Here is a 57,671-nt window from a genome sequence, read left to right as displayed (position 1 = left end):
ACGTGCGTCTTGCCGACGTTGGCGCAAGACTTCGCGCCGCCAGCCAGAAGTTGCAGCCCACGGGAGCGGCCGCTCTGCCGTTGCCGGTTGCCGGCGAAACGATCCAGGCCGAGGTCACGATCATTCGCAAGGTCGGCGAAGAATGGCGAAAACAGCTTGCCCAAGAAGACACCGAGGTCATGCCGGGAGACACGATCGAGGTCAGATTCAGCAGCGCTCTCGAAAATGCGGCGACCCGATAGATCGGCTGCGCCCCGATCCAATCGGCCGCCGCGCTGTCGGTTGAGTGTGGCAACCGCTTTACTGCCTGAAAGCTCTGGAAAACTGGTCGGTGAGGGGCTTCATCAAGTAGGACCAGACACTGCGCTCGTCGGTTCTTATGTGGACTTCGGCGGGCATGCCCGGTTTGAGGATTTTCTCTCCTGTCAGGCACGTCGCTTCATTCTCGACGTCGATACGCGCCGAAAAAAAGGAAAGCTGGCGTTGCTGATCCTTGATCAGATCCGCTGAGACGCGCTTGACCGAGCCTTCGCAAGCAGGTGTGGTGCCGGCGTCGAACGCTGGAAAGCGGATCGACACCTGCTGTCCGGGATGAATCTCGTCGATACGCGACGGAGGAATGGAAGCGTCGACGACAAGGTTGTCGGAATCGGGCACAATCATCATGAGCACCTCTCCCGCGCCAATCACGCCTCCTACGGTATGGACCGAGGATTCTTGTACTGTGCCCGATTGCGGGGCACGAATGTCTGTCCTGCTGAGTTCGTCTTCGGCCACCACCTTGCGCTCACTGAGCTCGGTCTGCTTGGCTTCCGTTTCGCGAAGTTCGTTGGTCACGTCGCTCCGCATTTGTTCGTCGAGCTGAAGCACCTGCAGGTCCGTTTCACTGATGTGAGCTTGGACCTCTGCTATCGCTGCGACAAGGCGTCCCGATTCGCCGCGAGCCCGGGTCTTGTCCAGGCTGACATTGCTCAACCTCTCCTTGGACACCAACTTCTTTGCGTAGAGAGATTCGACATCCGCAAGGTTCTTGGTCAGCAGATCCAGAGACTCGTCCGTTGCAGACTGCTGCGATTTGAGGCCATCGATCTGACGTTCCAGCTGCTTCGCGCGGCTTTGTAATTGTGCCTTCTGGCCAGCCAGCGCCGCAGCACGGCTTTCAAACAAGGCACGCTCGCCACTGACAAGTGCCGCCACTTGCGGGTCGCCCATTTGAGCGCGAAGGTCGGGCGGGGTCTGCATTTCCGGCAGACCCTGGCGCTCGGCCTCCAGTCGGGCCAGACGAATGGTGGCGCGATTGAGGTCCTCGGTGACTATCTGCAGGTTTGCTCGGGTCAATGTGTTGTCCAGCCTGACCAACACATCGCCGGCCTTCACATGATCGCCGTCCTGAGCGAAGATTCCGCCGATGGTGCCGCCGGTTTGATGCTGGACTTTTTTAATGTTGCTTTCGACCACCACGGTTGCGGGCGCAATCACCGCGCCGGCAATCTTGGTCAATCCCAACCAGAGCCCGCCGCCAAAGATCAACAGCAAGCTGGTTGCCAGGCCCAAGAGCAGATTGGCCCGGATGCCATCCGGCTCTGGCTTCGTCTCCAACGAACGGCCTTCGCCACCGGCTGCGACGTATGACACGGCAACAGCAGAGCGATACCTCGCATATGCCCGGCTGCACCCTTGTGCGGCGGAACGACAATGTGCTGCTAGGCTCCGGACCAGAGTACCCCAGGGTAGATTGGCTCGAATCCCATCCGGCTGCGGCTTCTGCCCGGTCGGCGGGCCTTCGCCGCCAACCGCAGCATATGACGACATGGTCACGTTAGACACTAAGCAATACCTCACGCATGCCCGCTTGCACCGTGCTGCAGCGGAACGACAATGTTTGGCTTGTCCGGGCGCGGGAAGGGCCGGACCACATTTGCCAGAACGTCTTCGCGCGAGCCGAACGAATGGAGCATCCCGTTCGACAGGACGAGTACCTGATCGATGTTGACGAGAGCGGAGGGGCGATGCGCAACGACGATCACGATACCGCCGCGCCGACGCACTGCCAGGATTGCGCCGGCCAAAGCAGCATCACCGTCTGCATCCAGATTGGAATTTGGTTCGTCAAGAACGACGAGGAATGGATCGCCGTAAAGTGCCCTGGCAAGCCCGACGAGCTGCCTCTGCCCAGCCGAAAGGGCCGCGCCGCCTTCTCCGATGCGTGTTTGAAAACCCTGCGGAAGACGCATGATCATCTTGTCCACGCCCGCAGCCTTGGCAGCTGCCAGCACGCCTTTTGCGTCGCTTTTACCGCCGAACCTCGAAATGTTGTCGGCGATCGTCCCGTCGAACAGCTCAACGTCCTGCGGCAGGTAGCCAATATGAATGCCGAGCAGTTCTGAGTTCCACTGATCGAGCGAGGCGCCGTCCAATCTTACCGTGCCACGAAGCGGCTTCCATGCGCCGACCAAAGCGCGCACGAGCGTGGTCTTGCCGGAGCCGCTCGGGCCGACGACCGCCAACCCTGCGCCTCTCGCCAAGCGGAAGCTTACATTGAAGATGGTGGGCTTCTGCAGGCTTGGTGGCGCGACGGTCAATTCCTCGACCGCAAGCTCAGCCTTCGGGCCGGGCAGTTCCATTGGCTCTTGCTGGCTATCAAAAGCATCCAGGGCTGCCGCCAGCTCGGAATAGCTTTTGCGGGTTGCCAGAAACCCTCTCCAGTTTGCGATCGCCACATCGACCGGTGCCAGCGAGCGGCCCAGCAATATGGACGATGCAATGATCACGCCGGGCGAGGCCTCGCCGCCGATCACAAGGTAGGCACCAAGCCCCAGCACACATGATTGCAGGGCCATTCGGAGCGTCTTCGACAGTGAGCTTGCTGCGCCGACGACGTCGGAGAGCCGTTCCTGGTTCTTCAGATAAAGATGACTGACCTCGTTCCAGCGCCGGCTAAGCGGGGCGGAAAGGCCCATCGCCTGAACAACCTCTGCGTTGCGGCGGCCGGAGTCGGCCAGAAGCCGCTGCGCTACGAGTGTCTCAGATGCACGAGCCGCTGGTTTGCGGCCGATGATCTCGGCAACCACCGTCAAAAACACAACGGCACATGCGCCGAGCGTTGCCAGCACGCCAAGCGCGGGGTGCAGCAGATAGATGACCACCATATAAAATGGTATCCAGGGAGCGTCGAACAAGACTGTCGGCCCGAGCCCGGAAAGAAAGCCACGTAGCTGGTCCAGATCACGAAGCGGATGTACCCGGTTCGCATCCGGCCCGGCGACGAGGGGCAGGGAAAGCGAGGCTGCGAACGCTTTTTGCTGCAGATTTCTATGCAGGCGGCTGCCGATGCGGACCAACAGGCGAAGCCTCACGAAATCGAGGAGCCCATAGGCCGCGTAAAGTCCCAGCATCCCGACTGTAAATCCGATAAGAGTCGGCACGCTCTGCGAAGGCAGCACGCGGTCATAGACCTGGAGCATGTAGACGGAGCCGGTCAAGGCGAGGATATTTATCAATGCCGAGAAAACGCCTACGCCGACGAGGCCGTGCACACAGCCGAACATTGCGGAGCGGAGATCGAGCGAGCGCCCTTTGGTCGACTTCATGATGTGCGCTCGTTGACGCGAAATTGCCGCGCAATCTCGTCGATTCTTTCGATGAGGGACAAACTTTAACCTTCCGGGAAGCAGCAGCCCCGCCCCGCTGCTGAACATTACGAATTGCTTACATACGTGCCTTCTTTGATTAAAATGTAGCAAAATCGTGACGCCAGGCTGAGAATTCGGCAACTGGCTCGCCAGGCTGGGGATAACCGGGTCAGGTAAGGAGATATTCCTAATCATGACACCCGGCAGAAGCTTATGATCATCTTTGTAGCATCAAGGCTTCAAAGCGTCTGGCGACGGATGGGTTTTGATTTTGTCGATCGAGAGTTAAACGGTTTTGAGATACACTTCATCGGTACGTCGGCCACCAACGCCGGCTAAATCGGGGAGGCGAGTGTCGTGAGCGAAGAGATCAATGTTGCCGATGCCTACGGCAGGGGGCGCAGCACCTTCATGGGATTGCAGTTGCTGGTCTCGCCCGGTGCGCTTGTTCCTCGGCCGGAAACGGAACTGCTCGGCAAGGCCGCTCTCGATGTCCTGAGCCAACTGAACCTGCCGGTGCCTCGCGTTGTCGACATGTGCTGTGGGGCGGGCAATCTGGCGTGCGCCATCGCGCACCACGCTCCCACCGCGCGCGTGTGGGCAAGCGATCTTACCGACGGATGCGTGGAGGTCGCGCGCCGCAACGTCACCCATCTTAAAATCGAGGACCGGGTAACGGTGCTTCAGGGCGACTTGTTCAGCGCCTTCTCAGGCTTGGAGCTCGACGGCACGATCGACGTGATCGTTTGCAACCCGCCCTACATTTCGGAAAAACGGCTCGAGGGCGACCGTTCGCATCTGGTCGAGCTCGAGCCGCGTGAAGCATTCGCAGCCGGCCCCTACGGCCTGAGCATCCACATGCGGGTGCTCAAGGAGGCGCCGCGCTATTTGCGGCGCGGAGGCATCCTGCTTTTCGAAGTGGGGCTTGGCCAGGATCGGCAGGTCATGAGTTTGCTCGAGCGTTCCAAGGCCTATGAGAGTATCCGGGCAGTCACCAACCAGGCCGGTGAGGTCAGGGTGGTTGTGGGACATACGAGGGCGCAGGCGTAAGCATCGCAGCCGCGGCAGGTAGACGCGCTGTCGCGGCTAGAAACGGCCGGGAAGTTGAAACAGAGTTGCGCGAGATTTCGGAAATCAGTTTCTCTTGCGTCAGTTTCTCTTGCGCATGACGTATTGCGCAATTCCCTCGATGGAATCGAGATTCTCCGGCAGCAGCTCGCTGTCTTCGACCGTGATGCCGAAGGTCTCCTCGATGAAGCCGATAACCTCGAGCACACCCGTCGAGTCCACGATGCCCTGGTCGAGGAGCGAGGTGTCGCTCTCCAGGCTCTCGGGATCGGCTATATAGAAATTCGAGGCCAGGAAAGCGCGAATTTGTTCGCTGCAGGTATCGGTTCTATCCTTGGTAGATAACATTTATTTCGCCTCCGGTACAAAAGATGAATGCTGATCAACTTCGCCCTGGTACCGACTCATGACAGGGCCGTTTTTTTGAGCTTACCCGTGTCGGTCATCGGCAGACTGGGTACGATGACGATGGACTTCGGAACCATGAAGTTTTCCAGCCGTCTCTGGCACTCTTTCTGCAACTGCTTTTCACCGATCATGCTTCCCTGCTCCATCACGACAAATGCCTTCACTGCTTGCCCGAGCAGTTCGTCCGGAACGCCGATGACCGCGGCTTCCCGTACGCCCGCAATGTTCATCAACACGTTTTCCACCTCCTTCGGCGCTATCTTCTCTCCGCGCGATTTTATGATCTCGTCGCCGCGACCGACGAAGTAGAGGTAGCCCTCGGCGTCCATCCGGCAGTAGTCGCCGGTGTATAGGACCTGCTCACCCGGCAGCGGGCCGGGCTTGAGCTTCCTGGCTGTCGCCTCCGGTTTGCCCCAATAGCCCTTCATCACCGTCGCTCCGCGGATGACGAGCTGACCAACGATGCCGGGGCCGACCCGGCTGTCATGCTCGTCGACAATCCACATTTCCGTATTGGGGATGGCGATCCCGACGCTCGACGGCTTTCGCTCCAGATCCTCCGGCGGCAGGTAGGTGCAGCGCTTGCATTCGGTAAGGCCGTACATCGAATAGATGCGGGCGCCAGAAAACAGTTCCTGCAGCAGGAGAATGTGCTTGAGCGGCAGGGCGGCCGCAGTGTTCGTGACGTAGCGAATACTCGAAAAATCCTGATCCCTGAGAGACCTGAGCTCCCCGAGTGCGGCGAAGATGGTCGGTACGCCGGGAAAACCCGTCACCCTTTCTTGCTTGATCAGCCCAAGGATCTGCGCCGGGAAGGCGAATGAGCGCTCAAGCACCAGCCGGGCGCCCGCGCCGAATGCCATGATCATCTGGTAAAGACCGTAGTCGAAGGCGAGCGGCAGGACATTGAGGATCACCTCGTCTTCGGCAAGCGCCAGGTATGAGGAAATCGAGGCGCACGCGGCGATCATGTTTCGATGCGTCAGCATCACGCCCTTGGGCTCGCCCGTCGAGCCGGACGTATAAATGATCGCAGCGAGATCGATGTCGATGCAGCGGCGCCAGGGCGGCGTGCTGCGGGCTGCCGCGACCGCGGCGTCCCAGCGCACAGCATGCGGCAATTCTTGCAGGTCGCTGTGTTCGATCGGCCCGGAGACGATCATGCGGCGCAACGATGGGCAATTCCGCGCCGGCTCCCTGAAAATCGAGTGCAGGTGTTTGTCGGTGATCAGTGCCGTCGGGCGGCAATCGTTGAGCAGATAATCAAGCTTGTCGCTTTTGGTGAGCGGATTGACGATGCACACCACGGCGTTGGCCTTTAGCACCGCCCAGAACGCAACGACGGCCTCGACAGTGTTGTCGGCGAAGACCACCACGCGATCGCCACGCGCAATTCCGGCATCGGTCAAATGGTGCGCTATGGCGTTCGAACGCATATCGAGATCGCCATAAGTGACGCGTTGATTGCCGCACACCAGGGCCACCTTCTCGCCGAGCCGGCTGGCAGAGTGGGTGAGATAGTCGTGCAGGAGCGGTACGGCGCCATGCATCATGCGAGCACCTCTTCGCGGTGTTCGCGGTCGATATCGATGCTGAGCTTGAGCGTGCGGGCCCCACTTGGACGGCTCGCGATAAATTGCCGATGGAGAAGCTGCGTCGACAGCACTCCGACCAGCGCCATATTGTCGGAGTTGGACAGGTCGCCGCCGCCGGCGCTGGCCTGGCACTTGCTCAGGAGCCGGGTAACCGACTTGGGATCGAAGACGTTCGTTTCGCGCAGCGCCGCCTCCGAAAGTGCTTCGCGAATGTAGGCCGGAGCGCCATCTGCGACAAAGCAAAGCGCGTTGGGAGCCCGGTAAGGCTGCTTCTTGCGGGTGACGATTTCCGACGGCACGATCGGTTGCGCTACGCGCTTCAGCACATGCTTTTCATCGAGCACGCGCAGCTTGTAGGCGGCCGGAAGCGAATTCGCGAGTCTCACGAGTTCATGATCGAGGAACGGGAAGCGCCCCTCGACGGAATGAGCCATCAGCATTCTGTCCCCTTGTGAGGAAAGCAGGTATCCCGACATCAGCGTCTGAATCTCTATGTACTGGTCCTGCGCAAGAGAGCCCCATCGCGAAAACTCCGGCGGCAGGCGGGCAAGCAGCTCGGACACGGCGTTGCGGCGCTCCGTTTGGGCGCGCATGTCTGCCGAAAACAGCCGCTTGATGGCGCTTGTGGTACGCCAGCGCGTGCCATGCGCAAAACCAGGGGCGTCACAGGCGTGAATGTCGCGCCCGAAGAACTGGCGTGCCATTGCCTGCTGCTGCACCGGCGAGCGGCTGAGATAGGGATAGAGGCGCTCCAGCAGCCGCGAGCGTCGCGTCGAGGCGGGCTGGCGTCCCCAGAAGCGGCGGACCTTGCCCTCGCGGAACAAATCGTAGCCGGCGAACATTTCGTCGGCCCCTTCGCCGGTAAGCACGACCTTGATGCCGTGCTGGCGCACCAGTCTCGAGAGCAGGAACAGCGGCGCCGGCGCGGTCCTGAGGATTGGCCGCTCGGTGTGGTAGATCACCTCAGGGAAGATGCCAGCGATATCGCTGCGCGAAACAACCACCTCATGATGGTCACTGCCGGCCACGCCGGCAACCAAGCGCTGGAAATGCGTCTCATCATACTCGGCGTCGGCAAAACGTAGCGAGAAAGTCTGGAAGCGCTCGCCCGCGAAGCGTCTCCCCAGCGTGGCGACCAGCGAGCTGTCGAGCCCGCCGGACAAATAGCAGCCGACCGGCACGTCGGCGCGTACTATCCTGAGCGCCGTCGCGGCTTCCAGGGCGCTGCGCACTTCCTCCACCGCGTCATCAAGCGAGCCGGTGAATTCATCATCGCCGGGTCCGTCAACCTCTGGATAGTCAGGCTTCCAAAAAGCCCGCTCCCGGACGACGCCGCTGTCATAAATGCGGACATGCCCCGGCGTGAGTTCGCTTACTCCTCCAAACACGCCTTGTGGCGGCGCGACAGTCCAGAGTGTGAAAGTCTGATCGATGCCGGCTGGATCGAAGGCGCGGGGTATATCCGCATCGGCCGCGAAAATGGCCTTCACCTCGCTGGCGAAGTAAAGCCGCCCGCCATGCTCGCAAAAGTGCAGCGGGCAGATGCCGAACCGATCCCGAGACAAGACGAGACGACCTGCCACGGAGTCCCAGATGGCGACTGCCCACTGCCCATTCATTCGCTCGAAGGCGGCCTCGCCCCAGGCATGATAGGCATGGACGATGACCTCGGTGTCGCTGCGTGTGCGGAAGCGATAACCGAGCGCGACCAGATCTTGTCGCAGCTCGACGTAATTGAAGATTTCGCCGTTGAAGACGATCCACATCGTGTCGCCCGCGCCGGCGAGTGGCTGCTGGCCGCTTGCGAGATCGATGACGGACAGGCGGGCATGCGCCAATCCCGCACGTCTGTCCCGGTAAAGGCCGCGCTCGTCCGGGCCGCGATGCGCCAGCGCGCCCGCCATACGTATCAGCGCATCCCGGGAAGGGGGCGCCGCTGCGGCGCTCAGCGACACAATTCCGGCGATGCCGCACATCGCCCTAGCCCTCGCCCATTGAAGAGGACACCAACGGCCGCGCGTGAAGATAACGTGCGACGCGCCGCTTGCTGTCGATATCCTTGAAAACCTTCTGGACCTGCATCACCGTGAGGCTGGTTGCCTCAGCGACGTCTTCGTCGGCGATCCCATGGTTCAAGCCGTAGAGGCACAGATCCATCAGATAATAAGGAAGCGCGAAGTAGAACTCCTCCTGACTCTGCGCCATCGAGAAGGTGTCCGTGGTGGGCGGTCTGCGCCGGACCTCTTCGTCCACCCCAAGATATTCGGCCAATTGGTAGACCTGGGTCTTGTAGAGGTGGACGATTGGCATCAGGTCGGCAATTCCGTCGCCCTGCTTGACGAAGAAGCCCTGGTCGTACTCCAGGCGGTTCGGCGTGCCCGCTACCGCGTAGTTGAGGCGGTCGGCATGGTAATATTCGGTCATCTTGCGCAGGCGCTGCTTGTAGTTGGTTGCAGCGACGATCTGCAGATAGGCTGCCGACGGCAGGCGCACTGTGTCGGTCCTGCCCTCGGGGTCCTGAACCGTGAGGCGCGTGATGTTGAGACCGTTGCTCTCGAGAACCGAGGCGAGCACCAGCTTGCATTTCCAGCCGTCCCCATATTCGGGAACGACGGTCTGGATTGCTTCGGTCTGTCGTCTGTAGGCGCCGATCGCTTCCAGGGCCGGCGTCATATCCTCCAGGATCGTTTCGATACCAAGGTGTGCGGCGACAATGCGGCCGAGCCTCAGTGAGTCGCCGGAGGAATGGCGCTCCGGCATGAATATCCCGAGGACCTTGCCTTTCCCAAAGGCGCGAACACACAACGCCGCAACGACGGAGCTGTCGATGCCGCCTGAGAGGCCGACCACCACGCCTCGACGTCGCAGCGTGCCAAGGACCTGCTGGCGCAAGATCTGGACGATGCGATCGACTTCCGCGCCAGCGTCGAGCACCAGGGCGTCTTTGCCGAATGATGAGATCAGGTCGATGGCTTGTACTCCAGTTTGCGAGACTCGATTGGCGAATAGGTTTTCGCCACCGCTTTCTCGATAAGGGGACGATTGGTGGTAAGGTGAGGCTCTACAACCAGATCGATGTGGCTGCCGACGATCGGAATCACGTCCAGATGGGCGAAGACGTTATCCCAGCCGATTGCCAGAGGCATTCCGGGTCGAGCACAGCGGAACAGGGTGCCTGTGATCGGCAGAGCCGGCTTTGGCTCTGCCACCCACTGGAAGAAAGCTCGCGCCCGCAAAACCTCTTGCAGTTCCAGTTTGGTTCTAAAGCTCGTCGCGTTGAACTGTCCTTGAGCGAAGCGGTCGAGAAACTGGACCAGTTGTGCCTCACGCTTCATTGCCACGGCAACTTTCGCGAGGGCGCGGCAAGCCATCCGGTAAGCGGACACGCGGTTGGTTCGGATTCGATTGACTGTGCGCGTAAACGTCTCCCAGCGGGCGCTTCGCTCCCCGACGAGGCTGGTGTCGAGGATGCCGAGGAACTTTACGGTTCGCCCCGCTGCCAGCAGCCGCGCCGCAACTTCGAAGGCAACAGCGCCGCCGAGCGAATGGCCGAGAAGTCGTACATGGCCCGAGGGTTGGGCGCGGCGGATCTGGTCGACGGCGGCGTCGGCCATATCGGCGAGGCTGTCTTGTCCGCGCAGTATCATAGCCAGGGCCGGATACCTGATCGGGGCAACACGGGTCACCTTGCCCATCGCTGCTGCAAAGGCAGCAAGGCTCGGGCCATAGCCGACGGACCCCGGGAACAGAAAAAGAACGGGAGGGTCGTGCTTCTGGGCGCGCGCGCTTTGATCGCCTGCCTGGGCGGACACGACCGCCTTGACCATTTGCTCCAGGCTCATCCCGACGGTGAAGGCCTCAAGGCCGAGTTCCTGCCCGATGGCGCTTTCGATTTCCATGACGCAGTGCAGCAGCTTTAGCGAATCTCCTCCGGCGTCATCCCAGCGTCCTGCCGCTACGCGCGTATTGAGAATGCTGGTCCATGCCCGCTGAACGACCTGCTGCGCAGTCAGCTTGCCTCGCGGCTCGAGCGGACGCGCGGTCGCCGCTGTCTCTCTGGCTGAAAGATCCATCTCTGCAAGTGTCGTGATGTCGACTTTGCCGCTCGGCAGACGCGGAATCTCGGCGATCGTGTGCAACCGCAAGGGACGCAGCGGCGGCGGCAGATTGGTCCTGACAAGCTGGCGAAGCTCGTCCGAAAAGGTCGCTTCGGCCGAGCGCCGAGGAACAGCAAAGGCGACAAGCTCATTCGCGGCCGTCACGATTGCCACGGCATCCGCGACAGAGGGTGCACAACGCAGCACCCGTTCGAGTTCGGCAGGCTCGACGCGTCGACCGTTGATTTTTACCTGGCGCCCCTTGCGACCGACGATGTGCAGTAGGCCTTGATCATCAAGTCGAACGAGGTCACCTGTCGCGAAAATCCGAAGGCCTGGATCGTGCGGGTCTGATGTTGCCGGCACAACCGCCCCGTCCTCCCAATGGCCAAGCAGGACATACGGGCTCCTGATCAGAAGCTCTCCGCTGCGGCCCGGTTGAACACGGCGGCCCGCTTCGTCGACAATTGCGAAGGTGATTCCAGGCAGCAGCCAGCCAACTGGAACCGAATCTCCATGCTCTGGCCAGTCTCGCGGCAGGAACCATTGCGAGCCGGTGGTCTCGGTTGACGAATAACCGATCTGGATAAGGCACGTATCGGAGACGGCCTTGCGCAGCAGGGCGATGTCGGTCCAGGGCACCTTCTCGCCACCGATCCGGGCGACTCTGAGTGAATGGAACGCTTCTGCAGGTCCGTCTGCCATAAGCGCGCGAAGCAGTGCCGGCACCAGATAGGTGATTGTCACGTCTTCGGATCGCACCAGGCGTTGAACGGCGCGCAAGCCGACCGCTTCGACTTCGACCAGATGCAAGGTGGCGCCGGTGAGAAGAGCAGCAAGAATCTCCCGGCACCCGGCGATTGTGGCCGGTCCTGTCAATGGCAGGAAAACATCATCCGAGTTGATGTGGCACGCATCGACATATTGCTGGACCCGGCACAGCAAGCTGCGCTGGCTGTTAACGATGCCTTTGGGCCGGCCCGTACTCCCTGACGTATAAAGCACGATGGCGGGCGCATCGACCGAGACGGAATAAGAACGAGGCACTTGCCCAGCCTGCGAGGCCGCACTGGTCGACACATCGATCCAACTGACCAGGTGAGGCAAACCATCGGGTCGGACATTGCCCTCGCCCAGGACAGCTGAGAGCCGCGCCCCGGCCACGATTTCAAGGATACGCGAGCTAGGATCTCGCGCGTTGAGTGGCACCGAAGGCCGCCCAGCCGTCATGCTTGCCAGCATGGCAATGGGATACCAGGCCGAGTTGGCCTGAAGAATCCCTATCGCCTGTCCGTCTGGGACGGCCGCCGCGATCTGGTGGGACAGCGTCTCGACTGACCGGAGGAGCTGGGAATAGGTCAGACGATTGGCGCCGTCGCTGATTGCAAGCTTGTCGGGGTACTGGCGGACGACATTTCTCAGGTGATCGAAGGCCGCAATGTTGGTAAAATCGACGCCCAATCTTTGAAATGGACGCAGTACGGGACCACCCTGATCCAGTGCGTATTGTGGGACACTTGACCAATTATCGGAGGTCGTTGTCTGACAATCCACCGCTAGATCCTGATCCGCGACTTCTGATCCCAAATATGCCGAAGACATGAGTTGCCTACGCTAAGATTAGGGTCACTTATCGCCCCCCGCCCCAATCTTTTCATCGATCATTCTGATGATGCCCCGATCTTCCTCAAGGACGCTTGGTTAGTCACTTCGCCTGTTTCGCAAGCCACCGGCCGAACCAATCATGCCGGGCTCGCTGGCTGTTGTGGTGCGCATGACACGGACACATGCCAAGGCGGGCTCGAAGACCACGGTGGGGTCGAAGATGGAATTGCCGCTATTCAGGCATATTGCCTATTCGGCGGTTCTCCCGCGCGATACCGGCGATGCTTCGGTATCGGAATAGCTGCCGGGGACGAAACAATATGCATAGATCTGTCCCCGATTTTCGTCGGTCACGCGGATCCAATCCTTTTCCCACGTTCGGAAGGTAATACGCCCGTCCGTCATCATGGCTGCGGCTCTGAACGGACTCGGCGCGTTGACAACGCGCACCGAGATAACATCGTCGCCGTCCATACGCTCGACGAGATACGTCTGCATGAAAGCCTCCCCATGCCCCCGCTAGATCACCCGCACTTTAACGCCGGCTAATGAATTCGGTTGCAACTGCTTGGCGAAACTTTGGGTCCGATACTTTCCGTACCCACCGGCAACTTGGTCCTCCGTATCCGTCAGGTTTTTCAGCGACGGGATGCCAGTTCAGGGGAAGGCAGGCTGATTGCGGCCATGCCGGCGACATGCCAATCTGCGCCGCAACGTTTAGGCCTCCGCCTCCGCGGGCAATGGAAAAGGCGCTCGAATGGGCTCCTTTATGCTGTCCGTGTATGCTGTCCGTGATCTGGCATTCTGCCCGTGATTTGGCCTCATCGGACGACCCTGCAGGCCTTTGCGGGACATCCACATAGCGTGGCGTCGCCATCACCGAGGCATAACAATATGCGTCGGCGGAGAAATGGGACGACGGTTCGAGGTTTTCTGAATGTGCCTCACGACGACTGCGTCGTGTCGACGATCCGTTGGAACAGAAGGCCTGGTGCTGGAACGTCAATCGTATTTGGCCAGGAAGCGCCCGACGGCGCTGAGGCAGTCGTGCTTTTCCTCCACATGCGGCATGTGGCTGGAATTCGGGAAGACCAGGCCTTCAACGTACGGGATAAGATCCAGAAAGGGCTGGACGCAGGCCTCGGTCGCTTCGTCGTAGAAGCCGCGGAAAACCAGGGTCGGCGCCTCGATCCGATGCAGGCGGTCGACGATGGTCCAGTTCCGCATCGTGCCGATGACGTGGAACTCATTGGGACCGTTCATGGTGTGATAGACGGTCGGATCTTCCTCGATTGCCGCAAATGTCCGGGCGACCTCTGGCGGCATCGGAACGACGCGACAGACATGACGGTCGTAGAAAGCCTTCGTCGCCGCAACATATCCGGGGTGATCGGTGGTTCCCGCCGCTTCGTGCCGGTCGAGCGCACTTTGCACATCGGCTGGCAACTCGGCGCGCAATTGCCGGGCTCCTTCCACCCACAGCGCCATCGAGGCCAGCGAATTGGCCAGGATCAATGCCTTGAGCCCCTCAGGGCGGCGCACGGCGTGCTCGGCCGAGAGTATGCCGCCCCAGGACTGGCCGAGCAGTGCATAATGGCCGGCAATGCTGAGATGGGCGAGCAACGCATCGAGTTCGCCCAGGAAGAAATCGACGGTCCAGAAGTCGCCGCCCTTGTCCGGCAGATGGGTCGATTTGCCGTTGCCGATCTGATCGTAGTGGATGACGGCTCGCCCGGTTCCGGCAAGCTCCTTGAATGAGTCCACATAGTCGTGGGTGCAGCCCGGTCCACCATGAGCGACGACCAGGGGCAGCTTGCCCGACCCGATGTCCCCGGTCACACGGTACCAGGTGCGATAGCCCTTGTAGTCGCTAAATCCTTCGGTGATCGCATGTGCCGTCACAGTCCAAGCTCCGCATCATGGCGCGGCAGGAGCCACTTTGGTGCACCCCTCCCAAGCCTTGTTTGCGGCCGACGGTACTAAGCGGCCCAGCGCATTTACAGCTAGCACTATTTATAGGTTCGCCGGTTATGGGTTCGCCCGAGGCAAGGCCGATCGCCCGCAGGTCGCGAGCCTCAATGCTCCGGTTCGAGCAGCCGGTAATGGGCGGCGAGCGCGATGGCATGGAAGCGGTTGCGCGCGCCAAGCTTTCGCGTCGCCGCGTTGAGGTGCAGCGTTGCGGTAGGCACCGCGCGGCCAATCTCACGCGCAACCTGCTTGGCCGTCAGTCCGGCAGCGGCCAGGCGCAGGCACTGACGTTCGCGCGACGTCAGATGGACATGTTGGCAGGTGCGGATTCCGGCGTCGAAACCGGCGTAGGCGGAGTCATGCAGCAGATGACCCAGATCTCCGATCTCGGCGATCAAGGGTCTGGCTTCGAGCTCGAACCCGGCCTCCGGATCGGCACGGATCGCAGTGAAGGTGGCGAGATCGCCGCCGGCAAGGCGAATGGGTACGGTGACGCCGCAGGTCATCCTGGTGTCAAGCAAATAGCTGACCACAGGATCGTGCTTGGACTGGAGCACGCGCTGCATGACGGTGCTCTGAACGCCGCTGTGCGACCAGAGAAACGGTCTCGATACGGTGAGCGCGGCCTCCTGCACCGGGTCAAGCTGATAATATCCGCCCTTGCACCAGAGATCCTGCATGTCGCGCGGCACGTTGCGCAGAGCCATCAACGAGGGCGTGATAAGCTCGCCCTTGTGACTGACCGGCACGGGCGTATAGTCGTAGATGAATGCGGTGAAACCGATAGGCTCCAGCACCTCCGTTGCCACCGCCATGGCAGCGTCGATGCTCATTCCGGTTTGGAACCGGCTCTCTAGATCGCCTGGAAGGCTTTGCATCGGGCAAGCTTACCCGCTGATGATTGCTTGTCAAATAGCCATGTCGGCCGGCTGCTCAACAAATAGGCGGGGATAAGCCTGTCCGACCCTATCTATCTTAATAGCTATCCCGTCCGGCTTCGCTCGCCGTAGTCTTTTGCGATTGGGCCAAGTAGCGGACACCGTTCGCAAACCCAGACTGTTTCAGCCGCGCAATGGTCGATCGACCGGGCTCAGCGCGGCAAAAGCCGAGACGCCTCCATGAGGGAACAAATATGCGACCCCAAAAAGCATTTGCAGCGTTGATGCCCTGCCTGGCTCTGCTCGGCGTGTCCATGATGTCGCCGGCAAACAGTGCCCTGGCCACCGAGGGCAAGCCAGGCGGCACACTCCGACTGCTGGCCAATGCCGCGGCAGGCACCGCCGATCCGCACATCAACTACACGCTGCAGTATTTCCAGATCAATTATGTCCTCTACGATGGCTTGGTGACCTACAAGAAGGCCGGGGACAAGACCGGCTTCGAAGTCGTCGCGGACCTGGCGGAAAGCCTCCCGCAGGTCGAGAACGGCGGCAAGACCTACGTCTTCAAGCTGCGCAAGGGCATCAAATTCGCGGATGGCTCGGATGTCACCACGAAGGACGTGGTGGCTTCGTTCCAACGCATCTTCAAGATCAGCGGGCCGACGGCCGGGACCTTCTACAAAGGCATCGTCGGCGCGGATGCGTGCTTGAAGACGCCTGCGACGTGTACCCTCGAAGGTGGCCTGTCAGTCGACGACGCCGCCGGAAACATTACCTTCAATCTGGTCCAGCCGGATGCCGAGTTCCTGCAGAAGCTGGCTGTTCCGCACGCGTCGATCCTGCCGGCGAGCGCGCCGCTGAAGGACGCCGGCACCGATCCGATCCCGGGCACCGGACCCTACATGATCGCCAGCTACGATCCCAACAAGCTGATGAAGATTGTGCGCAACCCTCATTTCAAGGAATGGAGCAAGGAAGCGCAGCCGGCCGGATATCCGGACGAGATCGACTACGAATTCGGCCTAACCGACGAGGCGGCGGTGACCGCTGTCGAGAACGGCCAGGCGGACTGGATGTTCGACCCGCCGCCGTCCGACCGTCTCGCCGAACTCGGCACCAAATATGCCAAGCAGGTCACGGTTCATCCGCTGACAGCGATGTGGTACGCGCCGATGAACACCAATCTGGCGCCGTTCAACGACATCCGCGTTCGCCAGGCAGTGAACTTCGCGATCGACCGCGCCGCGATGGTCAAGCTGTTCGGCGGCAGCAATCTGGCGCAACCGGCCTGCCAGATCCTGCCACCGGGCTTCCCGTCATTTGTGGCCTATTGCCCGTTCACCGCCAATCCGGGCGAGAAGTGGTCAGCACCGGATATGGACAAGGCCAAGCAATTGGTCGCTGAATCGGGAACCGCAGGTCAGGAGGTGACGATCATCACCGAGGACACCACGGTCTCCAAAGCGATCGGCGTCTACCTGCAGGATGTGCTCAACCAGCTTGGCTACAAGACGTCGGTCAAGCCGATCTCGCAGAACATACAGTTCACCTACATCCAGAACACCAATAACAAGGTGCAGATTTCGATCTCGCAATGGTTCCAGGATTACCCGGCGCCATCGAATTTCCTGCAGGTCTTGTTCAGCTGTGCCTCGTTTACGCCGGGCTCCGACGCCTCGGTCAATATTTCGGGGTTCTGCGACAAGTCGATCGACGCATCGATGGACGAGGCAGAGGCAGCCACCATCGCCGATCCGGCCAAGGGCGCGACACTCTGGACCGCCATCGACAAGGCTGTGACGGACAAGGCTCCGGTCGCTGTCCTGTTCACGCCAAAGCGCGTCGATGTGATCTCTTCCAGGCTGAAGAACTTCACCTTCAGCCCGCAATTCTACTGGATTGTCAGCCAGTCCTGGGTGGAATAGCCGACCGGAGCCAATGCGACGGAGTGCCGCTGGCTCTCCGTCGCATTTCCTTTTCCGGCGGATCAGCGCATCTTCCAGGCCGCGATTTTTCCCAGGCAATCCTGTTCATGGTCAATGTCATTGCGGACCAGCCTGCCATCCCGGTTCGCCGGGCCACCGATGGCCCGTGGCGCACCGCATGGCGCAAGCTGAAAGGCGATCGTTCGGCAATATCTGCCTTCGCCGTGCTCGTCGTCATCGTGATCGCCTCGCTCGCGGCGCCGCTTTATGCGCGGTACGTCTCCGGCACCGATCCATTTGTGACCAATCTCAATGGCGAGATCGTCGTCGATGGGGTGACCCAGCCGGTGCTGCAGCCCTCCACCGAAGGCCTTGGCCTCGGCATGACGCCGGTCGGGCCGACCTGGCGCATCGGACCCTATATGCTGGGTGCCGACAACCAGGGCCGTGACGTCGCGGCGCGGCTGCTTTACGGCGGACGGGATTCGCTGTTGATCTCGGGTGCTGCAGCCGTGCTGTGCCTTGTCCTCGCGACATTCCTTGGGGTCGTTTCCGGCTTCTTCGGCGGCATCGTCGACATCGGCCTGTCGCGCATTCTCGACGTGCTCTGGGCTTTTCCGATTTTCCTGTTGGCAATTTCATTGTCGATCGTGCTGATTGCGCAGAGTATCCAGATCGGTCCGTTCGAAATCCGCTCCGGCAGCCTGTGGCTACCGGTCTTCATCATCGGCATCGTCTATGTGCCCTATGTGGCGCGGCCGATCCGCGGCCATGTCCTGACCTTAATGCATGCCGAATTCGTCACCGCTGCGATCGGCCTTGGCGCATCGCCCTGGCGCATCCTTTTGCGCGACATCATGCCCAATGTGGTGACCCGCATCATCGTTTTCGTGCCGTTGATCCTGGCGCTCAACATGATGACGGAATCCTCGCTGTCGTTCCTGTCGATCGGCGTGCAGCCGCCGGATGCCAGCTGGGGCACGATCATCCAGGACGGCCAGGGCCTGCTCTATTCGCGGCCGGTCGTGGCACTGGCGCCGGGGCTAGCCATTGTGATCACGGTGCTGGCTCTAAACATTCTGGGCGACGGCGTGCGCGACGCGCTCGATCCGAAATCCTCGCCGAGGGGCGTCTAGTGGTTGCCGCGCTCGGCTTCCGGCTTGGCCAGATGGTGCTGGTTATGTTCGGTATCAGCGTCGTCGCTTTCCTGATCTTCTTTGCGACGCCTGGCGCTGATCCATCGGCGCGCATTGCTGGCCGCAATGCTTCGCAAGAGACGCTGATCCAGGTGCGCCACGATTTCGGTCTCGACCGGCCATTGCCGGTGCAATATGGGCTGATGATGAACCGGCTTTTCGTCAGCCGCGATCTCACCTCCTTCGTCAATCGCGGGCAGCGCGTCATTCCGACCGTGATAAGCGCCATTCCCGTGACGCTGTCGCTGGTCGGCGGCGCGGCAGTGCTGTGGGTGCTCGGCGGATTGATCGTCGGTGTGATCGCAGGCGCAACGCGCGGTACATTCATTGATCGCGCGCTGATGATCCTGAGCCTGGTAGGTGTGTCGATCCCGGTCTTCTGGCTGGGCGAGGTCGCCAACCTGCTGACGCAAAGCCGCTGGCACGACAACTGGCTGTTTTCCTGGGTTCCTCCGCTCGGCTACATCCCCCTGACCGAGAATCCCTGGGGCTGGTTCAAGGCGCTCGTCATTCCGTGGTTCACGCTGGCAACCCTTTATGTCGGCCTCTACGGCCGGGTGCTGCGGGCAAGCCTGATCGAAATGATGCAGGAGGATTTCATCCGCACCGCCCGGGCCAAGGGGATCGGCGAACGCCGGGTGCTGCTGCATCATGGCCTCAGGACCTCTTTGGTCGCATTCGTCACCATGTTCGGCCTCGATTTCGGTGCCTTGGTCGGCGGCGGCGCGCTGTTGACCGAAGTGGTCTTCGGATTGCAGGGTGTCGGAAAACTGACGTATGAGGCGCTGCAGACCCTCGATCTGCCGATGATCCTGGCCACGGTGATTTACGCCGCCTTCTTCGTGGTGATGGCAAACTTCGTCGTCGACGTCGTCTTCGTCATAATCGACCCGAGGGCGCGCAATGTCGGCTGATGCTCCCCTTCTGGTGGTCAAGGACCTCACTGTCTCCTTCCGCAGCGACGAAGGCCTGGTGCGGGCGGTGGGAGGTGTTTCGTTCTCCGTCGAGCAGCGCGAGATCGTCGGTGTGGTCGGCGAATCCGGTTCGGGCAAAAGCCAGACCTTGCTCGCCATTATGGGGTTGATCGACAGCCCCAACGCTATCGTCTCCGGTTCCATCCGTTTCATGGGACAGGAGCTGATCGGGCTCAAGCGGCGTGCGCTCGATGCCATCCGCGGCCGCCAAATCGCGATGATCTTCCAGGATCCGATGTCTGCGCTCACCCCGGTGCATACGATCGGCAACCAGATCGGCGAGCAGGTCCGCGCGCATGAAAAGGTGTCGGCGAAAGCGGCACGGGCGAGGGCCGTGCAATTGCTGGATGCGGTCGGCATCGCAAATCCGGATCGGGTCATCGACAGCTACCCGCACCAGCTTTCCGGCGGTATGCGCCAGCGCGCGGTGATTGCCATGGCGCTCTCGTGCAACCCGGCGCTGCTCGTCGCGGATGAACCGACTACAGCCCTCGATGTTACCGTGCAGGCGCAGATCCTCGAACTGATCGGACGATTGCGCGACCAGTTCGGTTCCGCTGTGATCCTGGTCACGCATGATCTTGGCGTCGTCGCCGAAGTCGCGGACCGGGTACTGGTTATGTATGGCGGACGCTTTGTCGAGGAGGGCGGCAAGAGCAGCGTGTTCCGGGCGCCGCTGCATCCCTACACATGGGGCTTGTTCGGCTCGATCCCGCCGATGGAGGGACCACGTCCAGCCCGGCTCGCTGCCATTCCGGGAATTCCGCCGTCGCTCTCCAACCTGCCGAAAGGCTGCGCCTTCAGCCCCCGCTGCGCCTTTCGCCACGACGCCTGTCTGGTTCAACTGCCGATCATGCAAGGCGAGAGCCATCGCGCCGCGTGCCTGTTGCCGGAGCCTACGCGCAGACAATTCGCTGCCCAGAGGCCTGGCGGCGTGGTGGAGATGCAACGATGAATGCCAGGCCACTCGAACGTCCGCTGCTTCGTGCCGGCGACCTGTCGAAGCGCTATAGCGTCGGCCGCTCGATCTTCCCGGCGCAGCGCCGGACCGTGCATGCGGTTGATAGGGTGTCGCTCGACATCTGGCCCGGGGAGACCCTCGGCATCGTCGGCGAGTCCGGTTGCGGCAAATCCACGCTTGGCCGGTGTCTGGTGCGTCTGACCGAAATCAGCTCGGGGTCGCTGGAATTCGAGGGCCGCGACATCAGCGACGCCTCCCAGCGCCAGCTTCGTCCGTTGCGGCGGCAGATGCAGATGGTCTTTCAGGATCCCAGCGCTTCGCTCAATCCGCGCCGGCGGGTCGGCGATCTGCTGGCCGATCCGTTCCGCATCCATGAACGCCTCTCGGCATCGGAAATGGCGGACCGCGTGGCCGAGCTCCTGCGCCGGGTCGACTTGTCGCCCCAGCACGCATCGCGCTACCCGCACGAATTCTCCGGCGGCCAGCGCCAGCGTATCGGCATCGCCCGCGCGCTGGCGCTGCGGCCACGGCTGATCGTGGCCGATGAGCCGGTCTCGGCGCTCGACGTGTCGATCCAGGCGCAGATCGTCAATCTGCTCGCCGACCTGCGCGAGGAGTTCAACCTGACCTATGTGTTCATCGCCCACGATCTTTCCGTGGTGCGTCAAATCTCGAGCCGTGTGGCGGTGATGTATCTGGGGTCGATCGTGGAGAGCGGGCCGACCGACGAGGTCTTTGCGGCGCCCAGACACCATTACACCGCGGCGCTGCGTTCCGCCGTGCCGATACCCAGCATTGACCGGGCGCGGCGCGGCCGGCTGGTGCTCAAGGGTGATCTGCCCAGCCCGATGAACCCACCCTCGGGGTGCCGGTTCCACACCCGTTGCCCAGCTGCCACCCCGATCTGCCGCAGCGAGCGCCCGCTTCTCCAAAGCATTGGCGAGGGCCGCCTGGTCGCGTGCCATCATCCAGCCGACGGTTGACTAGGGGAATTCTCGTTCAACGATATCCGGACCGTCAGCCGTAATCATTGCTTCGGCGAGAATAGAGGCCGATCTGGACGCCGCACGATCCGGCGCTATGTTGCGCTTCGGCGGCCGGGCATCGCAGATGCCTAATACTAAAGTAACTGTTCTCGCGTTGCCGAGCGATGCTACGATTTGAAGGACGGCGGCCGTACAGCGCTGCGTGATTTTGCGCCGGCGAGGACGGAATGTGGGAGGCCACTCTTCGTGCTGCAGCAGGCTGCCGCCGACATGTTGCTCGGTTGTCGACCATAAGGGAGGAAGTCACCAATGAAGATATCGTACCTGGTCTCAGCCGCGCTTCTTGCAGCGACCGCGATGCCTGCCGCAGCCGCCGAGATTTCCGACGGCAAGATCAAGATCGGCATTCTCAACGACCAGTCGGGCGTCTATGCCGATTTCGGCGGCAAGTGGTCGGTTGAGGCCGCCAAGATGGCGGTCGAGGATTTCGGCGGCAAGGTACAAGGCTCGCCGATCGAGATCGTCAGCGCCGACCACCAGAACAAGCCGGACATCGCCTCCAACATTGCGCGGCAGTGGTATGACACCGAACAGGTCGATTCCATCATGGAACTGACCACCTCCTCGGTGGCGCTCGCCGTCCAGGGAATTTCCAAGGAGAAGAAGAAAATTGACATCGTCACCGGCGCCGCGACCACCGAACTCACCGGTAAACAGTGCTCGCCCTATGGCTTCCACTGGGCCTACGACACGCATTCGCAGGCAGTGGGGACTGGTGGCGCTCTCGTCCAGCAAGGCGGCGACAGCTGGTTCTTCGTCACAGTCGATTATGCATTCGGCTATTCGCTGAAGGAGCAGACCGCAAAGTTCGTCGAGAGCCATGGCGGCAAGGTGGTTGGCGAGGTGCGTTACCCGCTCGGCTCGACCGACTATTCATCCTTCCTGCTGCAGGCGCAATCGTCGGGCGCCAAGGTTATCGGCCTGGCGAATGCCGGCCTCGACACCTCCAACTCGATCAAGCAAGCGGCCGAATTCGGTATCGTGCAGGGCGGTCAGCGGCTTGCAGCACTTCTGTTCACGCTGGCCGAGGTGCATGGGCTCGGTCTCGAGGCGGCGCAAGGCGTGGTGCTGACCGAAGGTTTCTACTGGGATCGCGACGACAAGAGTCGCGAGTTCGCCCAGCGCTTCTTCAAGCGCACCAACCGCATGCCGAATATGATCCAGGCCGCCACCTATTCAGCGGTGACCCAGTATTTGAAGGCGATCGACAAAGCCGGCACCGATGGAACCGAGGCGGTCGCCAAGGAATTGCATGCGATGCCGGTGAACGATGTCTTTACGGCGAACGGCAAAGTGCAGGCCGACGGCAACATGGTTCACGACATGTATCTTTATCAGGTCAAGTCGCCGAGCGAGAGCACCAAGGAGTGGGACTATTACAAACCGCTCGCCACGATCCCCGGTAACGAGGCGTTTCTGAGCCCCAAGGAGAGCGGCTGTCCCACGGCAGGCGAGTGATTGGCGGACCGATGGCGCCGCCTGGACCGGATGGGCCGCGGGTAGTGCTTTCCGCCCGCGGTTTGCGGCGTGACTTCGCCGGCTTTGTTGCGGTCAGGAATGTCGATCTCGACCTCTACCACGGCAATATCCACGCGCTGATCGGACCCAACGGCGCTGGCAAGACCACCGTCTTCAACCTGCTCACCAAGTTCCTGCCGCCGACCAGCGGCAGGATCGAACTGCTCGGCCACGACATCACCCGCACCTCGCCGGCCAAGGTCGCGCGGATGGGCCTGGTGCGCTCGTTCCAGATCTCGGCGGTGTTTCCGCATCTCAGCGTGCTCGACAATGTGCGCGTTGCATTGCAGCGACGGGCCGGACTCAGCGTTCAGTTCTGGCGCTCGCTGTCTGTGCTCGATCGGTTGACGCCGCGCGCCGAGGAGCTTTTACGGTCTGTCGGCCTCGACGATGCCAAGAACAGGCCCGCCGCCGATCTCTCCTATGGCAGGAAACGCGTGCTCGAGATCGCCACGACGCTGGCGCTCGACCCGAAAGTGCTGCTGCTCGACGAGCCGATGGCCGGCATGGGGCATGAGGATGTGCGCACGGTTTCCGACATCATCCGCTCGGTCGCCAGGGAGCGTGCGGTGCTGATGGTCGAGCACAATCTGACTGTTGTAGCCGATCTTTGCGACTGGATAACCGTCATGCAGCGCGGCGAAATCCTTGCCGCCGGCGACTACTCCACGGTCAGCCGCGACGAGCGGGTGAGGATCGCCTATATGGGCACCGCCGATGAGTGACGCCGCGCCGCTTCTCGCAGTCCGCGGCCTCAACGCCTGGTATGGCGAGAGCCATGCGCTGCACGGCGTCGATCTTGAGGTCTTTCCAGGTGAAACTGTGACGTTGCTGGGCCGCAACGGCGTCGGCAAGACTACGACATTGCGCGCCATTATCGGGCTGATCCGCCAGCGGACCGGCCAGATTTTTTTCGACGGCAAGGATCTGATGCGCCTGCCATTGCACCGGACCGCGCATCAAGGCATCGGCCTGGTGCCAGAGGAACGCGGCATCTTTGCGACGCTGACCGTGGACGAGAATCTGGTTCTGCCGCCGATCGTCGCCGAGGGCGGCATGAGCGTGCAGGAAATATTCGATCTTTTCCCCAATCTGAAGGAGCGCCGCAACAGCCCGGGCACCAAGCTGTCGGGCGGCGAGCAGCAGATGCTGGCGATCGCGCGCATGCTCAGAACCGGCGTGAAAATGCTGCTTCTCGATGAGCCGACCGAGGGCCTGGCTCCGGTCATTGTGCAGCGCATCGGCGATCTGCTGGCGACGATGAAAAAGCGCGGCATGACGATCCTGCTGGTCGAGCAGAATTTCCGCTTTGCCAGCCGCGTCACCGACCGTTTCTACCTGATGGAGCACGGCAAGGTCGTGGCGGGCTTTCCGGTCGGCGAACTGCCGGATCGCATGACGCTGCTGCATGAAGTGCTGGGTGTATGATGGCGCCATGACGATGATCTTCGGGATACCCGTTCAGGCATTCCTCGGCCAATTGCTGGTCGGCCTCATCAACGGCTCGTTCTACGCAATGTTGAGCCTGGGCCTGGCTGTCATATTCGGCCTGTTGCGCGTCATCAATTTTGCCCACGGCGCGCTCTATATGCTCGGCGCCTTCGTCGGGTACCTGCTTCTCACCCGCTTCGGCATCGGCTACTGGCCGGCTCTGATCCTGTCGCCGCTGATCGTCGGCGGCTTCGGCGTCGTGGTCGAGCGCCTGGCGCTGTCGAGGCTTTACGACATCGACCCGCTTTACGGGCTGCTTTTCACCTTTGGCCTCGCGCTCGTGCTCGAAGGGGTGTTCCGTTACTACTATGGCGTATCGGGAAGTCCTTATTCCGTGCCGCCGCTGCTCTCCGGGGGAACCAATCTCGGCTTCATGTTCCTGCCCAATTATCGCGGCTGGGTGGTGGTCGCCTCGATGATCGTCTGTTTCGGCACCTGGGCGCTGATCGAGAAGACCAGGCTGGGCTCCTATCTGCGCGCGGCGACGGAGAACCCCGGCCTGGTGCAGGCTTTCGGCGTCAACGTGCCGTTGCTGCTGACCCTCACCTACGGCCTCGGCGCCGCTCTTGCCGGACTTGCAGGGGTTCTCGCCGCGCCGATCTATCAGGTGAGCCCGCTGATGGGATCTGACCTCATCATCGTCGTCTTCGCCGTCGTCGTGGTCGGCGGCATGGGATCGATCCTTGGGGCGATCGTCACCGGTTACATGCTTGGCCTCGCCGAAGGCCTGACCAAGGTCTTCTATCCCGAAGCCTCCAATCTGGTGGTCTTCGTCATCATGGCAATCGTGCTTCTGGTCCGGCCAGCCGGCCTGTTCGGAAGGGATGCCTGAGATGGCCGAACTGACACTTCGCGAGACGCGTGCCAAGAATTCGGCACGGCTTGAATGGGCGCTGGTCGGGCTCGGCATCCTGGCGCTGCTGGTGGCGCCTTTCTTCGTCTATCCGATCTTCCTGATGAAGATGCTGTGCTTTGCGCTGTTTGCCTGCGCGTTCAACCTTCTGCTCGGCTACACCGGGCTGTTGTCCTTCGGCCATGCGACATTCTTCGGCGGGGCGGCCTATTTCACCGCATACGCGGTCAAGGTCTGGGGCTGGCCACCGGAAGCGGGCATCCTGCTCGGTGTCCTAGGTGCCGCGCTGCTCGGCCTTGTGATGGGCTTCTTTGCCATCCGCCGGCAAGGCATCTATTTCGCCATGATCACGCTGGCGCTGTCGCAGATGTTCTTCTTCTTCTGCGTGCAGGCGCCGTTCACCGGAGGTGAGGACGGCATCCAGGGCGTGCCGCGCGGCAGGCTGCTTGGAATGCTCGACCTGAACGTCTCGATGAACATCTATTATTTCGTGCTGGCGGTCTTCCTGATCGGCGTGTTCGCCATCTGGCGCATCATCAACTCGCCTTTCGGCATGATCCTGCGTTCTATCCGGGAAAACGAGAGCCGGGCCATTTCGCTGGGCTATTCCGTCGCCAACTACAAGCTGGCGGCTTTCGTCATGTCGGCAACATTGGCCGGGCTGGCCGGCGCGCTCAAGGCGATCGTTTTTCAGTTTGCCACGCTCACCGACGTCACCTGGCAGATGTCGGGCGAGGTGATCCTGATGACGCTCCTCGGCGGCATCGGCACCATGGCCGGGCCGATCATCGGCGCCAGTCTGGTCGTCGGCCTGGAAAACATGCTCGCCACCTCGAACTTTCCGGTGACCATCGCCACCGGCCTGACCTTCATGGTCTGCGTGCTGGTTTTCCGGCGCGGTATTGTCGGTGAGGTCTATGCGCGGTTTCTCGGGCCAAAGGGTGACGCGAAAGACTGAACGGCTCAGTTCCGCCTCGCTAGGCGATGCGTAAGCCTTGCGCGTCGAGAAGCACGCAGCCCAGCGGGTCGAAGCAGACATCGACCGCTTCGCCTTCACGCAGCGGCTGGCCGTCGATCAACGTGTTGGCGCGCACCAGCGTGCCGGCGCCGATGTCGATCTCGTAGACCGCATTGCCGCCGAGATAGGAGGTCGAGGCGATCCGTCCCGCCAGCCTGTTGGCAGCACCGGCGGTACCGACGGTAAGCTTCTGCGGGCGAACGACGACGGTGACCACGCTGCCGGTCTCGAGCGCCTTCGGCGCGGCCGCCTTTACGATATGGCCGGTGGCCAGCGCGATCGTCGCCATCTTGCCGTCCATCACGGTCACGCTGCCGGGCAGCATGTTGGCCTTGCCCAGGAAATTGGCGACGAATGCGGTGGCCGGCTGGTCATAGACCTGCGCGGGGGAGCCGATCTGCTCGATCAGGCCGGCGTTCATCACGACGATGTGGTCGGACATCGACAAGGCTTCTTCCTGGTCGTGCGTCACGAAGATAGCAGTGATGCCCGTCTCCCTCTGGATTTTCTTGATCTCGACGCGCATGTCCTCGCGCATATTGGCGTCGAGCGCCGACAAGGGCTCGTCCAGCAGCAGCACTTCCGGCTCGAAGACGATGGCGCGGGCCAGTGCGATGCGTTGCTGCTGGCCGCCCGAGAGCTGTGACGGCAGCTTTGTCTCACTGCCGGGCAGCCGCACCATATCCAGCGCCTTCTTGACCCGGCGCACGATTTCCGGTTTCGGCACGTTTCGGTATTTCAGGCCGAATGCGACGTTGTCGAAGACGTTCTTGTGCGGAAAGAGCGCGTAGTTCTGGAACACCAGACCAATGTTGCGCTTATAGATCGGGATGTCGTCGACCCGCTTTCCGCCGATCGAGATCTGGCCACTGGAGATGTCGACCAGGCCCGCGATCGAGCGCAGGATCGTCGTTTTGCCGCACCCGGACGGCCCCAGCAAGGTGACGAAACTACCTTTGCGGATTGCCAGTGAAAAATCGCGCACAGCGGCGAACTTGCCGTAGAAAATATCGATGTCGCGAAACTCGACCGCAGGCTTTCCTATCGGCTGCCGCTCGCTCTGGGCGAGCGGGTCGCCATCAGCCCCGGCCGAAGCCGGCCGGGGCTGCTGGTCGTGGCTGTTGTCGTCATGCACCTTTCGACACCCTGTCCCATTGCTTGGTCCAGGCGTCTTCGTTCTTCGCCCAGTAGAGCGGATCGGCGAAGGTCAGCGATTTCATCGATCCAGTCGGGTCGAAGGCCGGAAGCGCCGCGATCTTGTCGGTCAGCTTCACCTTGGTGGGGTCAAGCGATGGCGGATAGTTCTGGCCCTCGGCGACGGCGATCGAGGTGGCAGGATCCAGCATGAAGTTGATCAGTTCCTCGCATTCGGCCATCGGCGAACCCTTGAGGACCAGCATGTCCTCCATCCACGCGTATGAGCCGGCAGGGTCGAGATAGCCGATCGGCTGGCCCTGCTGCTGCAGGGCGGCGACACGTCCTGACCAGGCGTCGGTGACAACGATCTCGTTTCGCGACAGGAGGTCCATGAGTTCCGCGCCGGAACTCCAGAACTTCTTGGCCAGGTCGCGGGTCTCGCGAACCTTGGCCCAGACCGCATCCATGTCCTGGATGTTGTTGGGGTCCTGTTTCGTCTGCAGTGCCGCATACCAGACGCGCGTCGTCATATCGGCATAGCCGCCGATCTTGCCGGCATATTTCGTGTCGGTAAGCAGGTTGGCGCCCTTTTCCTTGGCTTCCTCCGGCGAGATGACCTTGTTGTTGTAGGCGATGCCGGTGGTGCCGTAATCATATGGCACTGCCGACAGCTTCGGCGTGATCTTGCGGAACGGCTCGATCATGGCGGTCAGGACATTCGCCATGTTCGGAATGTTTGCCTCGTTGATCTCCGAATTGAAACCGCCATTGACGTATTTGATGTAGTAGTTGACGCCGGAAGAATGGACGATCTGGAAGTCGCCTGGTTTCGACGTCTTGATCTTGGTGATGATCTCGTTCTCGTCGCCAAAGGTGCCCTGGACGACCTTGACCTTGGACTTGGCGGTATAAGGCTGGAACGCGTACTTATCGATCGCCTCCTGCACCACGCCGCCCCATCCGTCGAAGCGCACTTCCGAAACCGCGGCCAGCGCCCGTCCCATCCAAGGCATGGAAAGCCCGGTGGCGGCGGCAGCGGCGGCCGTCAGCGTCAGGAATGATCGCCGGCTGATGTCGCCATTGGCATAGCGTTCGTTGAGCCGTTCCAGTCGTTTGGCGGTTGTCAGTTTCATTTCCATTCTCCCATTTTCATCTTCACTTGCTTGCCTTGAACCAGGTGAGGCTTTGCAGGATGAGCCCGCCAGCCAAGGGAATGCCGATCGTCAAAAGGATCATGACGGTTCCGAGCGCGTTCACCTCGGGGCTGATCGAGATCTTCAGCATCGAAAGGATTTGCGTCGGCATGGTCTCGACGCCCGCCGGCCGCCAGAACAGGCTGGCCGAGGTGTTGTCGAACGAAATGGTGAAAGCGAGCAGAACACTGGCAAGCACTGCGGGAATGAGCAGCGGCAGCGTGATTTCGCGGAACGTCGAGACACGCGGCGCCCCGAGCGACAGCGCCGCCTCCTCATAGGAACGTTTTATGCCGACCATGCGCGCCTGGACGATCAGCACCACGTAGGGGAGCGTGAGCAGAATGTGGCCGAGCACCAGCAGCGTCATGCTGCGCGGCTGGTCGACGGCTTTGATCATGACCAGCAGGCCGACGCCGAGTATCGTTTCGGGGACCAGCGCGGGAAGAATGACAAGCGTGTTGATCGCCTGCTTGCCACGGAACTCGAAGCGCACCAGCGCCAATGCCGCCATGATGCCGAGCAGCGTCGTCACCGTTGCCGTCACCAGGGCAATCCACATCGATGTCCGGAAGGCGTCGAGAACCGGCTCGTTGGTGAGCAGCTTTTCGTACCATCGCAGGCTGAAGCCGGTGAGGGGAAAGCCGCCGAACATCGAGGCGTTGAAGGAAAGCACGACCGTGGCGAGGATCGGCGCAAACATGAAGACGTAGACGCACACCGTGATCGCGCCGGTCAGCCGCCACGCCCATCTGCCTTCGCGATCGGGATGATCCGCTCTCATGCACTGAGGCCCTTCATGATCTGCGATAGGCCCATATAGCGGCTATAGGCGGCCGCGGCCGCGCCGAGCAGGACGAACAGGACGATGGAAAGCGTGGCGCCCATCGGCCAATTGAGCTGCCCCATGATGGTGTCGTAGATCAAGTTGCCGAACAGCGCATCGCGGCTGCCACCGAGCAGCTGCGGCGTCACATATGAGCCGGCCGCCAGCACGAAGCAGAGCAGCAGCCCGGCGCCCAGCCCCGGCATCGATAGCGGCAGGGTCACTTCGCGAAACGCCTGCGCGCTGGTACAGCCCATCGAGCGGGCGGCGGCGATCAGCGTGCGGTCGATGCTTTCCAGGCTGACATAGACGTTCAGGATCATATAGGGCAGCAGAAAATGCAGCAGCCCCATGATGACGGCGCCCTCGGTGTAGAGCATCGGCAACGGCTCGTTGATAATCCCCAGCCCGATGAGCACGACGTTGATCAGCCCCTGTTCGCCGAGAATATGGATCCACGAGAATGTCCGGATGGTGAAGCTGATCCAGAACGGCACAATGAGCAGCAGCAACAACAGCCATTTGTGCCTGAAGGTCGTGGCCCAGATGAAATAGGCGGGGAAATAGCCAAGGATCGCGCAGATCACAGCGGTGATGGCGCCGACGCGAACGGTCTTCCAAAGAAAACCGTGATAGTAGCTGTCGGTGAGGAATTCCTTCCAGTTGTCGAAGGTCAGCACCGCCGACTCCACCCCCGCGGTGACGAAGGTGAAAAACGTGTAGACCGTCATCATCGCGATCGGCAGCAGCAGAAGCAGGGTAAGCAGTAAAAGCACAGGCGCGACGAGGACCCAGGCCAGTCGCTGATCGTATAATTTCCACCCTTTGGTCACGACCCGTCCAACCGCTTTATGTGCAAGCCGCCATCACCGGGCTCGGCTCCGGACTAGATTGGGCGATCGGCGTTCAGGTGTCCACTCTGCATATGGCTCCTGCACAAATTCTGTGCAGGGCCCCCGCGCGACCCTCGCCCTGCCGGATTCAACAAATTGCCCGACGTTCCGCCTGCACATTGATTAAATCAGATATCCCGATATACAGGGTAATTTCGGATATGGATTTTACATGGGCCGGGCAATTTCATGAGTCGCAATTTTCTGGTGATTGAACCTGAGGAAGGCATTGCCGTGCTCAAGGGGCTTGCCTCCTCGGCGCGGGTCTCGATGCTGAAACTGCTGCATGAGAAGGGGCCGATGAATGTCAACGAAATCGCCGCCGTGCTGTCGCTTCCGCAGTCGACCGTCTCGACTAACATCCAGGTGCTGGAGGATGCGGGGCTGATCCGCACCGAGAACCTGAAAGCGAAGAAAGGCAGTCAGAAAATCTGTTATCCGACGGCGGAAGAAGTGCTCGTCGTGTTCAAGAGCGAATATCGTGCGGTCAAGAACGACGCGATCGAAGTGTCGATGCCGATCGGGCTTTATACCGGCTTCGAGGTTACCGCGCCCTGCGGCCTTTGTTCGCCGGACGGCATCATCGGTCTACTCGATGTGCCGAACACTTTCCTCGATCCGGACCGCATGAAAGCCGGTCTGCTATGGTTCACGCGCGGTTTTGTCGAATACCAGTTCCCCAACAATGCCAAGCTCGCCAATGCCGAGATCACCGGACTCGAAGTTGCGATAGAACTGTCTTCGGAAGTGCCGGGCACCAGCGCCGATTGGCCCTCGGACATCACGCTGACGATCAATGGCGTCGATGTCGGCACCTGGACGTCGCCGGGGGATTTCGGCGACAAGCGCGGCGTCTTCACGCCCTCCTGGTGGAAGCTCAAGGGCTCGCAATACGGTAAGCTGAAGAACTGGCGAATTGCCAATGACGGCACCTATGTCGACGGCCTCAGGATGTCCGAAACCGGGCTCGCCGCACTCGATCTGAAGAGCCATCATTCAATCCGCGTCCGTATCGGCGTCAAGGACGACGCCAAGCGCCCCGGCGGGATCAATATTTTCGGCAAGGGCTTTGGAAATTACGATCAGGACATCCTGCTCAGGATCAAAACTGGTTGATATCATGAAACCGGGTTCTGAAGATAACGCAGCAATTTCAACTATCTGGCTTTCTGCTGTTCCAAAGCGTTCGTCTAATTGTCCTACATTTGGCTATTTTGGCTTGACGAAGGGCTGCCAATTCCTCTTTGATATCGGGCAAGATGATTTAAATCATCGTTTGTGATATCGATGGGAGGAATGCATGAAGGCAGCCGTTACGGCTCATCCGCACTATGTTGTCTCGGAAATCGATCCGAGGCTCTACGGATCCTTCATCGAGCATCTGGGGCGGGCAGTTTACACTGGCATCTATGAGCCCGGCCATCCGACAGCGGATGCCAACGGCATGCGTCAGGACGTCATCGATCTCGTCAGGGAACTCAATGTTCCGATCGTCCGCTACCCCGGCGGCAATTTCGTCTCGGCCTACAATTGGGAAGACGGCATTGGCCCCAAGGAACAGCGTCCAGTGCGCCTCGACCTCGCGTGGCACACGTCGGAAAGCAACGAAGTCGGCCTGCATGAATTTGCCGATTGGTGCACCTCCGCCAACACCGAGATGATGCTTGCCGTCAATCTCGGCTCGCGCGGCCTCGATGAAGCCCGCAACCTGCTGGAGTACGCCAACCATCCCGGCGGCAGCAAATGGAGCGACAAGCGCATCGCCAACGGCCGCAAGGAGCCGTTCGACGTCAAGCTCTGGTGCCTCGGCAATGAAATGGATGGCCCCTGGCAGATCGGCCACAAGACCGCGGACGAGTATGGTCGGCTGGCGCATGAGACGGCCAAGGCCATGCGCGCCTTCTCCAAGTCACTCGAGCTGGTGGTCTGCGGCTCTTCGAATGCCAAGATGCCGACCTACCCTGAATGGGAAGCGACGGTTCTCGACCATACCTACAACGAGGTCGACTACATCTCGCTGCACATGTATTTCGACAACGAAGCCAACGACGCTCCGAACTATCTCGCCATGAGCGAAAAGCTCGACGACTACATTGTCTCGGTCGCCGGCGTCATCGAGTATATCAAGGCCAAGAAGCGCTCCAACAAGCAGGTCTACATCTCGTTCGACGAATGGAACGTCTGGTACCATTCCAAGGACCAGGACAGGAAGATACTCGGCGGCAGCAACGGCTGGCCGTTCGCCCCGCCGTTGCTCGAAGACATCTATAATTTCGAGGATGTGCTGCAGGTCGGCCTGATCCTCAACACCTTCATCCGCCGTTCCGATGTCGTCAAGATCGCCTGCCTGGCACAACTGGTCAATGTCATCGCGCCGATCATGACCGTTCCGAATGGCCCGGCATGGCGGCAGACGATTTTTTATCCCTATCTGTTTGCTTCTAACTATGGTCGCGGCAATGCGCTGGATCTCAAGGTGGAAAGCCCGACCTACAAATCCAGCGTTGCGGGCGACGTCGCCTATGTCGATGTTGCCGGCGTGCACGACAGGCAAACCGGCCACGTCACCTTCTTCGCAGTCAACCGCCATTCGAGCGAGGCAATCGAAACAGTGGTCGACCTCACCGGCTTCGGCGCGGCGGAGATCGTCGATCACCAGGTGATGGCACACGCCGATCTGAAAGCCGTCAATTCGGCCGAAAACCCTGGCAATGTCGGCCCCAGGAAGGGTCAGGACGCCTCGCTCGCCAGCGGCAAGCTGAGCCTGTCACTGCCGGCCTATTCCTACCAGGTCATACGCCTGAGGCTCTGAGTTCAGGCGGATCATCGAGAAAGCGCAAACGCTGAGGAGGAGCGTCGACGTGACGGCCGATATCGAGATCAGGAACGTGAGCAAGCAGTTCGGTGCCATGACGGTGCTGGATCATCTGTCGCTCTCCATAAGGGCACGCGAATTCATCGTGTTTCTGGGCCCGTCCGGCTGCGGAAAATCGACGCTTCTTCGAATGATTGCCGGGCTCGAAGCTGTCGATAGCGGCGAGATTGCCATCAACAACGAGCGCATCGATCATCTGCCACCGGGCAAGCGCGGCATTGCCATGGTGTTCCAGTCCTATGCGCTTTATCCGCACATGACGGTGCGCGACAACATGGCCTTCGGGCTTGCGAATATCGGTGTTCCAGGCAAGGTCATCGAGGCGCGCATCAACGAAGCCGCCCGCATCCTCGAAATGCCGCATCTGCTCGATCGCAAGCCGGGCCAGCTCTCCGGCGGTCAGCGCCAGCGCGTCGCCATCGGCCGTGCGATCGTCAAGGAGCCGAAGGCCTTTCTGTTCGACGAGCCGCTTTCCAATCTCGATGCGGCGTTGCGCACCCGCACCCGCATCGAGCTTGCCCAGCTTCACCAGCGGCTGCAATCGACGATGATCTTCGTCACCCATGACCAGGTCGAGGCAATGACGCTGGCCGACCGCATCGTCGTCATGAACAATCGCAAGATCGACCAAATCGGTACCCCGATGGAGATCTACGAACGCCCGGCGACCAAATTCGTCGCGGGTTTTGTCGGCGCGCCGGCGATGAACTTCGTCGATGCGACGCTTGACAGATCCGGCGAGAACGCCACGGCCAGGTTTGCGGACGGCGTCTCGGTCCAGACCGAGATCGCCTCCAGCCAACTGACCGATGGCAAGTACACTTTCGGCATCCGTTCTGAAGACGTGCGCATCGTTGCCGCCGGACAGGGCAATGCCGGCGGCGTGGTCGATGTGCTCGAGCGGCTCGGCGAACGCACCCTGATCTACGCGCGGCTGGGCGATGGCCAGCAGATCGTCGGCTCGGATGCCGGCAACAGCCGCGTCGCCGTCGGCGACAGAATCGGGCTCGCCTTTGACGGCCAGAAATCGCATCTGTTCAACGAGACCGGCCGCGCCTGGCATGCGAGGGAGGCCTGAGATGGCTGACCGGCTGGCGATGTCCCCAACCGCGACACCTGCTGTCGGCGTCAGAGCCCCTACCGCCGACATCTATTCGCCGCAATGGCGAAACGTCATTTTCGTTGCGCCATTCTTGTTCTTCTTCACCACGCTGCTGCTCTTCCCGCTGCTCTGGGGGATGTGGCTGAGTTTCCACAAGGCCGACACGTTCTCGTCCGGAAATTTTGTCGGTCTCGGCAATTACGCCAGGCTGTATCACGACAAGGTCTTCCTGCAATCGATCTGGAACACCTTCTATTTCGTGCTTCTGACGGTGCCGACGCTGGCGCTGATCGGCCTTTTCCTGGCGCTTTGCCTCAACCGCCGCACGCGCGCTGCCGCGGTTTTGCGGACGCTGTTCTTTTCCTCGTCGGTGCTATCGGTCACCATCGTCACGCTGATCTGGCGCATCGTCTTCATTCCGAATGTCGGGCTGTTGTCGACGATTTACGGATGGTTCGGCGCAACGGCTCCGGCCTTCATTTCCGATCCCAGCCTGGCGATGGCCGGCATCGCCATTGCCACCATCTGGTGGTGCATCGGCCTGCCGATGATGCTCTTTCTCTCAGCACTCCAGCAGATCCCGCAGGACATTTACGAGGCGGCAGCGCTGGACAATGCCAATCGCTGGCAGACGCTGCGGTCGATCACGCTGCCGTCGATCAAGCGGACCTTCATCCTGGTGATCATCATCCAGATCGTGCTGCAATTCCAGCTGTTCGGCCAGGCCTGGCTGATGACGCGCGGCGGTCCGAACAATCTGACCAAGCCGATCGTGCTCTACATCTACGATACCGCATTCCGTCGCTGGGATCTCGGCCTGGGCGCCGCTGCATCGGAAATCCTGTTCATCCTCATCCTGGTCGCGGCCATGGCCCAGTACCTGGTGACACGCAGCAGGGGAGACCAGGCATGAGCGCCCCAGCAGCTTCCATCAAGGGCCGGGCATTTGGCGACCATTTGTTATTGGCCCTGGTCATCCTGCTTTCGATCGTCATGATCGCGCCGGTTCTGTGGGTCGTCGGTCTATCACTCAAGGACAATACGGAGCTGATGGCCGATCCGAACTCGGTGTTTCACGCACCCTATACGCTGAAGAACTACATCAACACCGTCGGCACCTCGTCGGTGTTCATCTGGGTGCGCAACAGCATCATCGTCTCGGGCGGATTGACGCTCGGCACGTTGATCCTGTCATCGCTCGCCGGCTACGGCTTTGCACGGCTGAATTTCCCCGGCCGAGACGTGCTGTTCGTGATCGTGCTGTTCGGCCTGGCGGTCCCGGAACAGGCCGTGCTTGTCGCCCGTCACCAGATCTTCAGCATGCTGAAGTTCCACAACACCTATCAAGGGCTCATCCTGCCGGGCCTTTCAGCTCCGTTCGGCGTCTTCCTGATGACCCAGTATTTCAAGGCCATCCCGAAGGAGCTGGACGAAGCCGCCATGCTCGATAACGCCAGCCGGCTCAGGATTTTCTGGAAGGTGCTTCTGCCGCTCACGCTGCCTGCGCAGGCGACGCTCGGCATCTTCACCTTTCTCGGCGCGTGGAACGACTACTTCTGGCCGCTGATTTCGGCGACGAAGAAGGACATGTTCACGCTGACGGTCGGCATGGCCTCGACCCAGACCAACTTCGCCCAGTCCGAAGGCATCGGCTTCCTGATGGCGCAGGCGGTGTTCGCCGGTGCACCGATCCTGATCGTCTACCTGTTCTTCCAGAAATACATCGTCACGGCGGTCTCCGGCGCTGCGGTGAGATAACGAAGATTGCCTGACGGCCGGGGAATGCGCAGCAATTGAAGCACGAAAGCCAATCCAGGGTGGAGCGGCGGAAACTCAGTAGGAGGAACTGATATGAAACTGAAGAAAATACTGTTTGCCGCAGTCTCTGCGGGCGCAATGATGCTCGCAAGTCCAAGCTTCGCGGCCACGGAGCTGAGCGTGCAGCGCTTTTTCGGCGCCTGCGATGCCGATTTCGGCACCAACACCGATGCCACCAAGGCCGTTGGCGAATGCGGCATCATCACCTCGCTAATCAACAAGTTCAACGCCGACAATCCCGATGTCCATGTCAACGTCACCACCGTGGAATGGCCCGGCTATGATCAGCTGACCGCGCAGTTCGCTTCAGGCGACGCTCCGGACATCGTCACGATCCATGAATCCGTACTGTCGGATTATCAGTCGAAGGGCCTGTTGATGCCGCTCGACGATCTCTTGAAGTCGGTCGGCGTGACACCCGACGCCTTCACCGACGCGGCACGCAATGGCGCCACCAAAGACGGCAAGGTCTATGGCCTGCCGATCGACAGCTGGACGATGCTCTATCACGTCAACATGGATCTTTTCAAACAAGCCGGCCTCGTCAATGCCGACGGCACGCCGATTTTTCCAAAGTCGCCCGAGGAACTGCTCGCCCAGGCCGAACAGTTCAAGCAGAAGACGGGCAAGCCTTATTTCGTTCAGAACCTGACCAATGAGACTGCACTCTACACACGCAACCTCTACACCTATCTTTTCCAGCAGGATTCCGATTTCTTTGCCGATCCGAAGCACGTGAAGTTGAATACGCCGGAAGCCAAGAAGGTCGTCGAGATGTACAAGGCGATCTTCGAGAAGGGCTACACCACCAAGGATCTCGATTATGGCGGCTCGATAAACGCCTTCCTTGCCGGCGAGGGTGGCGTCCACCTTAACGGCACCTGGGTGGTCGGCGATTACAACGCCCAGTCCGAGACCAAGGGTACGGCGCTCAACAAGGGCGGCTATGCGGTCTATCCGTATCCGCAGCTGTTTGGCGGCGCCCATGCGCAATATGCCGACGGCCACACCTGGGCCGTTTCGCAGAAAGACCGCACGCCTGAACAGATCGCGGCCATCGGTAAATTCCTGAAGTTCTTCGCCGACAACGACTTCGAATGGTCACGCACCGGTCACCTGCCGGCCTATAAGGCCGTCATCACCTCGGACGCCTTCAAGGCCCTGCCGCATCGCAACACGATCTCTGCGGTCGCCGATCTCGGCAGGCCGCTGCCGTCCGCCATACAGCGTCAGTTTGCGATCCAGGACATTATCGGCGAAGAGATGAGTGCAGCAATCAGTGGCCAGAAGGACGTCGACACCGCCCTTGCCGACATGGAAAGCCGCGTCAACGAATTGCTCGCCAACATTTGATCACGGGTTTCGAAAGGCCCCTCCCAAGGCCCCCCGCGGCTGGAAACGGCCGCGGGTTTTTGGTGAGGCAGTGATTATTGTCCTCGAATTGCGCGACTTGCCGGTGGCGACCGGGTCAAACACGCCAACCACGGCGCCGCAACCTCGGCAGCAGCCGACGCAAGCCCTGGCCGGAGGATTCGGTTAGAACGCCGCGGCCATGGGCATTGCGACCTTGTTGGGGATCTGGATGTCGATCTCCAATCTCGACGTCGTTTCGCCGTGATCCATGCTCACCTGCAGGAAATCCTGGTCGACCTGAACATGCCGGGCGATCACCGCCATGATCTCCTCGCGCAACACCGAGACGAGATCGGGCTGGTTGCGGCTTCGACGCTCGTAAGCCAACAGCAGTTGCAAGCGCTCGCGCGCCACCGGCGCGCTGCCGCGGCGCTTGAAGATATCGAGCAGGTTCATGCTGCCCTCCTTCCCAACAGCCGGTCGAGGAGGCCCCTCCGCTCGAAAGGCAGAATGACCGGCAGGTCCTCGCCCTCGAGTCTTCTTGCCGCGTCGATATAGGCGCGTGCGGCGGGGTTAGTGTTTTCGCTGAGCGTAACCGGCGCGCCCACATTGGATGCGCGCAGCACGTCCTGGCTCTCGGGAATTATTCCCAGCAAGGGCGTCGACAGGATCTCGAGCACGTCATCGATGCTCAGCATCTCGCCGCGGGCAGCGCGCGCAGCATCGTAGCGCGTGACGAGGACGTGTTTGACAATCGATTCACCTTGCTCGGCTTTCATCGTTCTAGAGTCGAGCAGGCCGATGATGCGATCGGAATCGCGGACCGAGCTCACTTCCGGGTTGGTGACGATTACCGCCTCGTCGGCAAAGCGCATGGCAAGTTGCGCGCCCCGCTCTATGCCGGCTGGGCTGTCGCAGAAGACGTAGTCGAAAACCGATCGCAGCTTGTCGATGACATCGGCGACGCCTTCCTCGGTGAGAGCATCCTTGTCGCGCGTTTGCGAGGCCGGCAGCAGGAACAGCGTTTCGAGTCGCTTGTCACGGATCAGCGCCTGCGAAAGCTTGGCGGTTCCCTGAATGACGTTGACGATATCGAAAACAACGCGCCGCTCGGCACCCATGATCAGATCGAGGTTGCGCAGGCCGACGTCGAAATCGACGAGAGCCACCCGCTTGCCGGTTTTCGCGACCGCGGCGCCGAGAGCGGCCGTCGAGGTCGTCTTGCCGACACCCCCTTTGCCGGATGTGACAACCACTACCTTGCCCATATTTGTGCCTCCAATGTTGTTAGTTGAGCGGTGCGACGCAAAGTGCGCCGTCCTCGAGAAAGGCCTGTACCGGCCTTCCTCGCGAGGAGGCGTCCATCTCCTCGGCAGTGCGGTACCAGCCGTCCACCGCCAGAAGTTCGGCTTCGTTTTTCCGGCAAAAGATGCGAGCCGCGGAATTTCCCGTGGCGCCGGCGAACGCACGTCCACGCAGCGTGCCGTAGACGTGGATCGATCCTCCGGCGACGATCTCGGAACCGGAACTGACGGAGCCGACAATGACCACATCGCCATCGGGATGAAAGATCGACTGGCCGGAGCGGATCGGTGCCTTGATCATCAATGAGTTCGGCGCCTGCGGTTCTTCCGTCTTGGCCTCAGCGGCGGCCTTCGGGTCCGGCTGCACGTAAAGCGCATCAGCGGTGGCCTCCTTGGCGCCAACGAGGAGCGGCGGCAGATCGGCATCGAGCGCTACATTGCCATCGGCCTCGATCGCGTAGATGCGAATCCCGCGCTCCGCGAGCTGTAAGACCAGATCCCGCATCTCGCCCACCTCGGGCTTGAGTATATTCAGATCGAGCACGACCGGGCGGCCGGCAAAGAAGCCGGGGGAGTTTTCGGTCCAGTGATCGAGGCTTTGCAGCCATTCCCCTAGCGGAGCCTCAGGGGTGAGGGTGAAGGCTACAAACGAGCGCGCTCGAAAGCGTATGGACTTGTTTTGGATGGGAGCGACGCAGGTCACAGAGGCGAGTCCTTACTGATTGGTTAAGGCTAGCCCGGCATGGTTAACGAAAAGTTAATGGCGGCTTCCCGAGGCGTTGGCGAAGGCATTCTTTTTGTCCCTGATCGTCCCGGCGGCGCCCTGCTTCCGGTGCACGACGAGGTCCTCCTCGCGGCTGCCTGGAGGCGCCTCCAGTTCACGAGGTCGGCCGACCGGTATATTGTTGTCGGAACGCCGGGCCTATTAAGGAGTTATCGATTTGACAAGTGTTGCCAAGGGGCCTGTCGCGGATCGCGGTCGCGCTACCTATGACCTTGGCGCGACCGCCATCTTTGCTTCCAAATCAGACGCGCGCTTTCACTATTGCCTGTATGTGCCTCCCGCGGTTGGGGAAGGGGCCAAAGTCGATCTGATGGTCGCTGTCCATGGCACCGGCCGCACCTCTTTTCTTGGATTCCGCGACGCGTTTTCCGAGTTCGGACGCTGGAACGGCTGCGCCGTTTTGTGTCCGCTGTTTCCAATCGGCGTTCTCGGGGATGATGCCCGCAGCGGGTACAAATATTTGCTCGAGGGCAACATACGCTACGATCAGGTGCTGCTCGCCATGGTTGAGGAGGTCAGCGCCAAATACAGTCAGGATTGGAGCCGCTTTGCCATGTTCGGATTTTCCGGCGGCGGACATTTCACGCATCGTTTTGCTATCCTGCATCCCGACAGGCTCTGGGCGGCCTCAATCGGCGCGCCAGGCTCGGTGACCTTGCTCGATCCGACGCATGACTGGTGGGTGGGCATTCGCGATCTGCCGGAGAAGTTCGGCATCACCTTCGATGCCGCAGCGCTGGCAAAAGTGCCTTTCCAGATGATCGTCGGCGGCGCTGACCTGGAGACTTGGGAAATCACTCATGTCCAAGGCAGCACCCATTGGATGCCAGGCGCCAACGATGCCGGGCGAACACGGCCGGAACGCCTCGTGGCATTGTGTCGATCGTTCGAGGAGGCGGGGGCGCGCGTGCGCTTCGATTTGCTGCCAGGCATATCTCATGAACGGGACGCGGTTCTCGATTCGGTCAAGGATTTCCTTGCCCAACAACTCAAGGAACGAGGAAACGTCTCACGATGAATTCGTTGCGCCCCAGCCCGTGAAGAGATTATCGCAATCAAAGCCCGACTACGTCGACCGCATCCAACGCCGATTTGCTGCCAGTGCGTAACGACTAGAGCAACGCTTCGTATTGATTGCCAATCTTGTCGACTGTGAAATCCACCGCCCTGTTTTTCAGCACGGCAGCAGGGGTGGGGTGGTCCAGCGTCTCGGCCATCGCCTTCGCCAGGGCCGCGGCGTCACCGATCGGCACCAAGGTGCCGAAGCGGCCGTCACCGAGTATTTCGCGCGGGCCGTGCGGAGCATCGGTGGAGATTACGGGGACACCGGCGGCCATGGCCTCGACCAAGACGTTGCCAAAGCCTTCGCTCGTGGATGTAAGGACGAACAGATCGGCTGCGGCGTAACAGGCTGCGGGATCGTTGACGTAGCCGGCAAAGAGTACGTCCTGGCCAATGCCGATCTGCTCGGCACAGGCGTGCAATTCGGCAGCCAGCGGACCTTCGCCGAAGATGACAAGCCGGGCAGGGCGGCCGGCGCGCAGGGCAGCGAAGGCCCGCAGCAAAGTCCGGTGGTCCTTGACCGGCACCAGGCGTCCCGCGGTGGCGATGACCGGGCCATCGCCCATCGCCGCCAACGCTGCCTGCCAGGCATAGGATTTCCTCTGCGGTGCTACAGCCGGCGGCAGCGGATTGTTGATGACGACAACCTTCGATTCGGGGAAGTCGCGGGCGATGATGTCACGGCCAACACCCGCCGAAACGGCGATGGCTTTGGTTGCGCGCGCTGCAACCAGCGCGGAAAGCCAGATCGCCAGCCTCGCGCCGAGGCCGCTGGCAGGCAGCGAGGCGGCGGCATGGAAGCTTGGAAAGAATTTTGCCCGGCTTCTGGCCAACATGAGTGACAGCGCCATCACCAGATTGGCGAATTCCGGGGCGCTATAGACCGCATCAGGATTAAGGCGGCGGAACAAATTTGCGCTTCGCACGATGCCTTTCAGTGTCGCCGACTTGGCGTAACCCTCGCCGCGCAAGAGAAGGCCGAAGTCGACCAGATGCACGGCAGCGGAACGCAGCGCGGCGTTAGGGCCTTCCGCGTTCCAGGTAAAAAGCGTGACCTCGTGGCCACGCGATGCCAGTTCATTTGCCATCAGGACGAAAACACGTTCGGCGCCGCCGCCCCTCAGGCTGGCGATGTGGAAAACGATGCGCTTCACCATGCCTTGCTTCAGGCTCGGCTGGCGGCAACGCCTGATCGGTTCGGCGGCCGGCGCATGTCGCGGATGATGCCCATGCCGATGGCCAGCAGCATCCCCAGGGCAAAGCCTGCGAACGCTCCGGCGCCTGCCACCAGGGCAGTGCGCGGGGGCCATGAGCGCGCGGGCGGGGGCACCGCGGTCGAAATCACCTGTACGTTTGTGGTGTCGATCTGCTCGCGCTCGCTGATTTGGCGCGCACGTGACAGGAAGCTCTCATAGACCGCTCTCTTGGACGCGGCATCGCGTTCAAGTTCACGCAGGGCGACTTCGGATTCGCTGTCGGTGAATACATTGCCCTTCAGATCGTTCATCCTGGCGTTGAGAGAAGCCAACGAGGCCCGGGCCTTGTCCAGGCTGGCCTTTGCCGTGCCGACGGTGCGGGAGAACTCGGCCCGGAGTTGCGAGTTGACGGTCTCGAGTTCCGTCCTGAGCCTGACAATCGTCGGGTGGCGCGGACCGAAGGTCATCGACTGTGAGTCGATCTGCTGCCGCAGGCTGTTTGACCTGTCGCGCAGCGCAGCGAGCGCTTCCGAAACCGTGGGGTCGGGATTGGCCCCGTTGATACCGGAGGCAACCAGGGCGTCGTAGCTTGCCTGCGCGGCGATGACACGCGATTGCGCATCGACGATTTCGCCATTGAGCTGCGTCAGCGTCTGCGAACTGACGAGCTGGCCATTGCTGGACGACAGGTTGTGGCTGCGCCTGTAGCTCTCGACCTTCTCTTCGGCTGCCTGCACGTCGCTCTTGAGTTGGCCAAGCCGGCTGTCAAGGGCAGCCGCGGCACGGCTGGCGCCGGCAGCTTCGGCCTTAGCCAGTTCTTCCTGGAAGTTTTTGACTATGGCCTGCGAGATCAGGATCGCCTTGGCGGTGGTTTCCGCAGATACCGAGAGGGTTGTGACAAACGAGGTCGGATCCGCGATGGCGTCTACCCGGTCCGCCAGGTTCTTCAAGGCGATGAGCCTCGGGTCGGGCTTCGCCACAGCGCCGGACGAGGATGTGCTCCGGTCCGGATCGAAAAACTCCGGATCGTGAGTCAGGTTCAGTTCGTCCACCACACGGGAAAGCACGTTGCCCGAGGTCAGGATGCGCTGCTTGCTGCGCGTGCTGAGCAACTGGCTATCGACCTGGCCCGGTTGCGAGTAGAGGTCGTTTTCCACAACCTGCAAATTGGATGGGTTGATGAGGACCTCGGTCGTGACGGTGTAACGCTGCTTGCTCAGCAATGCATAGGCGCCGCCGACAATGCCGCCGACTACCGCCAGCATGAAGGCCAGGGCGAGGCCGGCCCGCAGCCAGACGAACAGACGCCGAAAATCGAGCTCAAGGAAATCGCCGATCTTGTCCAGGGTCACCGTTGCGACAGGCTCTGGAGGTTGCGGCGTCACCGGCGCGGAGCTTAGCCCCGCGACTGGGCCATGCTGTTGCAGCAATGCCCTGCGCCGTGCATTGGCGATACGCTCGAATGCACTGTTATTGGAAGCCGTCGCGGAGATAGGGGGTGTGCCGGAACCGGCAGACATGGTGACAACCCTTGTTAAATCATTACGCTTGGCCTGCTCTACAGAAACATCGTTAAGATCTTATTTTCCAAGTTGGCCCATTTTACCGCTCACGCTGTCCGTCCGGCGGACGTTGAAGGGGTCTCGTTGCCCGGAATGCTGTTTGAATACCTTCACCTGGATGGGCCATGAGCTATCCCGCTGCCGCATCGGAACGATTGTTGCCCAGTCGAGCGCGCCGTGAGAACGCGCTGTCGCTGCTGTTTTTCCTATGCGCCGCCTTCGCGCTCCTGCTTCGCTTTACGGTGTCGCCGCAGGTGATGAACATGGTCGTCGACTATACGGCCCAGGGGGGCTCGTTCTACGAGAAGCTGCATTTCGGCACCTATGCGATCTTCCTGGTCCTTGCCGTCGTTCTTTTCAGCCGACCGTTTCTGCTGCAGGGCGACGAAATTGGGATATTCAAAGCGTTGATTCGCTTTTCGGTGCTGATGTTCGCGCTGGTGCCCTATCTGTTCGTCACCGGCCGTGCGGGCTCCTCCGGGTTCATTATCGATTCTTATCTGGTGGCCGGCGCCGCAGGCCTGTTGATGCTGGCCTTGAACGCGGAAGTGCGGCGGGCGTTGGGCGACGTCGTGCTTGGAATGGTGATCCTCAGCGCTGTGCTCGGCACGATCGAAGCGGTGACTCAACATCGATTTATGCCTTACGGTCTCAACGAACTGCAGTTCAGGCCAATTGGCCTATCGGCGCACCCGCTGGCGCTAGGCGCGCTCTGCGCCACAGCCATCGGATTCGTGCCGCTGACGCGCTGGCGCATATGGGTGCGGGTGGCATCGATTCTCGTGTTGCTCGTCGGTTGTGCTGCGTCAGGCGCTCGCGCCGCCCTGATGCTCGCAGCGGGAGAAACCCTCATTCTGCTGCTGTTCGTGCCTTGGCCGCGCCTGACTCTCAAGCACCAGCGGCAGGCCAAGTCCGTGGTGCTGCTGTTCGCCCTGGTGAGCGGCGCAGTGCTGGTGGCCATACTATTCTCGGGCGGGCTGCTGAATCGATTCGGCAACACGATCTTTGACGAGAATTTCATGGCGCGGGTGACGATCTACCAGATATTCGGACTTGTTAGCTGGAAAGACATCCTGTTTGGCATGAACGTCGACGACCTCCTGGCGATCGTCAAAGAGAAGCTGCATCTGCCCTATATCGAGAGCGCTCCGGTGGTCATCACCATGCTCTTCGGCTTGCCGATAGCCGTGCTCTTCATAGTGCTGGTATTCTGGTTCATTTTTCGGCTGCTGCGCGCGGCGCCGCTGCCGGCATGGATCGGCACCATGACATTCCTGCTTGCTGCGCTGTCGAACAACGCGCTCTCGTCAAAAGCGCCGGATATTACGACTATCGTGGTGTTGCTGCTTGCCTATAGAAACGTGCCGTATAGAAACCAGCCGAAGAGCACGTCTTCGACCGCTGTCGCATCCGAGCCGAAACTGGATCGGCTTGGATAAGCGCAGGCTCCAGACGCATCAGCCGGCGCTATCCACAACCTCGACATTGCCTGCGCGATTGAGCGTGTGGATGCCCGCCCGCGCCCATGCCGGTCCTGGGCCGATCGGGTGGGGCGGTGCAAACAGGACATCGAAGTCGTCAAGGCGATCCAACCGCATCAATCCCAGGCCGCCGCCATAGGCTCTAGACCCGTTTTGCACGGGCAGCAGCAAAGCGTCGCCCTGGCGGATGAAAGCGCCGCCCGGCCGAGTGGCCGAGTGATCGACGGCGATGGGATTGAGCGCATGCGCGACCCAAGGCCCACGCAGCGCAGGGGCGGAATAGACCGCCATCGTGTCGGACGCGCTACCGTGACCGAACCGCTCAGTCCCCAACAGCCAGAAGCGGCCGTCGGATTCGAGCAGCGTGGCGTCGTTGAAGTCCCTGTCCATCATCAGCACCGTGTCGCGTACCCAGCGATCCGGAAACTGCACGGCACGGTAGAGCACCACTTCGCGCGCCGTAGCGCTTTCAGGGATCATGAAAATCTCGCCGGAGTGAGCGAACACCTGCGGATATGACAGGTGATGCGCTTCCTCCAGCACCACCTTCGGCACACCAAAAGTGCCATCGGTGCCAAGTTCAGCGACAGAAATCACGCCGCGGCCAGTGGAGTAGGGAAACTCCTCGACAAACAGAAAATGACGGCCGTCGCGCTCGAGGACGAACGGATCGGCGTAGAATCGCTGCCCGTCATCGGCAAGCACGGTGAAGGGCTTACCATCCAGCTGTCCGGTTTCGGCGACGCCTGGACCGTCGATCAGCCGATAAGCAACCTGCCAATAGAAGGGACGCCGACCACGTCGCAGTTTTTGCACGGCGCGGTCGACTAACCCCCTGCCGAAAAAGGGCAGATAGTGCCCGATAAATCCGCCTTTCTGCAGGGGCGGCGCCGGGCTCTCGGCAATCGGCGCAAGTTTGCCCGCGGAAAAGCGGGCGACACATTGGGCAATCAGGGAGATGGCGCCGGCGAGCAGGTCGTTGCTGGTTCGGGACAGCCACAACCGGTCGCTGATCATCGGCCGCGCCCTGGCGACGGCAACGCCGTCGAGGCGCGCGGTGAGTTCGGGCAGCCGCCCGCTCGCCAGCATCTCGGTCATACCTGCGGCAAAGCTGCTTTGGCCGCAAAATTCGAGCGTCAGGACAGGCGTGCCGCGTCGTGCGGCGGTAGCCGTGAGATCGACTATAAGATCGACTGGGCCGGTGTCGCCGGACGGCAACGGCCGGGAACGGCTTGCCAGTGAGGGGCCGAAGCGCCGGCCCTCGAGCGCCAGCACATTATCCATCGTGCGCGCATTGGGTTCAGGCGTCGGCGCGCGGCAACTCGAAACCGCATGTCCAGCCGCACTCAACCGCGCCAGAAGCTCATTTTCCCAGCGCCGGGATGTGTCGGCGTGGCCGATGATTAAAATATTAGTCAATCCAATATATTCTTTTTCAAGACTACTGCCATAGACTACTTGTCAGTCCAACCTTTCACAAGAGTTAAACCGGGAGAACGCGGCGTTGGTTGTTAATCATATATTAAGAATTGAGATCACGAAGGCGCTTTCCGGCGCTATTATGACTCTTGCGGGCAATAGTCGGCATGTCCCGAAGGCTGCAGGCGACCAGGATCAGCGATGAACGTCCTTTCACGTCCAAAACTGCCATCCAGGCAGAAACTGCTGATCGTGTTCGGCACTAGGCCGGAGGCACTCAAATGCTTTCCAGTGGCGCGTGCCGCCCTCGCTCATCCAGGCTTCATCACCGAAATATGCATAACCGCCCAGCATCGTGAAATGGTCGACCAGGTTGTCGAGCTGACCGGCTTGCCTGTGCACCACGATCTCAACATCATGCAACCCGGCCAGTCGCTGTTCGATGTGACCTCGCGCGTGCTCCTGGGCATGGCCGAGGTGTTGGACAAGGCGAAGCCCGATATCGTCATGGTACAGGGCGACACCACCACGGCAATGGCCGCGGCTCTTGCTGCCTTCTACAAGCGTATCCCCGTCGCTCATGTCGAAGCAGGATTGCGCAGCCACAACATCAACTCGCCGTTTCCTGAAGAACTGAACCGCAAGATTGCCGGCGACATCGCCACCTGGCATTTTGCGCCGACCGTTCAAGCGCGCGACAATCTCATCGCCGAAGGAAAGGCCGAAAGCACCATTTTCGTGACCGGCAACACGGTGATCGACACGCTGTTGCATTTTTCAAGCGCGATCGATGCCGACAGGCTGATGAACGCGAAGCTCGCTGCCAGCTTTCCCTTCCTCGATCCTTCCAAGAAGATGATCCTCGTCACCGGACATCGCCGCGAGAATTTCGACGGCGGCATCCAGCGCATCTGTACGGCGTTGAAGGGATTGGCGGCGCGGGGAGACGTGCAGATCGTCTACCCTGTCCATCCAAACCCCAATGTGCGCTCGGTGGTCAACGCAGAGCTGGAAGGCGTGCCGAACATCCATCTGGTCGAGCCGCAGGACTATCTGCCGTTCCTGTACCTGCAGAAGCAGAGCTATCTGGTGCTTACCGATAGCGGCGGCGTGCAGGAAGAAGCGCCGTCGCTCGGCAAGCCGGTGCTGGTGATGCGCGAAAATACCGAGCGACCCGAGGGGATCGTGGCCGGCACCGCCCGCCTTGTCGGCACCGATGTCGAAAAAATCCTGTTCAACGCCAATCGCCTGCTCGACGATCAGGCTGCCTATCGCGGCATGGCGGAACGACACAACCCATATGGCGATGGCCGGGCTAGTAACCGGATTGTTGAGGAACTGCTGCATCATGGCTGAAATCAAAACCGTTTCCGTAATCGGCATGGGATATATCGGCCTGCCGACCTGCGCCATTTTCGCCAGCCGCGGGCTCAACGTCATTGGCGTCGATGTCAACGGAGCGGTGGTCGAGAAGGTCAATCGCGGCGAAATCCACATCGTCGAGCCGGACCTTGACGGTCTGATCCAGAAGGTCGTGGCGAACGGCAAGCTCATGGCCTACAGCACGCCGCAGCCGGCGGACGCCTATATCATCGCCGTGCCGACCCCGATGACCCACGATCATAAGCCGGACGTAACCTACGTGCTCGCGGCGGCACGAAGCATCGCCCCCGTGCTGAAGCGCGGAGACCTTGTGGTATTGGAATCGACATCGCCGGTTGGAACCACGCGTATCATGACCGGGCTGCTTGCCGAGTTGCGGCCTGATCTCAAATTTCCTGTCCAGCATGGCGAAGACGCCGATGTGCTGGTCGCCTATTCGCCCGAGCGTGTGCTGCCGGGAAAGGTGCTGACCGAGCTGATCAACAACGATCGCTCGATCGGCGGATTGTCCCGCAAATCGTCGGAGCGGACCGCGGCACTCTATTCAACCTTCGTCACCGGCGACCTGTTCATGACGACGGCCGAAAGTGCTGAGCTGGTGAAACTGACCGAGAACGCGTTCCGCGACGTCAACATCGCCTTCGCCAACGAGCTTGCCGCCGTGTGTCAGGACCTGTCGCTCAATGTATGGGAAGTGATCGATCTCGCCAATCGACACCCTCGCGTGAACATCCTCCAGCCGAGCCCGGGCGTTGGCGGTCACTGCATTGCGGTCGATCCATATTTTATCATCGACGCCGCACCCAACAGCACGCGGCTGATGGCTTCGGCACGCCGGATCAATTCCGAACGGCCCATGTCGGTGGTCAGGGATATCGAGGCCTTGCTCGACCCCTCCCGCAAACAGACGATCGCCTGTCTTGGCCTCAGCTTTAAAGCCAACATCGACGATTTGCGCGAGAGCCCGGCCGTCGAGGTGGTGAAACTTCTGTCCGATATCCCCAATGTGAAGATCATTGCGGCTGAACCCAACACAAATGCGCTGCCGCATGAGCTCGAGGGCAGGGGCATCGTGTTCACCGACGCACTTTCGGCCATCGACAAGTCCGATATCGTCGTCCTCCTGGTCGACCATCGGCAGTTCAATCTGGTCGACCCCGAAGCGCTCAAGGATAAGAAGCTCGTCGATACGAGGGGTCTGTGGACATGGCGCAAGGCACGCAAGCCCGACGCCCGCATCGAAGGCAAGAAACCAGAGGTCGCACAAGTGACACTTGCAAGGGAGCAGGCCGCATGAACGCGCACGCCCCGGCATGGGCGCAGCATTCCCTGTTGGCATCACGGCGCCGGGAGTTCCTTGGCGCACCGATCCATGCGCTGACCATGGCCGAGACACTGGCCATCGCCGACGAGGCGATGACCCTGGGGCGGCCGCTGCATCATGTGGTCGTGAACGTCGCCAAACTGGTGACCATGCGCCAGAATGCCGAGCTGCGCGAGGACGTGGCCGGGGCGGACGTGGTCAATGTCGATGGCATCGGCGTGCTTTGGGGTGCACGTCTGTGCGGCGTCGCGCTGCCCGAGCGGGTGGCGGGCGTCGACATCATGATCAATCTGCTGAGCCTCTGCGCGAAGCGTGGATTCAGGCCGTATCTGCTGGGGGCCGAACAGCACGTTCTCGACGCGGTTGTAGTGAGACTTGCCAAGGACCATCCGAGCCTCGTCATAGCGGGAATGCGCAACGGCTATTTCAAGCCGGAGGACGAGGCCGGGATCGTCGCGGCGATCAACGCCTCGGGCGCCGACTGCCTGCTGGTGGCCATGCCGACACCGCGCAAGGAACGCTTTCTCAAACGCTACCGCGATGAACTCGCCTCAAGTTTCGTGATGGGCGTGGGCGGCAGTTTCGACGTCTATGGGGGCAAGGTTGCCCGCGCGCCGAAGCTGATACAAGCGGCCGGCCTGGAGTGGCTGTTCCGCGTCGTCCAGGAGCCGCGACGCTTGTGGCGCCGCTACTACGATACCAACACTGCCTATGCGGGACTGCTGTGCCGGGAGTTCTGGGAGCGTCGCTGGCGCCGAAACGCCGGTTTATAGTTTCGCCTACGGGGCTCCAGCGGCGCGGCGCCTAATGTCCGGAACGCAGGCGTCGCCCCCTTTCGACCACAGGCTTAGGATCGCGAAGACTGTTCCAGGCCAGAGCGCTTTCCAACGCCGTATATTTCCCGGTTGCGATCTCCTGGCATATTTTCATTAGTGCTCCGCCAGCGGCGCGCGCAAGTGAGCCGCCCACGCTTATCCGCCGTACACCGGCCTCGGCAATCTGCTCGAATGTGAGACCGGAAACACCTTGGCCAAGGACATGATTCACTGGTGCACTGACAGAGCTGCAAATCTGCTCGAGAGACGCCAGGTCCGGGACGCCCGGCGCATACAGCACCTCAGCGCCAAGAGCTTCGAAGGCCTTCAGGCGGCGAATTGCCTCGTCGAGACCATATACGCCTTTACCCATCCCATCGGCGCGGGCGGTGAGTACGATGTCGTATTTTCGAGCAGCCGCAACCGCCGCCGCTACACGTGCCATCGCGGTATCAAAATCGCGTATTGGCTGGCCGGGATTTGGTTGTCGATCTTCGATCGAAAGTCCAGCCAATCCCGCTTCGGCGGCAAGCCGGACGGTTTCAGCCACGCCTTCTGGTGTGTCTTCATAACAATCTTCCAAATCGGCAGTGACCGGCACGGTCGTCGAGGCTGCGATCTCGGCGGCATATGCCAAGCTTTCGGCGCGGCCGACTTCCTTTGCTCCGTCCTTCTTCCCCTTCGAAAAGGCGTAGCCCGAAGAGGTAGTCGCCAGCGCCCTAAAACCCAGACCAGCCATCATCCGCGCGCCGGCTACGTCCCAAGGGTTTGGGATCACGAAGCAGCCGGATTTATGAAGAGCGCGAAATTGTTTAACCTTCTTGGATCGGGAAATCACATTGCCCCCTCAGACTTGGACAAGAAGCCGGGTTCGACTAAATGCCGATGATTGCAGCTTTTCAATCATCCGTTTCTCGCCCGACTGCGATCCCGCGGATTCGTTGGCATTTTTCCGCCGAGCGCGACGTGCGGACCATTATGGCGCCTCGCTCTCATGACCCGAACACCCGGAGACCGAATGTCGGATATGCAACGAGCCCGTCCCCGGCAAGGTACACCATGTGTTGTAAGCCTCAGAAATACCTGCTTACAGATCGCTTGGAAATTACGCGATCCGTAGCCGCGCTCGCAGCTGGGCGACGAATTGCGTCGCTGCCACGGGGTGGAACAACGAGGTCAGCCCGAAGAAAACCGCGGCGCCGGTGGTGCCGCCGGCGACAAGCGAGAAGATCGCCGGCAGGTCGCCGGCCACCATGCTGGCAAGCTTGGCGGCCACCCCCGTGCTGAGCGAGATGATTACCGAAACACCGATGTCGCGCCACGGCACCGGCACCGGTGTGAGCCGCTCGCTGATGATGATGCAGGTTATGGAGCCCACCACCGAGCCGCCCGCCAGCGCCAAAGCGGCGCCGATCTCCGCCATCGGGGGGATCAACAGCAGGGACAATGCGATTGTTGCCACCGAGCCGAAGAGATTGGCGATGATCAGCAGCCACGGCCGCTTGTGCGCGTGCACCACGACGCCATAGACGAAGCTGGTGAGGTTGGCGCACAGCACGCTGAAGGCAATGATCGGAAACAGCAGGCCGAAGCGGCCGTGATATTGCGAGGGCAGCATGAGCTCGGTGATATCGCTGCTGAGCGCGACCAGCATCGCTGCAATCGGCAGGCAAAGCCGCATCATCAAGGCCATTAACTGCGACAGCAACCGACCCGATGCCGCGGGCCCATCCTCGTCGAACCGGCTAACCACCTCGGGAAAGGCGCCCATGTTGATGGCGTTGGCGACCATATCGATCGGCTGGCGGGCCAGCGCATAGGCTGCGGCGAAGATCGCCACGGCGCTGGCATCGTAATAGAACTTGAGGAACAGACGCTCCGCGCTGTTGAGCCCGAAGCCAACCAGCGCCATGATGATCAGCGGCACACCGAGCGCAAAGAAGTCCCTGTGGGTGAAACGCGGCGGACCGGCAACGAGCCGTCGCGATGCCATGATGCCCGCCACGATGCCGGCAATCAAGGCGCCGAGGCTCGAGCCGAGCGACACCGTCAGAAAGCTATCCTGAAAGACAAGGATAGCGCCGATCGGTAACGCGAGTTGCAGCAGGGCACGCAGGGCTTCTAGCATCGAATAGACCGAATGGCGCTGCTGCATCTGCAGCACCGTCAACGCGAAGCGGCTGATGGACCCGGCGACCAGATAGCCGCAGACTGCGATCGCGAACTCGATCCAGCGTTCAGGCACGATCACCGCCGACGCGCCTACCGATATGACCAGCGCCAGTGCCGTGGTGGCAAGCAACACCTGCCCGGCCAGCATCAGGCTGCCGCGGCTGACTTCGCCCTTGCCGCCAAGCCTGAGCAAGGCGATGCGCAGCCAGTTGGTGACGGCAATGTCGGTCATTTCGCCGACGGTCACCACCAGGGTGAGCAGGCCATACTCGGTCTGGTCGATCAAACGCGTCACGACGACCAGCAGGAGCAGCGCCGAAATTCGCGTCAGCAGGATCGCCGGAGCATAAATGAGCGTGGAACGGAGCAGCAAGGGCGTGTCCCTGGAAAACTCACCTTCGACTAGCCGCCGACTGGCGGAAAATCCAGCCCGATGACGCCGAAGGGTGAACAGATTCAGTTTGAACTAAAAGATTTGCCGTAAAACTTATCGGGAACGTTTGCTTTGCAGTTACCCGGTCTGTGTTATTTAGAGTACCATCATGTTGCAGCGCCTCATATCCGATCGAAAAATACATGTCCTGGTCGCGACGCCCTCGGGCGTTTCGGGGCAGGGCGGCATCGACCGCATCATGGGCGCGCTGAAGCAGGAGTTCGAACGGCAAGAAATCGCCGACATCGATGTGTGCTTCCTTGCCAGTCGTGGCCCGGGGCATGTCGGACTTTCGATCTTCTATATGCTCGGTTTTTGCTTACGGATGCTTAAAGCGCGTCTGGCTGGACGGGCCGATGTCATTCATATCAACATCTCAGTTTCCGGCAGCACCTACCGCAAGATGGTGATCGCCGCCTGCGCACGGCTGCTGTCGATACCCTATGTCCTGCATTTGCACGGGGCGCAGTATCAGACATTCTGGAAAGCCGACCGCGGTTTCATTAGCCGCCGTATCAAAGCTCTGTTCGAGCATGCCGATCGGGTGATCGTTTTGGGCAGGCTTTGGCGCGATTTCGTCGCCAGCCGGGCGCCGGGCGCAGCCGGCAATATCGTGATCGTGCCCAATGCGACCGAAGTCCCGTCGCTGGCGCATGTCGGCGGCGGCGACCATGTGCATATCCTGTTCCTGGGCCGCATCGGCGACCGCAAGGGCGTACCGCAATTGCTCGAGGCACTGCACCGCATGAGCCCTGTCAAGAATTGGCGTGCCACGATTGCCGGCGATGGCGAAGTCGAGGCGGCACGGGCAAAATCGGCCGCGCTGGGGATTGCAGACCGGATCGCCTTTCCGGGTTGGGTGGGACCGGACGATGTCGCATCGCTGATTTCTTCGGCCGATATTCTGGTTCTTCCATCCTTCGCCGAAAATCTGCCGATGTCGGTGATCGAAGGCATGGCAGCCGGTTTGGCGGTGGTGGCGACCCCGGTTGGCGCCGTCGAAGACATAATCACCGACGGGCAATCCGGGCTGCTGGTGCCGCCAGGCGATGTTACAGCGTTGACCGAGGCGCTGAGCCGCCTCGTGGAGAACCCGGCACTGCGGGCAAGGCTTGGTGCCGGTGCCATGGCCGTGCATCGGGAACGGCTTGAGCTCGCCCCGTTTGTCGGCGCAATCTGCGATGTCTGGCGGTCGGCCGCGTCAAGCCGTCAACCGGTCAAGCGCTGAGGCCGACGATCGCGGCGGCGCGTCGAGCCTGAATTCGCGGTGGAATATCTCCAAATTCAACAGCGCCCATATCAGCTTTTCGTGGTCTGCGGCACGCGTGGTGTGTTCCGAGACGATTTGATCTAGCTGTTTCGGACTCAGATAGCTGCGAATGACGGAGTGAGGCGAGCAAAGATGGTCATGCACGTAGTTCCTCATCGATCCGCGAAACCATTCGGCGACCGGTACCTTGAACCCGACCTTGCGGCGGCTGAGAATTTCCTCCGGGAGGATATTGGCCATGCTGTCGCGCAGGATCTGCTTGCTGTGCAACCAACCCAGCCTGTAGCGATCGGGCAATTTGCTGACGAACGAGACCAGATCGCGATCGAGGAACGGCATTCTTCCTTCGATTGAACCGGCCATCATCATGTGGTCGCCTCGTTCCAGGAGATTGTCGGGCAGCCACGATGTCTGATCGAAAAACAACACGCGGCGAAGATGGGAGGCCGCAGCACTTGACGAGAACGGAAAGTCATTGCGCTCATAACGGCGATTTGCGGACGCGCCGATCAGGCAAGCGCTCTGCTGCGCCGAAACGGCTCCAAACCAGGAGACCATCCGGGCGGCAAAGTCCCTTTCGCCCGCGGTGCGGGCAAATGTATCGACCTTGGCCGACGCGCCCGGCATGGCGCGTGCCAAAGGAGAAAGGACGTTATCGTGCAGCGAGGCTGGAACAAGCGACTGGTAGATCCCGGCCAGTGATTCCGCGCGATGCTTGGGATAGCCGCCGAGAATCTCGTCGGCTCCTTCTCCGGTGAGCACCATCTTGACGTCTTGCGAGGCTCGCTCCGACATCAGGTAAATTGGAATATCGCTGCTTTGCGAAACAGGTGCCCCGCGTTGGCGAACCATCGTCGGCAGATGATCCATCAGATCGCCTGGCTGGATTACAAGTTCGCAATGATCGGTCTTGAAATGATCGGCAACGCGTCGGGCGAATGCAAATTCGCTATAGGCTGCGTTGTCGAACCCGACGGAAAACGTGCGAATGGGCGTGGCGCTGTGCCTGGCCATCAGCGCGACGATAGCCGAGGAGTCGAGCCCTCCGGAGAGAAAGGCCCCAAAAGGTGCATCGCTGCGCATCCTGATCTCGACGGAATGGTCGAGCAATTCCAGAAATCGCCGCTTGGCGGTTTTTCCGTCGATCCGCTCGGTAACGGCCGCCTGGTCCGGAGGCGTATAGTAGCGCGTTTCCTTGACTACCCCTTGCGACCAGACAGCATAGCTTCCGGGATTGAGTTTGCGGATCTGTTTGAAGAGCGTGCGCGGTCCCGGCACATAACGCCAGTTCAGATACTCGTGCACGGCATCCATATCGAGTTCCTGAGCATCTTGCTGCGATGACAACAATGCGTTGATCTCCGAGGCAAACAGCAGCAATTTTTCGCTTTGCATGAGGTAAAGCGGCTTTTCCCCGAAGGGATCCCGGGCGAGGATCAATTCCTGCCTCTGAGCATCCCAGAGTGCAAAGGCGAACATGCCGCTCAGCCGGTCGAACATTGACAAGCGCCACTGATCGTAGGCTCGGAGCAGCACCTCGGTATCGGAGCGCGTTCGAAAATGATGGCCAAGGCCGATCAGTTCCTGGCGCAGCTCGATGTAGTTATATATCTCGCCGTTGAAAATTATTTTGAGACGACCGTCCTCAATCTGCATCGGCTGATTCGACTCGGGCGCTAGGTCAATGATCGCCAGGCGGCGATGAACCAATGCCAATTGTTGCTCGCCGGTATTCAGGTCCAATATCTCGGTGCCTTCGGCATCGGGACCGCGATGCCGCAATGCGTTTGACATTTTGGCGGCCCGCTCTTGTGGATTTTTAGCCCTTCGCCCGATCCATCCGGCAATTCCACACATTGTTCCCCCCTAGGCGCGCGCATTCCCCACTCAGTACAACAAATGTGTTAAACACTTCGTGCCAATACAACCCAACCGGGAGAAAGCTGCCGCGGGCCGTTCCTCGATCGAGCCTGGCGGGTCAGGGATTGCCACCGGTTGTTCGCTAGTGAGGGCGAGTGATGGCACCTATGGCAGGCCCAATGCCTGCAGCATCTCCGGGTCGGGAACCGGGGGACCATCGGGCGGGATGAGGCTCATCCCATAGGGATTGGAGAACTCCCAGGCAGACCATGGGATCGCGAAGCGTTCGGCCTCTCGGCGCACTGCCTTGAGATAGCGCGAACGGTCGGCCTCAAAGGCGCCCATGCGGCCGTCCGCGGACATGAGGATAGCGCCGAATTCGCCCATGAAGAGCCGCCGGCTGGGAATGCCATGGCCATCAGCCCAGTCGACAGCCTGGCGAAAGCTCGCCTCCAGTTGGCTCTGGCCCCAATTCTGCTCGAAATAGTTCGCGATTGCTTGGCGCGCGGTGGCCATGTTCATGACCTGCTCGACCCTGCTCAAGCCGGCAGCGTCCATCCGCGCTCTAAGGGTTTCGGTCACCACTTCGGGTGTACTGCTGTCGGCCGGCCAGGGAAGTCCCGAAGCAAAGCTGATCGTGTCATCGGGCCGCTGGTGGGTGAAGCTGTGCGGCTCATACATATGGAAGCTGTAATAGAGGTTTGGGTCATCAAAGCCGGGGCTGAGGTTGACCAATCCGGCAATGCTGCCGCCGCAGGCGCCGGTTGCAACGATGGTAAGTTCGCTGCTGACCGCTCGAATGTCGTGGACGGTCCCTGCCATGATCCGCTGCCAGTGATCGCTGCCGCTCGCATCGCAAGGGTAGTATGCGGGCTCGTTGTAAGGTTCGAGGGCGACTTTGTCGGTGCCTATCTTGACCAGCATGGCGGCGACCGCCACAACCATTTGACGATAGCGGGCAACGCCCTTGCTGTCGGCGCCACCATAGATCATCTCCATGCTGTAGTCGGTAACCTGAGTGACGCCATGCAGGTCGAAAACCACCTTGAGGCCGGTCGACGTGATCCGCTCGACGGCGGCGGCAAGAATGTCCAGCGCCTGCTGCCGCCTGGCGTCCCCGCTGGCAAGCAGCGGGCCGGGATCGACGCTCAGCCGGACGAAGTCGAAGCCCATCGATCGGATGTGGGCAAACACCTCCCCGGCCGGCCAGTCGGTGAGCGGCCTGCTTTCCGCAAGCCACTCCTTTTCGCTGCGATAGGGCGGCCAAACGTAGGTTCCGTCTTTCGCCACCGGCGACCAGTTGAGCCACTGATGCACGCCAACGCCGCGCTTGAGAGGGATGGGCTCTGCCTCGGCCGCCACAAGCAAGGCGAGCACCCAGGCAACAAAATACACCGCTTTTCGCATCGCTCCCTCCGCATGCTCGCGGGAGATATTAACCGCAACGAACGGGAAAGAAGATTGCCGGCCCGCAGCTTTTCGACGGCATGGTATACAAGGACCGAAACGTTGACGGGGCGTGCATGAGAATCGGCTGGTACATCAACCGATTGCGCAGCATGGGACCGGCCGAGGTGTTGCACCGGCTGGGCGAGCAACGTCGAAGGATCGCGTCGCGCCGCCGCGATGATGGGTGGGAACGCTATCCATCGCCGCAGTTGCACCCAGTGCTGCCCGGATTTCGCCATGCTGCGCTGGCAGCGACCGACGCTCAACGGCAGGCCATAGCGGCGGCCGCGCAAGAGATGCTTCATGGCCGGTTTTCGGCACTCGGGCGGACATGGCCAAAGCGTGAGCCCGATCGTTTGTTTCCTGCTGAGCTTTGGCGTCTTGATCCGGTAACCGGCAGGCTTTGGCCTGGCGCTGAGGCTCATACTTTCGATATCGATTTTCGCGATGGCGGCGACCTTGGCGATATAAAATATGTCTGGGAGGTCAACCGGCTGCAGCAATTGCCAGTACTGGCTGCACACCTGCTCCTCAGCGAGGACAATCGATCCCGGAGTGCCATTGAGGCGGCAATCTGCAGTTGGCATTCCGCCAATCCGCCGTTCCGAGGCATTGGCTGGGCTTCCGGCATCGAAGTAGCGCTGCGAGCCATCAGCCTGATCGTCACCCTGGACCTTATCGGTGACCGGCTTGACCCGGCGACGCTGCGGAAAGCCGGTGAGAT

Annotated in this window: 50 protein-coding genes (2 of these 50 running past the window's edge); 26 read left to right on the top strand and 24 right to left on the bottom strand. The window is 61.0% G+C overall.

Going from position 1 to position 57,671, the window contains the following annotated elements:
• Positions 1 to 242, top strand: the 3' portion of a protein-coding gene (locus NKJ81_RS22100) for a polysaccharide biosynthesis/export family protein (protein WP_352541721.1). It extends 1,021 nt beyond the left edge of the window; the window shows 242 of its 1,263 coding nt (coding positions 1,022–1,263); the start codon falls outside the window, past its left edge; its stop codon occupies positions 240 to 242.
• A gap of 58 nt (positions 243 to 300) precedes the next feature.
• Here NKJ81_RS22100 and NKJ81_RS22095 read toward each other — a convergent pair whose 3' ends face one another.
• Together NKJ81_RS22095 and NKJ81_RS22090 are read right to left on the bottom strand one after the other, a co-directional pair.
• Positions 301 to 1,599, bottom strand: a complete 1,299-nt coding sequence (locus tag NKJ81_RS22095; protein ID WP_352472472.1) for an HlyD family type I secretion periplasmic adaptor subunit — start codon at positions 1,597 to 1,599, stop codon at positions 301 to 303.
• A 239-nt stretch (positions 1,600 to 1,838) separates the two neighbouring features.
• A complete protein-coding gene (locus NKJ81_RS22090) occupies positions 1,839 to 3,590 on the bottom strand; it encodes a type I secretion system permease/ATPase (RefSeq protein WP_352472473.1) in 1,752 nt (583 codons plus the stop codon).
• Between the two features lie 399 nt (positions 3,591 to 3,989).
• Between NKJ81_RS22090 and NKJ81_RS22085 the strand changes: the two genes are divergently transcribed.
• Positions 3,990 to 4,682, top strand: coding sequence for a N5-glutamine methyltransferase family protein (locus NKJ81_RS22085; protein WP_352472474.1), 693 nt, complete (start codon positions 3,990 to 3,992; stop codon positions 4,680 to 4,682).
• Positions 4,683 to 4,781: 99 nt separating this feature from the next.
• Here the strand turns inward: NKJ81_RS22085 and NKJ81_RS22080 are convergent, their stop codons facing one another.
• From NKJ81_RS22080 to NKJ81_RS22045, 8 genes are all read right to left on the bottom strand, one after another.
• On the bottom strand, positions 4,782 to 5,048 hold the full coding sequence (locus NKJ81_RS22080; protein WP_023675628.1) for an acyl carrier protein: 267 nt from the start codon (positions 5,046 to 5,048) through the stop codon (positions 4,782 to 4,784).
• A gap of 56 nt (positions 5,049 to 5,104) precedes the next feature.
• Positions 5,105 to 6,661: a class I adenylate-forming enzyme family protein gene (locus tag NKJ81_RS22075; protein ID WP_352541720.1), complete on the bottom strand. Its 1,557-nt coding sequence runs from the start codon at positions 6,659 to 6,661 to the stop codon at positions 5,105 to 5,107.
• Positions 6,658 to 8,679, bottom strand: a complete 2,022-nt coding sequence (asnB, locus tag NKJ81_RS22070) for an asparagine synthase (glutamine-hydrolyzing) (RefSeq protein ID WP_352541719.1) — start codon at positions 8,677 to 8,679, stop codon at positions 6,658 to 6,660. The genes NKJ81_RS22075 and asnB (NKJ81_RS22070) overlap by 4 nt, the downstream gene beginning before the upstream one ends.
• A 4-nt stretch (positions 8,680 to 8,683) precedes the next feature.
• Positions 8,684 to 9,667: an NAD(+) synthase gene (gene nadE, locus NKJ81_RS22065; RefSeq protein WP_352541734.1), complete on the bottom strand. Its 984-nt coding sequence runs from the start codon at positions 9,665 to 9,667 to the stop codon at positions 8,684 to 8,686.
• Positions 9,664 to 12,402 (bottom strand): AMP-binding protein, encoded by a 2,739-nt coding sequence (locus tag NKJ81_RS22060; protein ID WP_502904310.1) that lies wholly within the window; start codon positions 12,400 to 12,402, stop codon positions 9,664 to 9,666. Before NKJ81_RS22060 ends, nadE begins: the two co-directional genes overlap by 4 nt.
• A gap of 252 nt (positions 12,403 to 12,654) precedes the next feature.
• Positions 12,655 to 12,903, bottom strand: coding sequence for a hypothetical protein (locus NKJ81_RS22055; RefSeq protein ID WP_352541717.1), 249 nt, complete (start codon positions 12,901 to 12,903; stop codon positions 12,655 to 12,657).
• Between the two features lie 504 nt (positions 12,904 to 13,407).
• Complete coding sequence (locus tag NKJ81_RS22050) at positions 13,408 to 14,307, bottom strand: proline iminopeptidase-family hydrolase (protein ID WP_352541716.1); 900 nt, start codon at positions 14,305 to 14,307, stop codon at positions 13,408 to 13,410.
• 173 nt (positions 14,308 to 14,480) lie between these two features.
• Positions 14,481 to 15,206 carry a LuxR family transcriptional regulator gene (locus NKJ81_RS22045; protein ID WP_245274646.1) on the bottom strand — a complete coding sequence of 242 codons (726 nt, stop codon included), beginning with the start codon at positions 15,204 to 15,206 and terminating at the stop codon, positions 14,481 to 14,483.
• Between the two features lie 299 nt (positions 15,207 to 15,505).
• Between NKJ81_RS22045 and NKJ81_RS22040 the strand changes: the two genes are divergently transcribed.
• The 10 genes from NKJ81_RS22040 (at position 15,506) to NKJ81_RS21995 (ending at position 26,176) form a co-directional block, all read left to right on the top strand.
• Positions 15,506 to 17,179, top strand: a complete 1,674-nt coding sequence (locus NKJ81_RS22040) for an ABC transporter substrate-binding protein (RefSeq protein WP_352541715.1) — start codon at positions 15,506 to 15,508, stop codon at positions 17,177 to 17,179.
• 107 nt (positions 17,180 to 17,286) lie between these two features.
• A complete protein-coding gene (locus tag NKJ81_RS22035; protein ID WP_352449667.1) occupies positions 17,287 to 18,315 on the top strand; it encodes an ABC transporter permease in 1,029 nt (342 codons plus the stop codon).
• Complete coding sequence (locus NKJ81_RS22030) at positions 18,315 to 19,289, top strand: ABC transporter permease (protein ID WP_352541714.1); 975 nt, start codon at positions 18,315 to 18,317, stop codon at positions 19,287 to 19,289. The genes NKJ81_RS22035 and NKJ81_RS22030 overlap by 1 nt, the downstream gene beginning before the upstream one ends.
• The gene (locus NKJ81_RS22025) at positions 19,279 to 20,304 is read left to right on the top strand and encodes an ABC transporter ATP-binding protein (protein ID WP_352472482.1); all 1,026 of its coding nucleotides are present in this window, start codon (positions 19,279 to 19,281) and stop codon (positions 20,302 to 20,304) included. Before NKJ81_RS22030 ends, NKJ81_RS22025 begins: the two co-directional genes overlap by 11 nt.
• Complete coding sequence (locus NKJ81_RS22020) at positions 20,301 to 21,293, top strand: ABC transporter ATP-binding protein (RefSeq protein ID WP_352541713.1); 993 nt, start codon at positions 20,301 to 20,303, stop codon at positions 21,291 to 21,293. The genes NKJ81_RS22025 and NKJ81_RS22020 overlap by 4 nt, the downstream gene beginning before the upstream one ends.
• Before the next feature lie 312 nt (positions 21,294 to 21,605).
• Positions 21,606 to 22,814: an ABC transporter substrate-binding protein gene (locus NKJ81_RS22015; RefSeq protein WP_352541712.1), complete on the top strand. Its 1,209-nt coding sequence runs from the start codon at positions 21,606 to 21,608 to the stop codon at positions 22,812 to 22,814.
• An 11-nt stretch (positions 22,815 to 22,825) separates the two neighbouring features.
• Positions 22,826 to 23,599, top strand: coding sequence for an ABC transporter ATP-binding protein (locus tag NKJ81_RS22010; protein WP_352541711.1), 774 nt, complete (start codon positions 22,826 to 22,828; stop codon positions 23,597 to 23,599).
• Complete coding sequence (locus tag NKJ81_RS22005) at positions 23,592 to 24,302, top strand: ABC transporter ATP-binding protein (RefSeq protein ID WP_352541710.1); 711 nt, start codon at positions 23,592 to 23,594, stop codon at positions 24,300 to 24,302. The genes NKJ81_RS22010 and NKJ81_RS22005 overlap by 8 nt, the downstream gene beginning before the upstream one ends.
• Before the next feature lie 7 nt (positions 24,303 to 24,309).
• Positions 24,310 to 25,197 carry a branched-chain amino acid ABC transporter permease gene (locus tag NKJ81_RS22000; protein ID WP_352501369.1) on the top strand — a complete coding sequence of 296 codons (888 nt, stop codon included), beginning with the start codon at positions 24,310 to 24,312 and terminating at the stop codon, positions 25,195 to 25,197.
• 1 nt (position 25,198) lies between these two features.
• On the top strand, positions 25,199 to 26,176 hold the full coding sequence (locus tag NKJ81_RS21995) for a branched-chain amino acid ABC transporter permease (RefSeq protein WP_352501368.1): 978 nt from the start codon (positions 25,199 to 25,201) through the stop codon (positions 26,174 to 26,176).
• 19 nt (positions 26,177 to 26,195) lie between these two features.
• On the opposite strand, the gene NKJ81_RS21990 is transcribed toward NKJ81_RS21995, so the two are convergent.
• From NKJ81_RS21990 to NKJ81_RS21975, 4 genes are read right to left on the bottom strand one after another with little or no spacing between them, the layout of a single operon-like run.
• Positions 26,196 to 27,371 (bottom strand): ABC transporter ATP-binding protein, encoded by a 1,176-nt coding sequence (locus NKJ81_RS21990; RefSeq protein WP_352472489.1) that lies wholly within the window; start codon positions 27,369 to 27,371, stop codon positions 26,196 to 26,198.
• The gene (locus NKJ81_RS21985) at positions 27,364 to 28,506 is read right to left on the bottom strand and encodes an extracellular solute-binding protein (protein WP_352541709.1); all 1,143 of its coding nucleotides are present in this window, start codon (positions 28,504 to 28,506) and stop codon (positions 27,364 to 27,366) included. The genes NKJ81_RS21990 and NKJ81_RS21985 overlap by 8 nt, the downstream gene beginning before the upstream one ends.
• Before the next feature lie 22 nt (positions 28,507 to 28,528).
• Positions 28,529 to 29,350, bottom strand: a complete 822-nt coding sequence (locus NKJ81_RS21980) for an ABC transporter permease (protein ID WP_352541708.1) — start codon at positions 29,348 to 29,350, stop codon at positions 28,529 to 28,531.
• Complete coding sequence (locus NKJ81_RS21975) at positions 29,347 to 30,225, bottom strand: ABC transporter permease (RefSeq protein WP_352501364.1); 879 nt, start codon at positions 30,223 to 30,225, stop codon at positions 29,347 to 29,349. Before NKJ81_RS21975 ends, NKJ81_RS21980 begins: the two co-directional genes overlap by 4 nt.
• 249 nt (positions 30,226 to 30,474) lie before the next feature.
• Here NKJ81_RS21975 and NKJ81_RS21970 point away from each other — a divergent pair, with 249 nt between their 5' ends.
• The 7 genes from NKJ81_RS21970 to NKJ81_RS21940 all read left to right on the top strand — a co-directional run bounded on the left by NKJ81_RS21970 (position 30,475) and on the right by NKJ81_RS21940 (position 37,433).
• Positions 30,475 to 31,401, top strand: coding sequence for an ArsR/SmtB family transcription factor (locus tag NKJ81_RS21970; protein ID WP_352541707.1), 927 nt, complete (start codon positions 30,475 to 30,477; stop codon positions 31,399 to 31,401).
• Positions 31,402 to 31,405: 4 nt separating this feature from the next.
• Positions 31,406 to 31,567 carry a hypothetical protein gene (locus tag NKJ81_RS21965; protein WP_352541706.1) on the top strand — a complete coding sequence of 54 codons (162 nt, stop codon included), beginning with the start codon at positions 31,406 to 31,408 and terminating at the stop codon, positions 31,565 to 31,567.
• An 18-nt stretch (positions 31,568 to 31,585) separates the two neighbouring features.
• Positions 31,586 to 33,097 (top strand): arabinosylfuranosidase ArfA, encoded by a 1,512-nt coding sequence (arfA, locus tag NKJ81_RS21960; RefSeq protein ID WP_352541705.1) that lies wholly within the window; start codon positions 31,586 to 31,588, stop codon positions 33,095 to 33,097.
• Between the two features lie 49 nt (positions 33,098 to 33,146).
• A complete protein-coding gene (locus NKJ81_RS21955) occupies positions 33,147 to 34,238 on the top strand; it encodes an ABC transporter ATP-binding protein (RefSeq protein ID WP_352449658.1) in 1,092 nt (363 codons plus the stop codon).
• A 19-nt stretch (positions 34,239 to 34,257) separates the two neighbouring features.
• Entirely contained in the window at positions 34,258 to 35,175 is a 918-nt protein-coding gene (locus NKJ81_RS21950; protein WP_502904311.1) for a carbohydrate ABC transporter permease, read from the top strand.
• Entirely contained in the window at positions 35,172 to 36,020 is an 849-nt protein-coding gene (locus tag NKJ81_RS21945) for a carbohydrate ABC transporter permease (RefSeq protein WP_352541703.1), read from the top strand. Before NKJ81_RS21950 ends, NKJ81_RS21945 begins: the two co-directional genes overlap by 4 nt.
• Before the next feature lie 93 nt (positions 36,021 to 36,113).
• Positions 36,114 to 37,433, top strand: coding sequence for an ABC transporter substrate-binding protein (locus NKJ81_RS21940; protein ID WP_352541702.1), 1,320 nt, complete (start codon positions 36,114 to 36,116; stop codon positions 37,431 to 37,433).
• Positions 37,434 to 37,616: 183 nt separating this feature from the next.
• Here the strand turns inward: NKJ81_RS21940 and minE are convergent, their stop codons facing one another.
• From minE to minC, 3 genes are read right to left on the bottom strand one after another with little or no spacing between them, the layout of a single operon-like run.
• Complete coding sequence (gene minE, locus NKJ81_RS21935; protein ID WP_023677151.1) at positions 37,617 to 37,889, bottom strand: cell division topological specificity factor MinE; 273 nt, start codon at positions 37,887 to 37,889, stop codon at positions 37,617 to 37,619.
• The gene (gene minD, locus NKJ81_RS21930) at positions 37,886 to 38,701 is read right to left on the bottom strand and encodes a septum site-determining protein MinD (protein WP_023677152.1); all 816 of its coding nucleotides are present in this window, start codon (positions 38,699 to 38,701) and stop codon (positions 37,886 to 37,888) included. The genes minE and minD overlap by 4 nt, the downstream gene beginning before the upstream one ends.
• Before the next feature lie 19 nt (positions 38,702 to 38,720).
• Positions 38,721 to 39,440, bottom strand: coding sequence for a septum site-determining protein MinC (gene minC, locus NKJ81_RS21925; RefSeq protein ID WP_352472500.1), 720 nt, complete (start codon positions 39,438 to 39,440; stop codon positions 38,721 to 38,723).
• Between the two features lie 238 nt (positions 39,441 to 39,678).
• Between minC and NKJ81_RS21920 the strand changes: the two genes are divergently transcribed.
• Positions 39,679 to 40,539 carry an alpha/beta hydrolase gene (locus tag NKJ81_RS21920; RefSeq protein ID WP_352472501.1) on the top strand — a complete coding sequence of 287 codons (861 nt, stop codon included), beginning with the start codon at positions 39,679 to 39,681 and terminating at the stop codon, positions 40,537 to 40,539.
• 94 nt (positions 40,540 to 40,633) lie between these two features.
• On the opposite strand, the gene NKJ81_RS21915 is transcribed toward NKJ81_RS21920, so the two are convergent.
• Positions 40,634 to 41,740 (bottom strand): glycosyltransferase, encoded by a 1,107-nt coding sequence (locus NKJ81_RS21915; protein WP_352541701.1) that lies wholly within the window; start codon positions 41,738 to 41,740, stop codon positions 40,634 to 40,636.
• 8 nt (positions 41,741 to 41,748) lie between these two features.
• A complete protein-coding gene (locus tag NKJ81_RS21910) occupies positions 41,749 to 43,299 on the bottom strand; it encodes a GumC family protein (RefSeq protein ID WP_352472503.1) in 1,551 nt (516 codons plus the stop codon).
• A 167-nt stretch (positions 43,300 to 43,466) separates the two neighbouring features.
• Between NKJ81_RS21910 and NKJ81_RS21905 the strand changes: the two genes are divergently transcribed.
• Entirely contained in the window at positions 43,467 to 44,780 is a 1,314-nt protein-coding gene (locus NKJ81_RS21905) for a VpsF family polysaccharide biosynthesis protein (protein ID WP_352472504.1), read from the top strand.
• Between the two features lie 18 nt (positions 44,781 to 44,798).
• On the opposite strand, the gene NKJ81_RS21900 is transcribed toward NKJ81_RS21905, so the two are convergent.
• On the bottom strand, positions 44,799 to 46,241 hold the full coding sequence (locus tag NKJ81_RS21900) for a glucosamine inositolphosphorylceramide transferase family protein (RefSeq protein WP_352541700.1): 1,443 nt from the start codon (positions 46,239 to 46,241) through the stop codon (positions 44,799 to 44,801).
• A gap of 201 nt (positions 46,242 to 46,442) precedes the next feature.
• Here NKJ81_RS21900 and wecB point away from each other — a divergent pair, with 201 nt between their 5' ends.
• The 3 genes from wecB to NKJ81_RS21885 are packed head-to-tail and all read left to right on the top strand — an operon-like array spanning position 46,443 to position 49,721.
• On the top strand, positions 46,443 to 47,597 hold the full coding sequence (wecB, locus tag NKJ81_RS21895; RefSeq protein ID WP_352541699.1) for a non-hydrolyzing UDP-N-acetylglucosamine 2-epimerase: 1,155 nt from the start codon (positions 46,443 to 46,445) through the stop codon (positions 47,595 to 47,597).
• A complete protein-coding gene (gene wecC, locus NKJ81_RS21890; RefSeq protein ID WP_352541698.1) occupies positions 47,590 to 48,921 on the top strand; it encodes a UDP-N-acetyl-D-mannosamine dehydrogenase in 1,332 nt (443 codons plus the stop codon). The genes wecB and wecC overlap by 8 nt, the downstream gene beginning before the upstream one ends.
• Positions 48,918 to 49,721: a WecB/TagA/CpsF family glycosyltransferase gene (locus NKJ81_RS21885; RefSeq protein ID WP_031211886.1), complete on the top strand. Its 804-nt coding sequence runs from the start codon at positions 48,918 to 48,920 to the stop codon at positions 49,719 to 49,721. The genes wecC and NKJ81_RS21885 overlap by 4 nt, the downstream gene beginning before the upstream one ends.
• 31 nt (positions 49,722 to 49,752) lie before the next feature.
• On the opposite strand, the gene NKJ81_RS21880 is transcribed toward NKJ81_RS21885, so the two are convergent.
• Both NKJ81_RS21880 and NKJ81_RS21875 read right to left on the bottom strand, forming a co-directional pair.
• Positions 49,753 to 50,601: an isocitrate lyase/PEP mutase family protein gene (locus NKJ81_RS21880; RefSeq protein ID WP_352541697.1), complete on the bottom strand. Its 849-nt coding sequence runs from the start codon at positions 50,599 to 50,601 to the stop codon at positions 49,753 to 49,755.
• Between the two features lie 267 nt (positions 50,602 to 50,868).
• On the bottom strand, positions 50,869 to 52,308 hold the full coding sequence (locus NKJ81_RS21875; RefSeq protein ID WP_352541696.1) for a lipopolysaccharide biosynthesis protein: 1,440 nt from the start codon (positions 52,306 to 52,308) through the stop codon (positions 50,869 to 50,871).
• Positions 52,309 to 52,477: 169 nt separating this feature from the next.
• Between NKJ81_RS21875 and NKJ81_RS21870 the strand changes: the two genes are divergently transcribed.
• The gene (locus tag NKJ81_RS21870; protein ID WP_352541695.1) at positions 52,478 to 53,596 is read left to right on the top strand and encodes a glycosyltransferase family 4 protein; all 1,119 of its coding nucleotides are present in this window, start codon (positions 52,478 to 52,480) and stop codon (positions 53,594 to 53,596) included.
• Here NKJ81_RS21870 and asnB (NKJ81_RS21865) read toward each other — a convergent pair.
• Together asnB (NKJ81_RS21865) and NKJ81_RS21860 are read right to left on the bottom strand one after the other, a co-directional pair.
• Complete coding sequence (gene asnB, locus NKJ81_RS21865) at positions 53,570 to 55,495, bottom strand: asparagine synthase (glutamine-hydrolyzing) (protein ID WP_352541694.1); 1,926 nt, start codon at positions 55,493 to 55,495, stop codon at positions 53,570 to 53,572. The genes NKJ81_RS21870 and asnB (NKJ81_RS21865) overlap by 27 nt on opposite strands.
• Before the next feature lie 168 nt (positions 55,496 to 55,663).
• Positions 55,664 to 56,905, bottom strand: coding sequence for a glycoside hydrolase family 5 protein (locus tag NKJ81_RS21860; protein WP_352541693.1), 1,242 nt, complete (start codon positions 56,903 to 56,905; stop codon positions 55,664 to 55,666).
• A 116-nt stretch (positions 56,906 to 57,021) separates the two neighbouring features.
• On the opposite strand from NKJ81_RS21860, the gene NKJ81_RS21855 reads away from it, so the two are divergent.
• On the top strand, positions 57,022 to 57,671 hold the beginning of the coding sequence (locus tag NKJ81_RS21855) for a heparinase II/III family protein (protein ID WP_352541692.1). 1,279 nt of this gene lie beyond the right edge of the window; the window shows 650 of its 1,929 coding nt (coding positions 1–650); its start codon is at positions 57,022 to 57,024; its stop codon lies beyond the right edge, outside the window.

Origin of the sequence: Mesorhizobium sp. M0018, assembly GCF_040323955.1 — a bacterium.
GTDB lineage: Bacteria > Pseudomonadota > Alphaproteobacteria > Rhizobiales > Rhizobiaceae > Mesorhizobium.
This window is presented reverse-complemented; position numbering and strand designations above follow the sequence as displayed.

Bases quoted from the DNA above. Each gene is read 5' to 3' on its own strand.
- NKJ81_RS22025 (WP_352472482.1), top strand. From the start codon at position 19,279: ATGTCGGCTGATGCTCCCCTTCTGGTGGTCAAGGACCTCACTGTCTCC.
- NKJ81_RS21910 (WP_352472503.1), bottom strand. From the start codon at position 43,299: ATGTCTGCCGGTTCCGGCACACCCCCTATCTCCGCGACGGCTTCCAAT.
- NKJ81_RS21940 (WP_352541702.1), top strand. From the start codon at position 36,114: ATGAAACTGAAGAAAATACTGTTTGCCGCAGTCTCTGCGGGCGCAATG.
- NKJ81_RS22000 (WP_352501369.1), top strand. From the start codon at position 24,310: ATGACGATGATCTTCGGGATACCCGTTCAGGCATTCCTCGGCCAATTG.
- NKJ81_RS22080 (WP_023675628.1), bottom strand. From the start codon at position 5,048: ATGTTATCTACCAAGGATAGAACCGATACCTGCAGCGAACAAATTCGC.
- asnB (WP_352541719.1), bottom strand. From the start codon at position 8,679: ATGTGCGGCATCGCCGGAATTGTGTCGCTGAGCGCCGCAGCGGCGCCC.
- NKJ81_RS22060 (WP_502904310.1), bottom strand. From the start codon at position 12,402: ATGTCTTCGGCATATTTGGGATCAGAAGTCGCGGATCAGGATCTAGCG.
- NKJ81_RS22010 (WP_352541711.1), top strand. From the start codon at position 22,826: ATGGCGCCGCCTGGACCGGATGGGCCGCGGGTAGTGCTTTCCGCCCGC.
- wecC (WP_352541698.1), top strand. From the start codon at position 47,590: ATGGCTGAAATCAAAACCGTTTCCGTAATCGGCATGGGATATATCGGC.
- NKJ81_RS21950 (WP_502904311.1), top strand. From the start codon at position 34,258: ATGTCCCCAACCGCGACACCTGCTGTCGGCGTCAGAGCCCCTACCGCC.
- NKJ81_RS21870 (WP_352541695.1), top strand. From the start codon at position 52,478: ATGTTGCAGCGCCTCATATCCGATCGAAAAATACATGTCCTGGTCGCG.
- NKJ81_RS22055 (WP_352541717.1), bottom strand. From the start codon at position 12,903: ATGCAGACGTATCTCGTCGAGCGTATGGACGGCGACGATGTTATCTCG.
- NKJ81_RS21965 (WP_352541706.1), top strand. From the start codon at position 31,406: ATGAAACCGGGTTCTGAAGATAACGCAGCAATTTCAACTATCTGGCTT.
- NKJ81_RS21980 (WP_352541708.1), bottom strand. From the start codon at position 29,350: ATGAGAGCGGATCATCCCGATCGCGAAGGCAGATGGGCGTGGCGGCTG.
- NKJ81_RS21885 (WP_031211886.1), top strand. From the start codon at position 48,918: ATGAACGCGCACGCCCCGGCATGGGCGCAGCATTCCCTGTTGGCATCA.
- NKJ81_RS22075 (WP_352541720.1), bottom strand. From the start codon at position 6,661: ATGATGCATGGCGCCGTACCGCTCCTGCACGACTATCTCACCCACTCT.
- asnB (WP_352541694.1), bottom strand. From the start codon at position 55,495: ATGTGTGGAATTGCCGGATGGATCGGGCGAAGGGCTAAAAATCCACAA.
- arfA (WP_352541705.1), top strand. From the start codon at position 31,586: ATGAAGGCAGCCGTTACGGCTCATCCGCACTATGTTGTCTCGGAAATC.
- NKJ81_RS21995 (WP_352501368.1), top strand. From the start codon at position 25,199: ATGGCCGAACTGACACTTCGCGAGACGCGTGCCAAGAATTCGGCACGG.
- NKJ81_RS22035 (WP_352449667.1), top strand. From the start codon at position 17,287: ATGGTCAATGTCATTGCGGACCAGCCTGCCATCCCGGTTCGCCGGGCC.
- NKJ81_RS21945 (WP_352541703.1), top strand. From the start codon at position 35,172: ATGAGCGCCCCAGCAGCTTCCATCAAGGGCCGGGCATTTGGCGACCAT.
- NKJ81_RS21970 (WP_352541707.1), top strand. From the start codon at position 30,475: ATGAGTCGCAATTTTCTGGTGATTGAACCTGAGGAAGGCATTGCCGTG.
- NKJ81_RS22040 (WP_352541715.1), top strand. From the start codon at position 15,506: ATGCGACCCCAAAAAGCATTTGCAGCGTTGATGCCCTGCCTGGCTCTG.
- minE (WP_023677151.1), bottom strand. From the start codon at position 37,889: ATGAACCTGCTCGATATCTTCAAGCGCCGCGGCAGCGCGCCGGTGGCG.
- minD (WP_023677152.1), bottom strand. From the start codon at position 38,701: ATGGGCAAGGTAGTGGTTGTCACATCCGGCAAAGGGGGTGTCGGCAAG.
- NKJ81_RS22005 (WP_352541710.1), top strand. From the start codon at position 23,592: ATGAGTGACGCCGCGCCGCTTCTCGCAGTCCGCGGCCTCAACGCCTGG.
- NKJ81_RS22015 (WP_352541712.1), top strand. From the start codon at position 21,606: ATGAAGATATCGTACCTGGTCTCAGCCGCGCTTCTTGCAGCGACCGCG.
- NKJ81_RS21915 (WP_352541701.1), bottom strand. From the start codon at position 41,740: ATGGTGAAGCGCATCGTTTTCCACATCGCCAGCCTGAGGGGCGGCGGC.
- NKJ81_RS22020 (WP_352541713.1), top strand. From the start codon at position 20,301: ATGAATGCCAGGCCACTCGAACGTCCGCTGCTTCGTGCCGGCGACCTG.
- wecB (WP_352541699.1), top strand. From the start codon at position 46,443: ATGAACGTCCTTTCACGTCCAAAACTGCCATCCAGGCAGAAACTGCTG.
- NKJ81_RS21860 (WP_352541693.1), bottom strand. From the start codon at position 56,905: ATGCGAAAAGCGGTGTATTTTGTTGCCTGGGTGCTCGCCTTGCTTGTG.
- NKJ81_RS21905 (WP_352472504.1), top strand. From the start codon at position 43,467: ATGAGCTATCCCGCTGCCGCATCGGAACGATTGTTGCCCAGTCGAGCG.
- NKJ81_RS22045 (WP_245274646.1), bottom strand. From the start codon at position 15,206: ATGAGCATCGACGCTGCCATGGCGGTGGCAACGGAGGTGCTGGAGCCT.
- NKJ81_RS21985 (WP_352541709.1), bottom strand. From the start codon at position 28,506: ATGAAACTGACAACCGCCAAACGACTGGAACGGCTCAACGAACGCTAT.
- NKJ81_RS22090 (WP_352472473.1), bottom strand. From the start codon at position 3,590: ATGAAGTCGACCAAAGGGCGCTCGCTCGATCTCCGCTCCGCAATGTTC.